Here is a 56,553-nt window from a genome sequence, read left to right as displayed (position 1 = left end):
ACCCCCGCCGGGACGGTGCTGCTGCTTCCCGAGGACCCGGACGCCTCCGCGCGGACGATCCGGGACGGGCTGCGGGACACCCTCGGCGTCGAGGTCGGGGTCCTGATCACGGACACCTTCGGGCGGCCGTGGCGCAACGGGCTGACCGATGTCGCCATCGGGGCGGCCGGGGTCCGGGTGCTGGACGATCTGCGAGGTGGGACGGATGCGCACGGCAATCCGCTGAACGCCACCGTGGTCGCCACCGCGGACGAGCTCGCCTCGGCCGGTGATCTGGTCAAGGGCAAGGCGGAGGGGCTGCCGGTCGCGATCGTGCGGGGGCTCTCGCATGTGGTGGACCCGGCGGACGCGGAGGCCGGGGCCCGGGCGATGGTGCGGGTCGCCGCCGAGGACATGTTCCGGCTCGGGACGTCCGAGGCGGTGCGGGAAGCGGTGACGCTTCGGCGTACGGTCCGGGAGTTCACGGACGAGCCGGTGGACCCGGCGGCGGTACGGCGTGCCGTGGCCGCGGCGGTGACGGCGCCGGCGCCGCATCACACGACACCGTGGCGCTTCGTACTCCTGGAGTCCGAGGAGTCGCGGACCCGGCTGCTCGACGCGATGCGCGATGCGTGGATCGCGGATCTGCGCCGCGACGGCAAGAGCGAGGAGTCGATCGCCAAGCGGGTGCGGCGGGGCGATGTGCTGCGCCGGGCGCCGTATCTGGCGGTGCCATGCCTGGTGATGGATGGCGCCCATACGTACGGGGACGCGCGACGGGATGCTGCGGAGCGCGAGATGTTCGTGGTCGCGGCGGGCGCGGGCGTTCAGAACTTCCTGGTGGCGCTGGCCGGTGAGCAGCTCGGATCGGCGTGGGTGTCGTCGACGATGTTCTGCCGCGATGTGGTGCGAGAGGTGCTGGATCTGCCGGCGGAGTGGGATCCGTTGGGTGCGGTGGCGGTCGGGCGTCCGGCGGTTGCGCCGGTGGCCCGGGCGGAGCGGGGTGCGCAGGGGTTCGTCGCGGTGCGGTGAGGTGGGCCGGGGTGGGATTTCCCCTGCCCGCCCCTTCCCGGGGGCCCGGGGGCGACCCCTGGGCCCGTTCGTCCTCGAACGCCGGACGGACTCGAATACGACACGGCTGACTGTGGACTGCGAGGCCGAGTCGGTGTTTGAGGGCGTCTCAGAGCCTGTCGGGTGACCTCTGATCGGGCGGCCACGCCCTGGCACGCACGCTTCCCGCGTTGCCGAAATGCCCTAGTAGCTCCTTCCCCAAGCTCTCAGCTTCGTTCGAGCAGGGGAGACCCCATCCGAGGACCTTCCAGCGCCTTGGAATCGCACGCACCAGACCGCGTCCGCTTTCCGATCGAAGGTCACCCGACAGGCTCTCAGAGGCGGGCGATGTCGCCTCTTGTCATGCGCGGAGCTCTGCGCGGCGGGGTGTGGCCCGAGAGCAGGATGAGGCGTGTGGCTCGGTGGCGCTGGCCCTCGTAGGGGGTGAGGAGCGTCAGCATTTCCGCGTCGTCGGCGTTTCTGTTGCCTGCCAGGGCGTGCCCGATGATGCCGGGGAGGTGGAGGTCGCCCACGGTGACCGCGTCGGGGGCACCGTTGGCTCGTTGGAGGGTTTCCGCCGAGGTCCAGGGGCCGATGCCGGGGATCAGTTCCAGCCGGGCAGTGGCCTCGGGGAGGGGCATCGTCGCCGCTTCCTCCAGGCGGCGGGCGACTCGTACCGCGCGCAGGATCGTGGCCGAGCGCTTGGCGTCGACGCCTGCGCGGTGCCATTCCCAGGATGGGATCAGCGACCAGGTGCGCGGGTCCGGCATGACGTGCAGGCCGTGCGTGCCGAACAGTGCCGCTGCCGGACCGGGGGCCGGAGTGCCGTACGTACGGACCAGGAGGCGCCAGGCGCGGTAGGCCTCGTCGGTGGTGACCTTCTGTTCCAGGATCGACGGGATCAGCGACTCCAGCACCAGACCGGTGCGCAGCAGGCGCAGTCCGGGGCGGCGGTGCCTGGCCGCGGCGACCAGGCGGTGGCGGGGGCGGAATGTTTCCGGGTCGTCCTCCGCGCCGAGCAGGGTCGGGAGCTGGTCCAGCAGCCAGGACGCGCCGGGGCCCCAGGCCGTGGCCTCGATCCGGCCGCCCCGGTCGGTGATGTGGAGCGTGCCGGGGCCTGCCGGGGTGCGGGTGGCCCGCCAGACCGAGCCGTCCCGGTCGATGCGGAACGTGGGGTCGGCGGGGCCGCGGCGCAGCGGGCCGAGGACGAGGCGCAGGTCGAGCGGGCCCGGCGGGGTCCAGTCCCGGGTCAGTGCCTCCGGTTGCGGACCGGTCGGCACCTGGCGTGGGACGGGCGTGCGCGGGGCGCTGCGGGGAGCGAATCGTCCTGCCACGGGTGAGGTCCTCGGTCGTCGGGGGTGCCTATCGAGGGTACGCGCCGCAGCGCGCCCGTCATTCGTCCGACGAGAAACGGACCGACGCGTCGGGCAGGACCGCACCGCACCAGACACGGACGCCGTCACGCAGTTCGTTGTCGGCGCCGACGTGGGCGCCGTCGCCGATGACGGCGCCCACCAGGACCGTACGGCTGCCGATCCGGGCACCCGCTCCGACCAGGGAGTCCGTGATCACGGCGCCGGGTTCGACGACCGCTCCGGCCAGTACCGCGGAGCCGTCGATCCGGGCGCTCTCGCCGATCAGGGCGTCCTCGCCGATGACCGTACCGCCGGTGAGTTTGGCGTCGGCGGCGACGGATGCGGTCGGCAGGACGAGCCGGTCGCCGCACCGGCCGGGGACGGCCGGGGACGGGGCGCGGCCGAGAACGAGGTCGGCGGAGCCGCGTACGAATGCCTGCGGCGTGCCGAGGTCCAGCCAGTACGTGGAGTCGACCATGCCCTGGAGGTGCGCGCCGGAGGCGAGCAGTCCGGGGAAGGTCTCGCGTTCCACGGAGACCGGCCGGCCGGCCGGGATCGTGTCGATGCACGAGCGGCGGAAGATGTACGCCCCCGCGTTGATCTGGTCGGTGACGATCTCCGCGGGCGTCTGCGGCTTCTCCAGGAACGCGGTCACCCTGCCCGTGGAGTCCGTCGGTACGAGTCCGAAGGCGCGGGGGTCCTCGACCCGGGTGAGGTGGAGCGAGACATCCGCGCCGGAGGTGGCGTGCGAGGTGACCAGCGCCCGGATGTCGAGGCCGGTGAGGATGTCGCCGTTGAAGATGAGCACGGGTTCGTCCGGGCCCGAGGTGAGGCGGGACGCCACGTTGCGGATGGCTCCGCCGGTGCCGAGCGGTTCGCGTTCGGTGACGTACTCGATGTGCAGGCCGAGCGACGAGCCGTCGCCGAAGTACGGCTCGAAGACCTCCGCCAGGTACGAGGTCGCGAGCACGATGTGCTCGACCCCGGCGGCCCGCGCCCGCGCCAGTTGGTGCATGAGGAACGGGACACCGGCTGCCGGAACCATGGGCTTGGGGGTGTGCACCGTGAGCGGGCGCAGTCGGGTGCCCTTGCCGCCGACCAGGAGAATCGCTTCTTTTGCCTCTGTCACGGCACGTCTCTGCTTCCTGCTGGGGCCGGGCCTGGTTTTGGCTGGCCAGTGTATGCAGACCGGGCGGTTCAGCACCGTCCGGCAGCCCCGCAGCAGTCCGCAGCGGCGGGTCGTCAGCGGCCTTGCAGAAGGGCGGAGGTGGTCCGGGCCGTGCCGAGCTTCTCGTAGAGGCGTGCTCCCGGGCATTCGGTGACGAAGCCGTCCCGGTGGCCGGAGATGACCTTGAGTTTGACCTTCGTCCCCTTCTTGAACCGGTTGCCGCCGCCGGAGACGAGCGTGGTGCTGCCACTGGGGTCGGCGCCGAACAGGCCGAGCTTCCAGGCGGTGAGCGCGGCGACGGAGTTCACCACCGCAGTGGGCGGCCTGGACGTGGTGAAGGTTCCGAGCACCGCAATGCCCATGCTGTCGGCGTTGAAACCGAGAGTGTGCGCGCCCTGGACGGCCTTCGTCACGCCTCCGGCGCGTCCTTCGTAGATGGTTCCGCACTTGTCGACGGCGAAGTTGTAGCCGATGTCGCGCCAGCCGCTGCTCTCGACGTGGTAGCGGTAGATACCGCGAAGGACCGAGGCCGCTTGCGCACACGTGTAGCTGTTGCCCGTGGCGGTGTGATGGATGAAGGCGGCCTTGACGGACTTCGTGTACACGAAGGTGCTCTCGCGGAGCTTCTCGTCGGCACCCCAGCCCTTGCGGGTGATGATGCTCGGGCGGGGGCCGATGTACGGCTTGGAGCCCGGGGCGACGTCGTCCTCGGCCTCGCTCTCCGCCTCGGTCTGCGCCTTGCTCAGCGCGGGGAGAACCAGGGCTTCGGGGGACGGGGCACGACTGTCCCCGCCGCCGGCTGCGGCTCCCGGGCCGGCGGCGGGGAGTTGTCGAGGGTCCTTGCCCGGGTCGACGAGTTCGAGCCGCAACCCGTCGGGCAGCGGGACGCTTGCGCCGCTGCCCCGGTCCCGTACGTCGGTCACTTCGGGGCTCACCCGGACCTCGACGCCGTCGGAGTCACCGACCCAGAGCGGAGCGGTGGAGCCGCGGACGGTCCCGGAGTCGCGTTCGGCGGTGCCGGGGTCGGCGCCGTGCTCGACGTTGTGGGTCTCCAGCTCCTGCCAGTCCGACCAGTGGGTGGTGCCGGTGGCACGGGTGCGGACCTGGACGGTGCCGTTGAGTTCCACGTCGGCGTCGTCCCAGACGACACCGACCAGGGAGAAGGGGTGGACGTCGCGACGCGGCAGGCCCTGTTCGGCGGTGGCGGCGGCCTCCGTGGGGGCGCCGGTCGCCCGCGTGGACGCGGTGGGCAGCGCAGTGAGTGGCAGGGACTGGGTCGACCCGGGGACCTCGACGGGGTCGGCGGCCTCGGTCCCTGCGGTGACGGTGGTGTCGGGGGCGGCGCCCGCGGGCGCGGCAAGCGGCAGGACGAGGACTGCCGAGCAGGTGACACCAATGGCGGATGCAATGAAGGCACGCATACGAACGATCCTGGGCACAATCCGACAACTCCGGCTACTGGGATATCTCCCAGTAATTGACGAGCCGTCTGCCGAACCGGTGTACGCGACACCTGTGGCACCCGGTCCCGTCCGACGCGGCCGCGTACCCTTGCGCGGATGAACGCCAGCGACCGCACCCCTGCCGACCTGCTGCGTTCCGCGCTCGCCGCGGACCCGGCCCGCCCCATGGTCACTTTCTACGACGACGCCACCGGAGAACGGGTCGAACTGTCGGTGGCCACCTTCGCCAATTGGGTGGCCAAGACAGCCAATCTGCTGCAGGGCGACCTGGCCGCGGAACCCGGCGACCGGCTCGCCCTCCTGCTGCCCGCGCACTGGCAGTCCGCGGTCTGGCTGCTCGCCTGCTCCTCGGTCGGCGTCGTCGCCGATGTGCAGGGTGACCCCGCCGCCGCCGACCTCGTCGTGACCGGTCCGGACACGCTGGACGCGGCGCGCGCCTGCCGCGGCGAGCGCGTCGCGCTGGCCCTGCGTCCGCTGGGCGGCCGGTTCCCGCAGCCGCCCGAGGGCTTCGCGGACTATGCCGTGGAGGTACCGGGCCAGGGCGACCGGTTCGCACCGTTCGCGCCGGTGGACCCGGACGCGCCCGCACTGACCGTCGGCGATGTCGCGCTGACGTCGGCACAACTGGTCGCGCGCGCCCGCGAGGACGGTGCGGAGCTGGGTCTGACGCCCGGATCGCGGCTGCTGACGGGGCACACCTACGACACCTGGGAAGGGCTCAGCGCCGGGCTGTACGCGCCGCTGGCCACCGGTGGCTCGGTGGTTCTGTGCCGTCATCCGGACCGGCTGGACGAGGACGGGCTCGCCAAGCGCATCGAGAGTGAGCGGGTCACCAACACCGCGGTACGACCGGCACTCTGAGCGCACTCGTACGGCCCACAGCGGGCCGAGCCCCCGGGCCTGCGCCTCAACTCCGGTACATGATCAGCGGTACAGGCCCTGGGCACAACCAAGCGTGGGGTTCAGCCGTCTACTCCTGCGACCGGCGGCCCAGCGCGCTGCCGAACGTGAAGGATGGACGCAGACGTGACCGAAAATGCCGGCACGCCGCCGGACCCCGACCACTCGGCCGCGGACAAGGACGAGGACACGTCGAGGGCCGATTCGCAGGACAAGTCGCAGGACGGGCCGGACGGGGAAGCCTCCCGCGTGCGGTGGCGGGACGGGGCCGTCCCCGCCCGGCGCAGGCGCCACTGGCTGCGCTGGGTCGCGCTCGCCACCTCGTTCCTCGTCCTGGTGGCCGCCGGCGCCGGCTGGTGGCTGTACCGGAAGCTCGACGGCAACATCAGGACGGACACGTCGGTGGCCGCCGAACTGCGCGCGTACGAGAAGGAGCGCCCGCCGTCCGTCGTGCACAAGGCGCAGAACATCCTGCTCATCGGCTCCGACAGCCGCGCCGGTGACAACCGCGAGTACGGTCGCTCCTACGGCGGCAGCCAGCGCTCGGACACCACGATCCTGCTGCACCTCCCCGCGGACCGGAAGAGCGCCACCGCGATGTCCCTCCCGCGCGATCTGATGGCGGAGATCCCCAGGTGCCGCACATCGGACGGAAAGCGGACCGCCAAGCAATTCGCCCAGTTCAACTGGGCCTTCGAGTTCGGCGGCACCGCCTGCACGATCCGTACGGTCGAACTGATGACCGGGATCCGTATAGACCACTACATGGTCGTCGACTTCAACGGCTTCAAGGACATGGTCGACGCGGTGGACGGTGTCGAGGTCTGTCTCAAGGAGCCGATCGACGACCCCGACGCGCACGTGAAGCTGCGCGCGGGACGCCAGAAGCTCGACGGCGAGGAGGCACTGGGTTACGTACGGGCCCGCAAGTCCCTCGGCAACGGGAGCGACACCGACCGGATGGACCGCCAGCAACGTTTCCTCGGCGCGCTGGTGAACAAGGTGCAGAGCGATGGCGTCCTGCTCAACCCGACCCGCCTCTATCCGGTGCTGGACGCGGCCACCAAGTCGCTGACCACGGACCCCGGCCTGGACAGCCTCAAGGACCTGTACGCGCTGGTGCGCGGCGTGCGCGACGTACCGACCGACAAGGTGCAGTTCCTGACCGTGCCACGGCAGCCGTACGCCGCCGACCCGAACCGGGACGAACTCGTCCAGCCCGACGCGGCCAAGCTCTTCGAGCAGCTGCGCCAGGACGCCCCTGTCACGGTGGTCCCGGAGGAGGAGTTGGCACGCAGGAAGAACGGGACCGGGCACGCCTCGGAGTCCACGAGCCCGACCCCCACACCCACCTATTCGGGCAACAACGCGGCCGCGGATCTGTGTAAGGGGTAAAGCAATGGCCAAGGAGTTGTCGACGATCGGCGCGCAATGGGCAGAATGACCGGTTGTAAGGTGCGTGGAATTTGTCACGCCCGTCGCTCGACGCCGAACTTGGCGGATAGTGTGACGCGATCCGGTGCTTCCGGCCGTCAGGTCGCGCACTGCTGGAGCGAAAGAACGAGCGCCTTGTTCGGGGGAGGCGCCTCGCGTGGCACCGACGGAGGACTCAAGCAACCGTGGATGCGCAAAGTCGTGGGCGGGCGGACGAAATCGACCCCGCAGACCAGTGGGTCCTCAACCCGCAGACCGGCGATTACGAATTGCGACTGACCCAATCCGGAGGGGATTCGAGCCGCATGCCGACCCCTCCAGGGCAGCGTGGTTCCAGGCGTGCGGGTGCGGTTCGTGAGGGCGGTGGCGAACGCAGAAGCGGTCCGCCTGACGGCGGCGGCCGGGGCGACGGGCCGCGCCGCGAGGTGCCGGCACAGCGTGGCCGTCGTACGGCCAATGGCCCGCGCGGGCAGGAAGGTTCCGGTCCGGACACCGCGGGCCGGCGCAAGCGCAAGCAGCCCAAGTCCCGCGGCAAGAAGGCGCTCATCTGGACGGGCGGCGGGATGGCCTTCGTGCTCGTCGGCCTCTCGATCGGCGCCTACGCGCTGTACCAGCACTTCAACAGCAACCTGAGCACTATCGACACCGGTGACGTCGGAAACAAGAACGTCACCTCCGACGCACCCCTCAACATCCTGATCATCGGCACCGACAAGCGGACCGGTAAGGGCAATGAGGGGTACGGCGACAAGGGCAGCGTCGGTCACGCCGACACCAACATCCTCTTCCACGTCTCCAAGGACCGGACCAACGCGACGGCGCTGAGCATCCCCCGCGACCTGATCACCAACATCCCGGACTGCGAAACCACGCTGCCGGACGGCACGAAGAAGGTCATTCCGGGGACGCGGAACATCCGGTTCAACACCAGCCTGGGCCAGGACGGGCGCGACCCGGGCTGCACCATGCGTACCGTCGAGGAGATCACCGGCCTGAAGGTCGACCATTTCATGATGGTCGACTTCAACGCGGTGAAGGAGCTGTCCACGGCGGTCGGCGGCGTCAAGGTCTGCCTGGCACACCCGGTCAAGGACAAGGACTCGCACCTGGACCTGCCGGCCGGTGAGAGCAAGGTTCAGGGCGAGGACGCGCTCGCGTTCGTCCGCACCCGGCACAGCTTCGGCAACCAGAGCGACCTCGACCGGATCAAGGTGCAGCAGCAGTTCATCGGCTCGATGATCCGGCAGATGAAGTCGGACGACACCCTGACCAGCCCGACGAAGCTGTACGACCTGGCGAACGCGGCGACCAAGGCTCTCACGGTCGACAAGCCCATCGGCACGGGGAAGAAGCTGGTGTCGCTGGCCCAGGAGCTCAGCAAGGTCGACACCAAGAACATCACCTTCGTGACGGCCCCGGTGATAGACAACCCGGCCGAGCCGAAGCCCATCACGGTGGTGCTGCAACCGCAGAAGGCGGACCAGCTCTTCGCGATGATGCGCGAGGACACCTCGCTGACCGAGGTGAAGAACCAGAAGAAGGCCGCCAAGAGCAAGCAGGACGCACAACTCAAGGGGACCAAGGCCGCTGCCGCCGATGTACGTGTCGATGTCTTCAACGGCGGCGACCGGGCGGGTGCCGCGCAGGAGACGGTCACGTGGCTGCAGAACAACCAGGGCGTACTCAAGTCCACCAACAAGGCCAACGCCCCGGCGAAGATCTCCAAGACGACGCTCGAGTACGCCCCCAACCAGGCGGACCAGGCCCGCGCACTCGCCGCCATGATGGGGCTGCCCGGCTCGGCCCTGAAGAAGGGCACCACTGACGCAGAGGGACTCCAGGCGATGGTCCTGACCCTGGGCGCGGACTTCAAGGGCGCGGGAGTGCCCATCACCGGACCGGCAAAGGCGCCGGCAGACATACCGCTGGCAAACGCCGCCAAGGCGGAGTGCGCGAAGTGACACCGGGTCACTGCGCCAAACCACGAGTCTGAGCAGCAGGGGGGGTCCTGGTGGGACGGAGCAGCACACCCGGGGAGGGAACGCGACCACGCGTCCGGCACGCCGGGCAACTCGGCTGGGACGACGACCTGTACACGAACGGCCCGGCCCCGGGCCGGGACGGCCGGGGTACCGGCGCGGACCGGGAGGGGCCGGGTCACGGCGGGCGTCGCCGCGGCACGTCGCACCGGCACGGGAAACGCGGAAAGCGCCGCATACTGCGCTGGGTCGCGTACGTACTCGCACTGGTCATACTCGGCGGCGCGGGCGCCGGATACCTCTACTACGAGCACCTCAACGGCAACCTCAAGAAGGCCGACCTGACGCTCGGCGACAAGAAGATGGCCGATCACAAGGCCAATGCCGCCGGTCAGACCCCGCTGAACATCCTGCTCATCGGCTCGGACGCGCGGGACTCCAAGGAGAACCAGAAGCTCGGCGGGGCCAAGGACACCTTCGGGGCGCCGCCGCTGGCCGATGTGCAGATGCTGCTCCACCTCTCCGCGGACCGCAGCAACATGTCGGTGATCAGCATGCCGCGCGACACGCTGCTGCAGATCCCGAAGTGCACCGATCCGAAGACCGATCACGTCTACCCCGCAACCACCGGCCTGGCGATGACCAATGAGACGCTCGGCCGCGGCGGTCCGGGGTGCACCGTGGCCACCTGGTACGAGTTGACCGGCATCACCATCGACCACTTCATGATGATCGACTTCGCCGGTGTGGTCTCGATGGCCGACGCGATCGGCGGCGTCCCCGTCTGTGTCAAGGGCAACGTCTACTCCCACACGCGCGACGGCAAGGGATCCGGGCTGAAGCTGGAGGAGGGCACCACCAAGGTCAAGGGCAAGCAGGCCCTCCAGTGGCTGCGGACCCGCTACGGCTTCGAGGACGGCACCGACCTCGGCCGCACCCACGCCCAGCACATGTACATGAACTCGATGGTCCGTGAGCTGCGCAAGGGAACCAAGCTCACCGACCCGGGCAAGCTGATGGACCTCGCCGAGGCGGCGACCAAGGCGCTGACGGTCGACAAGGGCCTCGACACGGTCAAGAAGCTGTACGACCTCGCGGGCGAGCTCAAAAAGGCGCCCACCAAGCGCATCACGATGACGACGATGCCGAACGTCTACGGAACGGGTGTGAACAAGGGCCGGGTGTTCCCCATGCCCGTCGACGCCGATCAGCTGTTCCAGATGGTCCGCGACGACGTCCCGCTCGACGGCAAGGCGTCCAAGCGCAAGGCCCCTACGGCCAAGGAGCCCACGTCGCCCGTCGCCGAGATCCCGGTCAGCGTCCGCAACGGAACGCGCACCGACACCGAGTACCCGGTCAAGGGCCGCGCCACGGCGGTCCAGGAACTGCTGACCGGCAAGGGCTTCACCCAGGCCGAGGTCGACACCCAGCACACCGAAGCGACGGCACGCACCGGGGTACTCTTCCCCAGCGTGGACATGGAGGGCAATGCCCAGGCCGTCGCCAAGGCGCTCGGTATCCCGCTGACGGCGGTGAAGAAGTCGACCGATGTCTCGGGCATCACGCTGACCGTGGGGGCCGACTGGCGCGAGGACGGGGACTACTCCGCGCCGAGCGCCGCGGAGAAGACTCCGGAGAGCGCCCGCGCCCTGAACGGCGACGACGAAACGGCCTGCATGGACATCCAGCCGGGCTTCGGCTGGTAGCGCCGGACCGGGCACAACGCACGGTGGGGGCCTTCCGACTCATCGGAAGGCCCCCACACCGTGTCGGCGGCTATACGGTGACGGCCGGGCGCCGGCTGGCCATGACCTTCTTCGCCAGCGAGCGCGGGCTGGTCAGGAAGCCGAACCCCCATGACATGTGCATCGTCGCGAGAGCCACCGGGATCTGGGCCCGCGCCTTCAGCGACAGGCCCTTGCCCGCCGGGAGGGACCCGGCGACGATGGCGGCGACATAGCCGGCCGGGACGACGAACGCCCACGGGGTGACGGCCGCGCCGACCACGAGGCCCGCCGCGATCGCGCAGACCGCGGTCGGCGGGGCGAGGTAGCGCAGGTTGATCGAGCCGGAGTGGTAGCGGGCGACGACATGGCGCCAGCGGCCGTAGTCCTTGTACTGCTTGGCCAGCGCCTTCACCGAGGGACGCGGCCGGTACTGCACCTTCAGCTCCGGCGAGAACCAGATCAGTCCGCCCGCCTCGCGGATCCGGAAGTTCAGCTCCCAGTCCTGGGCGCGGATGAACTCCACGTTGTACCCGTCCGCCTTCTCCAGCGCCTCGCGGCGGAACACGCCGAGGTAGACGGTCTCGGCCGGGCCCGCCTGGCCGCCGGTGTGGAAGGCCGCGTTGCCGACGCCGATCTTCGATGTCATGGCCGCGGCGACGGCGTCCTCCCAGGCGTTCTCGCCCTCGGCGTGCATGATGCCGCCGACGTTCTGTGCGCCGGTCTCCTCCAGGAGGCGGACGGCGGTCGCGATGTAGTTCGGCGAGAGCATGCCGTGGCCGTCGACCCGCACCACGATGGGGTGCGAGGAGGCCTTGATCGCAGCGTTGAGCGCTGCCGGGGTACGGCCGGTCGGGTTCGGCACGGTGTGGACCCGGGAGTCCTCCCGTACCAGCTCGGCAGCGATCTCGTCCGTACGGTCCGTGGACGGGCCGAGCGCGATCACGACCTCCATCTCGCCGGCGTACTCCTGCTCCAGGATGTGCCGGACGGAGTTCCTGAGATGGCGTTCCTCATTGAGCACCGGCATGATCACGGAGACGGCGGGGTACTGCGCGGCAGACATGTGGTCCTCGGGGGGTCCTCGGGGCGCCGGGGGTTCTCACCCCAGGAGGCGGCGTTTCGGCCGCCACGTTACCGCGAATGGGGGACCCGGGCGCGCGCCGCAAGGCCGCTTCCCGGTATGGAGATCGTACGGGCCTACTGTGCGAACGATCCCCCTTGCACCGCGGAGGTCCCCCCGTGCCCACACCGCACCGCTCCCCCTGTCCGCCGCGCCCCCGCGCCGCTCCCCCGCAGCTCAGGCCGAGAAAGCAGGACGAGAGGCCCCGCTGGGGCATGCGGGTCGCGACCGGTCTGTCCGTGCTGGTGCTCGGCGCCGGCGGGATCGGTCACGCGGTGGTGACCAATCTGGAGACCGGGATCGACCGCATCGACCCGTTCAAGGACATGAAGAACCGACCGCGGGCCGGGAACGGCACGAATCTGCTGCTCGTCGGCACCGACGGCCGCGAGAGCATCAGCAAGGACGAGAAGAAGAAGTACCGGCTGGGCGGTGCGCCCTGCTACTGCACCGACACGATCATGCTGGTGCATCTGTCGGCGGACAAGGAACGCGCGAGCATCGTCTCCCTGCCGCGCGACAGCTACGCCGAGATCCCGGAACACCGCGACCGGAACACCGGCGCCGAGCACGCCGCCCACCCGGTGAAGCTGAACGCCGCCTACGCGGAGGGCGGGCCGAATCTGACCGTGCAGACCGTCGAGGACATGACCGGCATCAAGATCGACCACTATCTGGAGGTCGACTTCACCAGCTTCATGAAGACGGTCGACACCCTGGGCGGGGTGCAGATCTGCACCACCCGGCCGATGAAGGACTCGTACACCGGTCTCGATCTCGCCGCAGGCACCCACCGGCTGAACGGCGGGCAGGCGCTCCAGTACGTGCGCTCGCGCCATGTCGACGGGGCCGCGGACCTGGGCCGGATCCAGCGCCAGCAGAGGTTTCTCGCCTCGCTGATCAACCAGACGACCAGCAGCGGTGTGCTGCTGAACCCGGTGAAGTTCCGGGACATCGCCTCGACGATGCTCCATTCGGTCCGGGCCGACAAGGGGTTCGGCACGGAGCAGATGCTGGACCTCGGCCAGGCGATGCGCGGCTTCACCGCGGCGTCGTCGGAGTTCACCTCCGTACCGATCAGCGATCCCTCCTATCCGGTCAAGGGCATCGGCTCGACGGTCAAGTGGGATCCGGAGAAGTCGACCAAGCTTTTCCAGGCGCTGCGTGACGACAAGCCCCTCGCGGTGAAGCGGCCGGAGCAGGCAGCCGCGAAGACCGTCGATGTCGCGCCGCAGCAGATCCGGGTCCAGGTCTACAACGGGACCCCGATGGACGGCCTCGGCAGGACGGCCGACGACGCCCTGCGCGCCACCGGCTTCCGTACGACACGGGCCCCGCTCAACGGGGCACCGCGGCAACTGAAACACACCCTGGTCGAGTACGACCCGAGGTGGGACCAGTCGGCGAAGTCGCTGGCGGCGGCGCTGCCGGGGGCCGAGCTGCGGGCAGTCAAGGGGCAGGGCGCGACGATGAAGGTGACGACGGGAGCGGACTTCGGCAAGGTCGAGCGGGTACGGGCCGAGGACACGCACCGGGGCGCGTTCGCCGCGGTCACGGGCGACCAGGTGGCGTGCCCGTAACGAGGCGCTCCGCCGGCGGAGCCCCGGGGCGGTGGCCCGCCCGGGGCTGCCGGGGAGGGCGCCCCGCCGTCAGTCCTCGATGCCGTCCGCCGCGCGCTTCTCGCGCAGTTCCTTGATCGCGCGGCGCCGGGCCAGCCGGTGCGTACGCCGGATCTGCGCCTCCTGGTAACGCCGCTTGTCGCGCTCCGTCTCGGGTATCACCTGCGGTACGGGGCGCGGCTTGCCGTCCCCGTCGACCGCCGCGAACACCAGATACGCGCTGCCGACCTGCTGGGCCGGGGTCGATTCGTTCCACCGCTCGGCCATGACCCGGACACCGACCTCCATCGAGGAACGGCCGGTCCAGTTCACCTGGGCACGGACGTGAACAAGGTCACCGACGCGGACCGGCTCCAGGAAGACCATCTCGTCCATCGAGGCCGTGACCGCGGGTCCGCCGGAGTGCCGGCCGGCCACGGCGCCCGCCGCGTCGTCGACCAGTTTCATGATCACGCCGCCGTGCACCGTACCCAGCAGATTGGTGTCGCTGCCGGTCATGATGTGGCTGAGGGTGGTCCGGGACGCCGCAGTCGACTTGCCCGGAATGTCGCCCTCCGGGCGTGAGGCCTGATCTGTCATACCGTCCACCTTATGCGGGGGGTCCTGGGCCGCGGACATTGCATCAGCTTCGCAACAGCCCCGGGCCGATATCTCACACCCCCTGTAATACGGGCACGCCCGGACTGCACACTGGACCGCATGAGCGACAGGCCCGGTGGGTGGACCGACGACGACCGCAACGACCACTACGGGCGGGGCAGTGACAGCGCCCAGCCCGAGAGCGCCCGTGTCATGCGGCACGTCCAGCGGCGCCCCGCGCCGCCTCAGCAGCGTCCCGCGCCGCCTCAGCAGCGACCGACGGCGCCGCGACAGCGTCAGCCCGAGGCACCGCAGTACTCCGGCGGCTATGACGACGGCGCAGGGTACGGCGGCGGTTACAACACGGGGCAGGTCTACGGCGGCGGCAACGGCGGTGGCTACGGTCACGGCGGCGGCCGGGGTGACGGCGGTTACGTCCAGGGGAGGCCGGCGCCGGACTGGCGCCGCCGGATAAAGATAGGCGCCCTGACCCTCGTGGTCGTGGTGCTGGCCGTCTCCATCGGCACGTACTTCTGGGCCGACTCCAAGCTCAAGCGTGAGGTCGACCTCTCCAAGGTGATCGAGCGACCGCACCAGGGCGACGGCACCAACTATCTGATCGTCGGCTCCGACAGCCGCGCGGGCATGACGGCCGAGGACAAGAAGAGGCTCCACACCGGCTCGGCCGAGGGCAAGCGGACCGACTCGATGATGATCCTGCACGACGGCTCGAACGGCCCGACGCTGGTTTCGCTGCCGCGCGACTCGAACGTCGAGATCCCCTCGTACAAGGGCTCCGACTCCGGCAAGCTCTACCCGGGCCGCGGCCGCTTCACCAAGCTGAACGCCGCATACGCCGAGGACGGACCCGAACTGCTGGTCCGTACCGTCGAGTTCAACACCGGGCTGCACATCGACCACTACGTCGAGATCGGCTTCGGCGGCTTCGCCAAGATCGTCGACGCGATCGGTGGGGTGGAGCTCGACATCCCCAAGGCGTTCAAGGACAAGAACTCCGGCGCCGATTTCCAGGCCGGCAAGCAGACCCTCAACGGCGAGCAGTCCCTCGCCTTCGTGCGGACCCGGTACGCCTTCGCGGGCAGCGACCTGGACCGTACGAAGAACCAGCAGAAGTTCCTCGCGGCGCTGGCGAGCCAGACGGCGACACCGTCCACGATCCTCAACCCGTTCAAGCTGTACCCCACGATGGGCGCCGGTCTCGACACTCTGATCGTCGACAAGGACATGTCGCTGTGGAACCTGGGCAACATGTTCTTCGCAATGAAGGGCGTCACGGGCGGCGACGGCAAGTCCATGAACATGCCGATCTCCGGCTCCACGCACGGGAACCTGGTCTGGGACAAGGCCAAGGTCAAGCAGTTGGTGGAGCAGCTCAACAACGACGAGAAGGTCACCGTCTCCGGTAACTGACGGCAGGCGGACGCGGGGCCCGGACGGTTCGCCGTACGGGCCCCGCGTCATGCCCGGCCCGGATCCGCCGCTCGCTCACGTCGAACGCGGTCATCACACGCCTCCGGCGGGCCCTTGCGGCTCGACCTCGTCCAGGTCCTCGTACAGCGCGTCCAGAATCCGTCCGGTTGGCTCGCCCTGCGGTGTCAGCTCGGCCAGACACCAGCCGGGCAGCTTCTGTTCGATCTCGGCCGGAAGGTCGCCGTCCGCCGGGTCGGCCAGTCCGTAGAGAAGGCCGAACGCGGTCTCCTTCGCTACCTCACGGGCTATCTCCCCCAGGTCGCCGGGGGTCAGACCGAGGGCCAGCGCCCGTTCGACGGCGCCAGCGGCGAGCCCGTCCTTCCGGTAGGCCTCGACCCAGTCGGGCGCCGCCGTACTCCACCCGTCAATGTCCTGCCAGACCATCCGCAGGAACCGGTAGCGGGCGAGCTGCGGAATGTTCTCCTCGGCCTCGGATTCGGCCCAGCCCTCCGCGTCGTCGGCACCGAGCGCGGTGAACAGGCCGGTGAGTGCGGTGATGTCGGTCATGGAAGGGGAAGGTACGCCATGGGACGCCAACGTTACGATCCGCTGCGGGCCCTGCCCCGCCGCTGTCCGCCGCAGGTGAGAGTGCCCCAATCGTCCAACACCGTGCCCCGATGCCCGGATCAACCGGGCTCAGACCACGGGTGCACAGGCCTCAGCTCCTGGACGCGTACGTCACGAACTCCGCCCACGCGGCAAGCCGTACGGCGGATCGAGGGCCACCGGCGTTCTTGGAGTCGCGGACGTGGACCGTGTCAGACGACGTCCCAGCCGGGCTCATCCGCCCCGCCGTCCCCGCGCTCCGCACCGGTCCCATCCACGCTCATCCGTGCCCCACTTCCGACGTGCATGCCGTTCTTGCTCAACCTCTGATGGAGTAACCGCCGCCCCGCCGGCTACGGCCCGGCCGGCCCGTCTCGCGCAGCCTCTTGGCCGCATACACACGTCCGGCCCCCGATGTGCACATCGGGGGCCGGACGCCAAGGCAATAACCGCTACGGCAGGTTCCTCGCCATGACGATCCGCTGAACCTGGTTCGTGCCTTCATAAATCTGCGTGATCTTGGCGTCGCGCATCATCCGCTCCACCGGGTAGTCCCGCGTGTAGCCGTAGCCGCCGAGCAGCTGGACCGCGTCCGTGGTGATCTCCATCGCGACGTCGGAGGCGAAGCACTTGGCCGCAGCGCCGAAGAAGGTGAGGTCGCTGTCGAGGCGCTCGGACTTGGCGGCGGCGGAGTAGGTGAGCTGGCGGGCCGCCTCCAGCTTCATCGCCATGTCGGCGAGCATGAACTGGACGCCCTGGAAGTCGCCGATCGGCTTGCCGAACTGCTTGCGCTCCTGAACATAGCCCTTGGCGTAGTCGAGGGCGCCCTGCGCGATACCGAGGGCCTGGGCCGCGATCGTGATGCGGGTGTGGTCCAGGGTCTTCATCGCCGTGGCGAAGCCGGTGCCCTCCTCGCCGATCATGCGGTCGGCAGGGATACGGACGTTGTCGAAGTAGACCTCGCGGGTCGGGGAGCCCTTGATGCCGAGCTTCTTCTCCGGGGCGCCGAAGGAGACGCCCTCGTCCGACTTCTCCACGACGAAGGCCGAGATGCCCTTGGAGCGCTTGGTCGGGTCGGTGACGGCCATCACCGTGTAGTACTCGGAGACGCCCGCGTTGGTGATCCAGCGCTTCACGCCGTTGAGGACCCAGAAGTCGCCGTCGCGGACGGCCTTGGTTTTCATGCCGGCGGCGTCGGAGCCCGCGTCGGGCTCGGAGAGGCAGTACGAGAACATCGCGTCGCCCTTGGCGAGCGGGCCGAGGTACTTCTTCTTCAGCGCCTCGGAGCCGGAGAGGATCAGCGGGAGCGAGCCCAGCTTGTTCACGGCCGGGATCAGGGAGGAGGAGGCGCAGACGCGGGCCACCTCCTCGATCACGATCACAGTGGCGAGGGCGTCTGCACCGGCGCCGCCGTACTCCTCGGGGACGTGCACGGCCTGCAGCTCGGAGGCGACCAGGGCGTCCAGCGCCTCCTGCGGGAAGCGGGCCTCCTCGTCGACCGCCGCAGCGAACGGGGCGATCTTCGCCTCGGCGAGCGCACGGACCGTCTCGCGGAGCATGTCGTGCTCCTCAGCCGGACGGTACAGGTCGAAATCGGTGGAACCCGTCAAGACTCTCACTCCCCCAGGGATGCTAACTACCGTTAAGTAACCCAATTTTAGGTGCCTGGCGCACAAAGGCCTATGCGCGCTGCACGTGAGCTTCGCGACAGGGGTCCCCCGAGCCCGTAAAACCCTGCCTTCAGAGGCACGACTATGCTCGTTCACCGCATGTCTGTCCGCATCTCTCAGGAGCACTCCATGGCCCTCAGGATCACTGTGATCGGCACCGGCTACCTCGGCGCCACCCACGCCGCGGCCATGGCGGAACTGGGCTTCGAAGTCCTCGGTCTCGATGTCGTGCCCGAGAAGATCGAGATGCTCAGCAGCGGCCGGGTCCCGATGTACGAGCCAGGACTGGAGGAGTTGCTCCACAAGCACGTCGCGGGCATCGAGGGATCCACCGGGCGGCTGCGGTTCACCACCTCGTGGGAAGAGGTGGCGGACTTCGGCGACGTCCACTTCGTCTGCGTGAACACTCCGCAGAAGCACGGCGAGTACGCCTGCGACATGAGCTACGTCGACAGCGCCTTCGAGTCGCTGGCGCCGCATCTGACCCGGCCCGCCCTGGTCGTCGGGAAGTCGACCGTGCCGGTCGGATCGGCGGCACGGCTCGCGGCGCGGCTGGCGGAGCTGGCGCCGGCGGGCGCGGACGCGGAGCTGGCCTGGAACCCGGAGTTCCTGCGCGAGGGCTTCGCCGTGAAGGACACCCTGCACCCGGACCGGATCGTCGTCGGCGTGGAGAGCGAGCGGGCCGAGAAGCTGCTGCGCGAGGTGTACGCGGTGCCGGTCGCGGAGGGCTCGCCGTTCGTGGTGACGGACTTCCCGACCGCGGAACTGGTGAAGACCTCGGCGAACTCGTTCCTGGCGACCAAGATCTCCTTCATCAACGCGATGGCGGAGGTCTGCGAGGCCGCCGACGGTGATGTGGTGAAGCTGGCCGAGGCGATCGGTCACGACGAGCGGATCGGAGCCAAGTTCCTGCGGGCCGGGATCGGCTTCGGCGGCGGGTGTCTGCCGAAGGACATCCGGGCCTTCATGGCGCGCGCCGGTGAGCTGGGCGCGGACCAGGCGCTGACCTTCCTCCGTGAGGTCGACTCGATCAACATGCGGCGCCGCGGTCACATGGTGGAGCTGGCCCGGGAGGCCGTGGGCGGGGGCTCGTTCCTCGGCAAGCGGGTGGCGGTGCTGGGTGCGACGTTCAAGCCGGACTCGGACGACGTACGCGACTCGCCGGCCCTGAACGTGGCCGGGCAGATCCATCTCCAGGGCGGCCAGGTCACCGTCTACGACCCGAAGGGCATGGACAACGCCCGGCTGCTCTTCCCGACGCTCGGGTATGCCGAGTCGGCGCTGGACGCGGTGCGCGGCGCGGACGTGGTGCTGCACCTGACGGAGTGGCGCGAGTTCCGCGAGCTGGACCTGGCGACGCTGGGGGAGGCCGCCGCGCACCGGATCATTCTGGACGGCCGCAACGCGCTGGACAGCGCGCTGTGGCGCGAGGCGGGCTGGACGTACCGGGCGATGGGGCGCCCGAAGGCCTGACGATCCCGGGCCTTCCTTCCGGAAGACCTCAGCCGCGCTTCGCGCGGTAGGTGCGCATCTTGGCGCGGGCGCCGCACACCGACATGGAGCACCAGCGGCGGCGCCCCGCCGGGCTGCGGTCGTAGTACGCCCACTGGCAGTCTTCGGCCTCGCATGCCTTGAGCCGGGCCCAGGTGCCGTCGGCCGCCGCGGTGGCGATGGCCGCCGCCACACGGGCGGTCAGGCCGGCCGGTTCCGCCGCGGGCCGCAGTGACGCGACGCCCGCCGCGTCCACGGTGACGCGCAGGGGCGCTTCGGCGAGCAGCCGGTCGAGCGGGGGCGCGGCGGCGCCGTCCGGCGGGCGGTGGCCGGCATGGGCGAGGCAGACGGTACGGAGCGCCTCGCGCAGCACGCGCGCGTCCGGGACCTCGGACTCGGCGAGAGAGAGGGTGGCGCGCCCGTCCGCTGTGTCGAGGGTGTCCGCACCGGTCTCGATGTCCAGTGTGTTGACCAGGGCCTCGATCAGCGCGAGTCCACCGGGTGCGGATTCCTTCTCATTCATGGTTGCGACGTTACCTCCAGTGCGGCAGTATGCGGTAACGGTTACCTGTTGAAGCGACGTAGAGGTAACCACACTTCTGCTCGAAGACTGTCCCTGCTCGAAGGAGGAAGTGTCATGGCTGTCGCCACACTGGGCGCTGTCGTTCTGGACTGTCCCGACCCCGTCGCGCTCGCCGGGTTCTACGCCGGGCTGCTCGGCGGAAAGGTCGAGGACGGCGGCGAGGACTGGGTGGAGCTGACCGGCGGAGCGGCCACGCCGCTCGCGTTCCAGGCCGCGCCCGGTTTCGTGCCGCCGCGGTGGCCGCGTCCGGACGGTTCGCAGCAGTTCCACCTGGATCTGACCGTCCCGGATCTGGACGCTGCGGAGAAGGAGGTGCTCGCGCTGGGCGCGACCGTGCTGGACGCGGCGGACCGGGAGCGGACCTTCCGGGTGTACGCGGATCCCGCGGGGCACCCGTTCTGTCTGTGTGCGTGCTGAAGGGGCTGTTCGCGCGCGGACCGAAAGAGTAAGCGGACCGAAAGAGTAAAGAGTGCGGGGCGCCCTCGGGGCGCCCCGCACTTTCGGTTCCGGATGCTCAGCCGGCCTGGGCGTCCAGCTGCTCGATCGTGGCGTGGGACGGGCCGCGTCGCGTCCGCAGGTCGCGGGCGACGGCCTCGGCGTCGCGCAGCACCCGTACCGCGTTCTGCCAGGTGAGCTTGGCGAGATCGGCGCTCGACCAGCCGCGGCCGAACAGCTCCGCGATCAGGTTCGGGTAGCCCGCGACGTCCTGGAGGCCCTCGGGGAGGAAGGCGGTGCCGTCGTAGTCGCCGCCGATGCCGATGTGGTCGATCCCGGCGACCTCGCGCATGTGGTCGAGGTGGTCGGCGATCGTCGCCACGGTGGCCATCGGGCGCGGGTTGGCCGCCTCGAAGGCGGCGTGGATCTTCATGGCCTGCGCGGTGGTGTCGAGGTGGTGCAGGCCGTGGGCGCGCATGTTCTCGTCCGCGGCCCGGGTCCAGGCGACGGCTTCCGGGAGGACGAACTTCGGTACGAAGGTCGCCATGGCGATGCCGCCGTTGGCCGGGAGCTGCGCGAGGACGTCGTCGGGGATGTTGCGCGGGTGGTCGCAGACCGCCCGCGACGAGGAGTGCGAGAAGATCACCGGCGCGGTGGAGGTGGCGAGCGCGTCGCGCATCGTCGTGGCCGCCACATGGGAGAGGTCGACCAGCATGCCGGTGCGGTTCATCTCCCGTACGACCTCATGGCCGAACGGCGAGAGACCGCCGACGCCGGGCTCGTCCGTCGCCGAGTCCGCCCACGCGATGTTGTCGTTGTGGGTGAGCGTCATGTAGCGGACGCCGAGGGCGTGCAGTGCGCGCAGGGTGCCCAGCGAGTTGTTGATGGAGTGACCGCCCTCGGCGCCCATCAGGGAGGCGATCCGGCCCTCGGTGCGGGCCGTCTCCATGTCGTCGGCGGTCAGGGCGCGCCGCAGGTCCGCGGGGTAGCGGTCCAGCAGCTCGGCGACCACGTCGATCTGTTCGAGGGTGGCGCTGACGGCTTCGTCGCCCGCCATGTCGGACCGTACGTAGACGGACCAGAACTGCGCGCCGACGCCACCGGCGCGCAGCCGCCCGATGTCGGTGTGGAGGTGGGCGGACTGGTCGGTGGCGATGTCGCGGGCGTCCAGGTCGTACCCGACCTGTTCGCGAAGTGCCCAGGGCAGATCGTTGTGACCGTCGACGACCGGGTACTCGGCGAGGAGTTCCGCAGCCTGTGCGAGGTGGTCCCCGGAGTGGTCCGTGATCTGATCCGCCATGGTCGCCCGCTTCCGCTCGTTGTCCGCTGTGTCTGCTTGCCGAGGCTACTTGCCGAAGCCGAAGGAGTCGCTGCCCTCGACCTTGCTGCGCAGCCGCTTGCCCTTCTCGGTCGCCTGGTCGTTCAGCTCCTGCTGGAACTCCCGCATGCGGGCCAGCAGCTCGCTGTCGTGGGCGGCGAGGATACGGGCGGCGAGCAGACCCGCGTTGCGCGCACCGCCGACCGACACCGTCGCGACGGGCACACCGGCCGGCATCTGCACGATGGACAGCAGGCTGTCCATGCCGTCCAGGTACTTCAGCGGAACCGGGACGCCGATGACGGGCAGCGGGGTGACCGACGCGAGCATGCCGGGCAGGTGGGCTGCGCCGCCCGCGCCCGCAATGATCGCCTTGAGGCCGCGGTCCGCGGCGTTCTCCCCGTACGCGATCATTTCGTGCGGCATGCGGTGGGCGGAGACGACGTCGACCTCGTACGGGATCTCGAACTCGTCGAGGGCCTTGGCCGCTGCTTCCATGACGGGCCAGTCGGAGTCCGAACCCATGACGATGCCGACGACCGGTGCGGCGGAGGCGGGGGAAGTCATTCGGTGATCGTTCCTCGCAGGTAGTCGGCCGCGTGCCGGGCGCGCTCACGCACGTCCGCCAGGTCGTCGCCGTAGGTGTTGACGTGTCCGACCTTGCGGCCGGGCTTCACGTCCTTGCCGTACATGTGGATCTTGAGCTGCGGGTCGCGGGCCATGCAGTGCAGGTACGCCTGGTACATGTCCGGGTAGTCGCCGCCGAGGACGTTGCACATGACCGTCCAGGTGGCGCGCGGGCGCGGGTCGCCGAGCGGCAGGTCGAGAACGGCCCGGACGTGGTTGGCGAACTGGGAGGTGATCGCGCCGTCCTGGGTCCAGTGCCCGGAGTTGTGGGGGCGCATCGCGAGCTCGTTGACGAGTATGCCGGGAGTCCCGTCGTCCTTGCGGGTCTCGAAGAGTTCGACGGCGAGGTGGCCGACGACACCGAGCTCGGCGGCGATCCGCAGGGCCAGCTGCTGGGCCTCGCCGGCGAGCTGCTCGCTCAGCTCGGGGGCCGGGGCGATGACCGTATCGCAGACGCCGTCGACCTGGATGGACTCGACCACCGGGTAGGCGACTGCCTGGCCGTGGGGCGAGCGGACAATATTGGCCGCCAGCTCCCGTACGAAGTCGACCTTCTCCTCGGCGAGGACCGGGACACCCGCCCGGAACGGGTCGGCCGCGTCCGCCTCGGAGCGGACCACCCAGACGCCCTTGCCGTCGTAGCCGCCGCGGACCGTCTTCAGAATGACGGGGAAGCCACCGACCTCGGCCGCGAACGCCGCGGCGTCCGCCGGGTCCGTCACGATGCGGTGGCGGGGGCAGGGCGCGCCGATCTCGCTGAGCTTCGCGCGCATCACCCCCTTGTCCTGGGCGTGCATCAGCGCGTCGCGGCCGGGGCGTACCCGAATGCCGTCTGCCTCCAGGGCCTGCAGATGCTCGGTCGGGACGTGCTCGTGATCGAAGGTGATCACGTCACAACCCCGTGCGAAGGCGCGCAGCGTGTCCAGGTCGCGATAGTCGCCGATGACGACTTCGCTCACCACCTGGGCCGCCGAGTCCTGAGGGGTGTCGCTGAGGAGCTTGAATTTGATGCCGAGGGGGATGCCCGCCTCGTGGGTCATACGGGCGAGCTGACCGCCGCCGACCATGCCGACTACCGGGAACGTCACGCCTCCAGGGTATCGGGCGTCCCCGGGACCGCCGGACGATGCCCCTGGGGGCGGCGGCCGAAGGCTCCGTGTCACAGGCTCGCCACGCCTCGATGGATGCTCACAGGAATCTCATAGGAGGCCTGGATAGCATGACCAGGTTGACCGAATCCACGGACGGGGCTGAGCCATCACCATGAACGAACGGGGCGTACTACGGACCCGGCTGGATGCGCTGGCCCGGGAGGTCGCCAAGTTCGGCATGGTCGGTGCGATGGGCCTGCTGGTCAACGTGGCGGTGTCCAACCTGCTGTGGCACACCACGAACCTTCAAGTGGTCCGGGCCAGTCTGCTGGCCACGTTCGTCGCCATCCTCTTCAACTACGTGGGTTTCCGCTACTGGACGTACCGGGACCGTGACAAGACCGGGCGGACCCGGGAACTGACGCTGTTCCTGCTGTTCAGCGTGGTGGGTGCGGCGATCGAGAACGGTGTGCTGTACACGGCGACGTACGGGTTCGGGTGGAACGGCCCGGTCCAGAGCAACGTCTTCAAGATCCTGGGAATCGGGATGGCGACGCTGTTCCGGTTCTGGTCCTACCGGAGCTGGGTGTTCAAGGCGCTGCCTGCCAAAGACGGCGTAGGCGTGGTGGCACAGGGGCGCGGGGCCGCGGAGCGGGTGGCGGCAGAGTCGGCGGAGCCCGTACGGCGTTGAGGCAGCGGGGGCGTCCGATTGCCGCTTCGCCCTCGGTCTCCCCTCGGCGGGCTCGATTCAGCGGACCGGTCGTTCCGGTTCCTCGCGGCTGCGGGCCACCCGGCTCAGGAACAGGGCGAAGACCGCCGGTTGCTGCTGGAGCAGTTCCAGGCGACCGCCGTCCGCCTCGGCCAGGTCGCGGGCGACCGCGAGGCCGATTCCCGTCGAGTTGCGGCCGCTGATCGTCCTCTCGAAGATCCTGGCGCCCAGATCGGGCGGGACGCCGGGGCCCTCGTCCGTCACCTCGATGACCGCCTGGTTGCCGGTGACCCGGGTGCGCAGGGCCACCGTGCCGCCGCCGTGCATCAGTGAGTTCTCGATCAGTGCGGCCAGCACCTGGGCGACCGCGCCCGGCGTGCCGACGGCCCGCAGGCCCTGTTTGCCGGAGCGGACGATGGCGCGGCCCTCGCCGCGGTAGGCGGGGCGCCACTCCTCGATCTGCTGCTTGACGACCTCGTCGAGGTCGAAGACGACCGCCGAGCCGGTGCGCGGGTCGCGGGCGTTGGTCAGCAGCCGCTCCACCACGTCGGTGAGGCGCTCGACCTGAGTGAGGGCGAAGTTCGCCTCCTCCTTCACCGTGTCCGGGTCGTCGGTGACGGAGATCTCCTCGATCCGCATGGAGAGCGCGGTCAGCGGCGTGCGGAGCTGGTGGGAGGCATCGGCTGCGAGCCGGCGTTCCGCGGTCAGCATCCGGGCGATCCGTTCGGCGGAGGAGTCGAGGACGTCCGCGACCCGGTCCAGCTCCGGCACCCCGTACCGCTTGTGGCGCGGCCGCGGGTCACCGGAGCCCAGGCGTTCCGCGGTCTCGGCGAGATCGGTGAGCGGCGAGGTCAGTTTGTTGGCCTGGCGTACGGCGAGGAGCACCGCGGAGACGATCGCGAGCAGCGCCACCGCGCCGATGATCAGGAGCGTGCGCCCGACCTCGCCGGTGACGGCGGAGCTGGACTCCTCGACGGTGACCTTCTCGCCCTGCTCCCCCTTCGCCGTGCTTCTGATCACACTGCCGGTGGGACGCGTGCCCACTGTGATGGGGGTGCGGCCGGGGATCTCGACCAGGGCGTACCGGTTGTGGGCGACCTGTTGGGCCAGCACCCCGGGGTTGATCCGTTCCGCCCCGAGGAGCCGGCTCTCGACCACGCTGATCAGCCGCAGCGCCTCGGAGTCGACACTCTCCTGGGCGCTGTGGCTGATGGTGCGGGTCTCGACGATGACGAGGGAGACGCCGAAGACGGCGATCACCACGAGCACCACGGCGAGCGTGGAGTTGATCAGTCGGCGGCGCATGACTGTTTCTGTACGTCAGCTCTTCTCGAACCGGAAGCCGACGCCCCGGACGGTCGCGATGTAGCGAGGGTTGGCCGCGTCGTCGCCGAGCTTCTTGCGGAGCCAGGAGATGTGCATGTCGAGCGTCTTCGTGGACGACCACCAGGTGGTGTCCCAGACCTCGCGCATCAACTGGTCGCGGGTGACGACCCGGCCGGCGTCGCGGACCAGGACCCGCAGCAGGTCGAACTCCTTCGCGGTGAGCTGGAGCTCCTCGTCTCCCATCCAGGCCCGGTGCGATTCGACGTCGATCCGCACCCCGTGCGTGGCGGGCTGCGGGGCCTGGTCGGTGGCACCGCGCCGGAGCAGCGCCCGGACCCGGGCGAGGAGTTCGGCCAGGCGGAACGGCTTGGTGACGTAGTCGTCGGCTCCGGCGTCCAGGCCGACGACGGTGTCCACCTCGTCGGCGCGGGCGGTGAGCACGAGGATCGGCGCGGCGTGGCCCTCGGCGCGGAGCCGTCGGGCTACTTCGAGGCCGTCCATCCCGGGCAGGCCCAGGTCGAGCACGACCAGGTCGATGTCGCCCCGGAGGCCGGCGTCGAGAGCGGTCGGACCGTCTTCGCGGACCTCGACCTCGTAACCCTCCCGACGCAGGGCGCGGGCCAGCGGCTCCGAGATGGAAGCGTCGTCCTCGGCGAGCAGTACACGGGTCATGGAGTGATGGTAGTCCGCATGGGGCGGCCACCGGGAGGTGATCCACAAGGCCTGTAGGTCTGCGTCCCAATTCGGAGGGCCGCCTTGGAATACGCGATTTGGTTGCACCAGAACCTGTGATCCATGTCTCAAGTCCTTTCATATCGGCCACCGTGGTGTCGTATGGTGACTCGACGCCTGTTGCACTACTCAAAGACCTTTGGGCAGCTTTAAGCGCCAAGGGTCTCTTTTGTGCACGGGCTGGTAACTGCCAGCCCTGACTTCAGTGAATGACCTGTGGCCGGGCCCGGAGCGCAAGGATGTGCGCCGGGCGTGGATCCCGATGCAGCTGGTCCCCCGACTCCGGTACCCGCTCCGCACAGCGTGCGGAGTCCGGAGCGAATCCCTTCTCAGGCGTGAGGGGTGGGGCGTTTGCCGCGTCGGTGCCGGCCTCCCCCCACCGGGCGCGTCACGCTCACGAGGCGTCGCGTCCCGAGCAAGCAAGGATCGACCATGGCGTCCAGCCTGACGAAGGACTCCGCCGGCACGGCTGGCTCCGAGAAGACCTTCTTCGGCCACCCCCGCGGCCTGGCCACTCTCTTCATGACCGAGATGTGGGAGCGCTTCAGCTACTACGGCATGAGGGCCCTGCTTCCCCTCTACCTGATAGCTCCCAACGGGCTTCACATGAACCCCGCCACGGCCACGGCGATCTACTCGGTCTACGTGTCGCTGGTGTACCTGCTCGCGATGCCCGGCGGCTGGTTCGGCGACCGTGTCTGGGGCCCCCGCAAGACGGTCGCCGTCGCCGGCACGGTCATCATGATCGGCCACCTGGCGCTGGCGCTGCCCACGCAGGGCACCTTCTTCGCCGGTCTCGGACTCGTCGCCCTCGGCTCCGGTCTGCTGAAGTCCAACATCTCCACGATGGTCGGCCACCTCTACGACGGACCGGACGACCCGCGCCGCGACGGTGGCTTCACGGTCTTCTACATGGGCATCAACGTGGGCGCCTTCGCCGCCCCGCTGGTCATCGGCACCATCGGTGAGAACGTCAACTGGCACCTGGGCTTCGCGCTCGCCGCGGTCGGCATGGGGCTGGGCCTCACCCAGTACCTGCTCGGCACCCGCCACCTGAACGAGCGCAGCCTCGTCGTCCCGAAGCCGCTGTCGGCCGCCGAGCGCGCCGGCACGCTGCGGAAGGGCATGATCTGGCTGGCCATCGCGGCCGTCTTCTACATCGTGACGGTCGTCACCGGCGTCTACACGCTCAACTGGATCCTGGTCCCGATCACCATCGCGGGTCTGGTCATTCCGGTGACGGTCCTGACGCGCATCAAGCGCGACAAGGAGCTCAGCGCCGCCGAGCAGTCGAAGATGTCCGGCTACATCTGGTTCTTCGTCGCCGCCGCCATGTTCTGGATGATCTACGACCAGGGCGGTTCGACCCTGGCGATCTTCGCCGACAACTCGGCCGACAACAGCGTCCTCGGGTGGGACTTCCCGGTCTCCTGGTACCAGTCGGTCAACCCGGTCCTGATCATGGCGCTGGCCCCGGTCTTCGCCGCCTTCTGGCTGGCGCTGAACCGGCGTGGCAAGGAGCCGAGCACGATCGTGAAGTTCAGCTCCGGTCTGGTGCTGGTCGGTGCGTCGTTCTTCCTCTTCCTGATGCCGCTGACGATCGCCACGGACGGTCACAAGGCCGCCGCGATGTGGCTGGTCGCGATCTACTTCGTGCAGACCATCGCCGAACTGACGCTGTCCCCGGTCGGTCTCTCCGTCACCACGAAGATGGCTCCGGCCAAGTACGCGAGCCAGATGATGGGTGTCTGGTTCCTGGCCGTCACCGCCGGTGACTGCACCACGGGTCTGCTCTCCATCGCGGGTGTCGAGCTGAACGGCACCGGTATCGTCGCTCTGCAGGCCGCCCTCGCGGCGGCCGCGGGTGTCGCGATCTTCATGTACCGCAACAAGGTCAAGCAGCTCATGGGCGACGTGCGCTGAGGCACTGAAGCGCTGAAGCACTGAAGGGCCGCCGCACCGGATCATCGGTGCGGCGGCCCTTCGTGCTTCCGGCGGCTCAGCTCACCGGGTGCCGCGCAGCCTGCGCCACGGGGTGAACGTGAACACGGCGCCGCCCAGCAGGATCGCCGTACCAGCGACCAGGCCGAGTGCGCGCAGGGTGCCGTTGTCCTCGGCCCCGGTCTCGGCCAGTCCGCCTCCGGAGTCCGTACCGCCGCCGGTCGTGGCGCCGCCCGTGTCCGAGCCGCCCACGGCCCCGCCGGGCTGGGACGAGGTGTCCAGCTCCAGGGAGACCGCGACACCGGCGGGCGGGGTGCAGGTCGTCGTCGTGCCGAGCGCCTTCACGGTCAGCACGCCCGGGCTGAGGGTGGACCTACCGCTCGCGCCCGGCTTGTACGTACCCGTGAGATCGGGGATCCCGATGGGTTTGCCGGACTTGATGGGCTCCTTGTTGGTGCGGCCCTCGACATGGACCGTGCCCTTGTCGGCTCCGCCGAGCTCGACCTCCATGGAGGGCTTCACCGAATCGGCCGGGATGTCGGCGGGGCTGTTCATGACCGACGTGCTGAACTTCACCGTGAGGTCGAAGCTGCCGCCGTTCTTCTTCGCGTCGATCTTCACCGGGGAGGTGGCGTTCTTGTCACCGATCGGGGTCTTGCAGGCGTACGCGACAGACACCTCCTTGCCCTCGAAGTCGGTCTGACCACCGCCGCCGCCCGACCCGGCGGTGGTGCCGCCGGAGTCAGGACCTCCGGTGCCCGTACCGCCGGCCGTCGTGCCCGCCGTCGTCCCCCCTGCCGCCGTCGTGCCGCCCGCCGTGGTGGAGCCGGTGGTCGAGCCACCCGCTGTCGTGCCGGTGGTCGTACCCCCCGCCGTCGTACCGCCGCCGTCCCTGACCTTGATCGTCGCGCCCGGCTGAACGGTCTCCTTCGGGGAGCACTTGGTGTCGGTGGAGACCGGCTTCGACACGTTGATGTTGTACGCGCCCGGCGTCAGCGTGATCTCACCGGCCTTCTCCAGCTTCAGCGTGCCCTTCATGTCGGGCAGCATCATGGCGCTGTTCCTGGGGATCGGCGGGTTCTGCCGTGGCCCTTCCATCCGCAGCGTTCCCGTGGCCGCACCGCCGACCTCGATGGTGCCGGTCGGCTTGACCGTGTCCTTCTCCAGGTCCAGGACGTCGGGGTTCCTGGAAGCGGCCTGGACCGTCTTCCACACCACCTCGACGCTGTCCCCGACCTTTGCCTCGGCGGGTGCGGTCAACCGCACCTCGGTCGTGCCCTGCACAGGAGGCAGTCCGGAGATGGACGGCGGTATGCACTCCGTCCTGTATGACACGTCGGCAGCCAGGGCTGGGCTCGCGGCCAGCAGGATCCCCGCGCCGCCGAGCATCAGCGCGACTCCGGCCGCGCTCATCCTCCGTTGCGTGCTCACGAATGTCCCTTCGTCGTGGGTCTGTTCTCCGACGGTGCGGAATCCGGTGTGAACCACGGCAGCGCGGCCGTGGTGGTCGCGCCCGGGGCGGGTCCTGTCGCGGACGCTGTCGAGGGGGTCGCCGGGGTCCGCGGTCCCCGGCGCAGCCTCGGGAGCTTCGCCGTCCTGTCGGCCGGCAGCGGATGGCGATGACGACCGGCGCGGGCCGGGGTGTACGCGGCGCGGGGCCGCACCTTGTCGACGATCGCCATGCCGATACGGAACACCGCGGCCGGTACGACGACGCAGAGCAGGATCCAGAAGAGCGTGACGCCCCAGGGGCGGCCCACCCCCCACGGCTGTTCGGCCAGTGTCTTCGTCCCGTACCGCAGGGAGATCCGGTAGTCGCCGTGGGCGCCCGCCGTCAGTTCGACCGGCAGTCCGATCTGTGCCTTGCGGCCGGGCGCGATGGTGCCGCGCCACTGCCGCTCCTCCCACTGCGGGGCGAAGACGCCGTGCGCGGTGCCGACCCGGAAGACCGGGTCCTTGACCGGCGCCGAGCCGAGGTTGCCCACGGTGAAGACGAGTTGCCGGGAGGGCGGGGCGCCGAACCAGGTGAGGATTCCGCTGTCGCCCTCCAGCCGGGTGGTGGCGAGCACCGCGAGCTTTCCGCCGTCCGTCTGTTCCGGCAGTGGGGCGACGGGATGTCCGGCGACGACGAACCGGGCGTCGGCGGCTGCTTGTTCCCCGGTGACCGTCGCGACATGCACCACGCAGGGGCACGGCTTGGGCGGTTCGGAGACCGGCATCTTCTTGCTGAAGGCGCCCTTGGCGTCGGTGGTGACGGCGCGTCCATCGGCGTTGGCGCAGGAGTTGGTGCCGCCGATGACGCCCGTGCCGGGCGCGGACTGTCCGCAGATCAGCATCATCAGCAGGGTGTCCGGCCGCCATCCGGTGCCCTTGACGGTCATGTCGCTGCCCTTGCCCGCCTGCTGCTCGGAGAGGGTGACCGCGGGCTTTCCGTCCGCCGCACGGGCGCCGGGCGCGGGCAGGAGCAGCAGGGCGGGCAGCAGCGCGACGAGGAGCGCGGCGGCCCACCGGTGGCTGCCGCGCCGGAGGGACGCCGGTCCGGTCTGTCGTCTCACGATTGCGCTCCCGCCTTCACCAAGTGCCTTCTCTCTGCCGTGGTCCGAGCCGCGTCGCCATGGTCCGGGCCGTCGTCGCCCGGTGGCCGGCGGTGGCTGCGCCGGAGCCGGTACGCGTACACGCCTGCGGCGGCCGCGGCCAGGACCAGCAGGGCGCCGCCGGTCACCGGTGCCCAGGGGACGAAGACCGCCGGGGCGGTTGCCTCGCTGTGCGCTCCGCCGGCGGCGGTGACGCGGAGCCGGACGGTGGCGGAATCGAAGGCGGGGGCGTCCCGCCACGGTTCGGTGAGTTTCACCCGCTGTCCGGGCAGCAGGTCCACCGGCAGGTTCCGTGCCTCGCGCCGCAGCAGGGTGCCGAAGACCCCGTCCGCGCTGACGGCGAGGCGTGGGGCGAGGGCCGCGTTGCCCCGGTTGACCAGGGTGTAGTGGATGGTCCGCCCGGACACGCCGACGTCCTCGACGGTCAGCGCGGTCAGCGTGGGCCCGCCGACCCGCAGATGAACGCGTACGCCCACCGAGCGCCCGGAGCTCTCGGCGACGATCGCTCCCGGGTGGTCGCCCGGCAATGCACCGGCTGGGACGGTGACGGAGAACGGAACTTCGGCGCGGGTACGGGCGGGCACGGTCACCCGGTCCGCGGCGAGCCGCAGCCAGGCGCCGGTCCCGGTGGAGTCCTTCGTTCCGCGTACGGCGAAGTCACCACCCTCGGCGTTGTACGCATCCGCCCCGCGCAGTCGCACCGTGACCGGGGCGGTGCCCGGGTTGGTGACGGAGAGCCGGTCCTGCAGCACCGTGCCGGGCAGCCCCTCCAGATAGAAGTACGGTCTGCCGCCGTCCTCGCCGCTCCGGGTCCCACCGCCCGCCGCGGGCCGCGCCGTCCAGTCCGCGCCGCTCACCCCGGCGGCGGTCGCCGGGGTCGCGAAAAAGGCGCAGGCGAAAGCGCACAGCAGGGCGGCGAGAACGGCTCGGGCGGAGTGACCGGTCAACGGTGGCATCGGGGCGGGCTCCCTGCTGCGTACAGAACGGACGTGTACGTACGGACGGCGCGCGGCGGCTCCGTGGAGCTCAGCCCGCGGCCCGCTGTCCGCGCCGGGTCAACCACAGCACCCCGGCCGCACCGGTCAGCAGTACCGTGCCGCCGAGCGTCCCGAGCGCCGTCGCCGAGTCGAGCGGTCCGGTCTTCGGGAGGGTCGTTTCCGAGGTGTCCTTCGAGCCGCCCGCCGCCGTCACATCGAGTTCGAGCGACGGCTTCGGACTGTTGCCCGGGGTGCAGGTCGTGGTCGTACCGAGCGCCTTGATGGTGAGCGCTCCGGCGGTGAAGCCGACCTTGCCGCTCTTCTTCGGGGTGTACGTACCCGACAGGTCACTGATCCTGATCGGGGTGTTCGCCGGGATCGCCTCGGCGTTCGCCGGTCCCGTGACCTGGACCTGACCCGATTCGGCGCCGCTCAGCCGGATGACCGCGCTGGGCTTCATGGCGCCCTTGCCCAGCTCGACGGGGCTGGACGAGACGCCCTTCTGGAAGGACATCGTGAGCGTGTAACTGCTGCCGCTCTTCACGCCCTTGATGTCGATGGGCGACACCGCGCTCTTGGCGCCGATCGGCGTCTTGCACTTGTAGTCGACGTCGACGACCGTGGCATGGGCGGCGGGCGCGGCCAGCAGCACCACCGAGCCGGCCAGCGCGGACGCCAGCGCGAGAGCTGTTCGCTTCGGGTACGGCACCTCAGTTCCCCTCATGCCGGAAGTCGCCGCGCACCGCATCACTCCGACGCAAGTTACTGACGACACATCAGATCGGGCGCTCAAGGTACGCCTGGGACCGTATGGAGGGAAGACGAAGAGCGCGCCGATCCGGCGCGCTCTTCGGGGGCGAGGAGGGGGCCGCACGGCCCGACGGTTCGGGTGGTGACTACGCGGGGGCGGCCAGCTCCGCCCATACGGTCTTGCCGGGCTCGCCCGGCACCCGCTGGACACCCCAGTCCAGACAGAGCCGCTGCACGATGAACATGCCGTGCCCGCCGGGCCGGCCCGCCCGGTGCGGGGTACGCGGCGCGGGCTGTCCCGCACCGCCGTCGACGACCTCCACCCGCAGCACCTTCGAGGTGCAGGCGACGCGAAGCTCCTCGGGTCCTTCCGCGTGCAGGCAGGCGTTCGTGACCAGTTCGGAGACGACCAGCAGGACGTCCTCGGCGGCTGCGCGCCGGTCGGCGCTCGACGCGGGGAGCCAGCCCCAGTCGTGCAGTGCCTGACGGGCGAAATCGCGGGCTGTCGGGACGATGCCGCTGACCCCCCGCAGGGGCAGCGTGCGCCACCGCCGGTCGACGGGCCCGGAGGAGGCTGCGTCGGCGCCGTCGCCCGCGCCCTCCGGCTCCCGGCCGAGGTCGCCCGGCGGATGCTGCCGGGTGGTGCTCATCAGCGCTTCACCTCACCGATTCACCATGTCGCCATTGAACAGTTACAGATACAGATACGGCCGCAGCTGCCGATACGGATACCGGCCGCATACAGAGTGTGCGGGCCGCCCGGGTCACGAGAGGTTCGCCGGGATGTCTCCTGCCCCGCCGTATCGTGACAACACCCACTTCGCCCATGCGGAATGCGTGAGGCAGGCGACACCCGGGACGGGTGGGGCTGCGCTCCGGGCCGCGATCAGGTGCCCAGCGCCGATTCGAGGGAGTCATGGACGATGAAGACCGCCTCGGCCCCGGTGATCTCGAAGACCCTCGCCACCATCGGCAGCATTCCGGCCAAATGGACCCCTCCCCCGGCCGCCTCCGCCTTGAGGCGGGCACCGAGCAGCACATTGAGCCCGGTGGAATCACAGAATTCGAGTCGCGAACAGTCGACCACCAGGCGGGTCCGTCCTCGCTCGACCGCGCCCTCAAGGGGTTCGCGGAGCAGATCGGCGGTGTGGTGATCCAACTCACCCACCGGCGTCACTACCTCACTGCGCCCCTCGGTCCGGACCTCGACCTGAAGTCGACCCCGGTTCGCACTGCCGACCGTCTGGCGGTCCATGCCCGTCCCTCTTCGCCGTTCGTCACTGCCTGCGTCACCATGCACGTCGCCCTCTGCGATGGCGCGTGCGGTTGCGTGTGTAGCTGTCGCTGACGCTCGTAAAACACTACGCGTTCCGTGCGGCACACGGTAGCCGAAAACCCCAACAAACCGGACATATGGCGTCAATTGGCGGTTGTATCCGCACGTCAGAACCGGGTAAGGGTAGAGGGACACCCGAAACACGACCGGCTTTGGAGGCGCCGCTTCACCGCAGGAACACGTATGGGCATCGGCAGCCATATGCCGAGAACGATGGAGGAGACCATGTCACCCCGGCTCGACGGACCGCGTACCCACATCGCGACGTCAGCATGTCCTCAGGGACTGACCGAATCAGACTCCCCTGCCGCGGTCGCCGTACCCGCTCCGCGCCGCAGTACCAGCAGCACCAGCGACATCAGCAGCGCCAAGGGCGGCGACGGTCTCGAAGGACTTCCCGAGATCCCGCCGTACGACGAAGTGGGCGCAACGGACGCCAGAGCGCTGTCGAAGACACTCTTCGCGCGGCTCGAGTCCCTCGAAGAGGGCACCCACGAGTACGCGTACGTGCGCAACACACTCGTCGAACTGAACCTGGCCCTGGTCAAGTTCGCCGCCTCACGGTTCCGCTCCCGCAGCGAACCGATGGAGGACATCATCCAGGTCGGCACCATCGGCCTGATCAAGGCGATCGACCGGTTCGAGCTGAGCCGGGGCGTCGAGTTCCCGACCTTCGCGATGCCGACCGTCATCGGCGAGATCAAGCGATTCTTCCGCGACACCAGTTGGTCCGTGCGCGTCCCGCGCCGGCTGCAGGAGTTGCGGCTCGACCTGGCCAAGGCGGGCGACGAACTCGCCCAGCAGCTCGACCGGGCGCCCACCGTGGGCGAACTCGCCGACCGCCTCGGACTCACCGACGACGAGGTCGTCGAGGGCATGGCCGCGAGCAACGCGTACACCGCGAGTTCGCTGGACGCCAAGCCCGAGGAGGACGACCACGAGGGCGCGCTGGCGGACCGGATCGGCTACGAGGACCACGGGCTCGAAGGCATCGAGTACGTCGAGTCCCTGAAGCCGCTGATCGCCTCGCTGCCGCGGCGCGAGCGCCGCATCCTCTCGCTCCGGTTCGTCGCCAATATGACGCAGTCGGAGATCGGTGAGGAGCTGGGCATCTCGCAGATGCACGTGTCCCGGCTGCTCTCCCGCACGCTGGTCAGACTCCGCAAGGGACTGACCCTGGAGGAGTGAACGGGCGTACCGTACGCCGGACTTGCGGAAGGGCCCGCCCCCACGGCTGATGCCGGGGGCGGGCCCTTCCGCATGCCCGGCATCAGCCGGGCACGCACCCCAACCCACGCCTCCGACGACGGGGGCATCGACTTCCGTGACGCGTCCGGCGAGATCGTCGCGACCATGCCCGCGCCCACGATGTGGGACAGCCAGGTCGACCCCCGCTCCCTGGAGCACACCAACCGCAGGAAGATCGCCATGGAGGTGACCCAGTCCGGCGACACCGCCGAACTGGTCCTGCGGCCGGACACCGCGTGGCTGCGTGACGAGAACACCCAGTACCCGGTCACCATCGACCCCTCGACCGACGCACTCGACGTACTGTTCGACACCTTCGTGCAGGGCGGCGACACCACGGACCAGTCGGTGAACACCGACCTGAAGGTCGGCTGGCCCGGCGACTACGAGGGAACCACCAAGCGCGTCGCGCGCTCCTTCCTCACCTTCCGCACCTCCAACTTCGCCGACGCGCTCGTGTCGAAGGCAACGCTGAAGATGTGGAACTACCACTCCTGGTCGTGCGAGAAGCGCGCCTGGGAGGTGTGGGCCGCGGGGGCCGCGAACACGAGCACCCGCTGGACCAAGCAGCCCTCGCGTCTCGAGAAGATCGCCACCTCCACGGACACGAAGTCCGCGACGTGCAAGACCGAGGGCTGGGCCACGGCCGACATCACCAGGCTCGCCCAGACCTGGGCCTCGGCCAAGGCCGAGACCGGCAGCATCGCGCTGAACGCCGCCGACGAGTCCGACACATACGGCTGGAAGCGCTTCTACTCCGCCGACGCCGCCGACCAGACCAAGGTCCCCACCCTGGAGGTGACCTACAACTACCGGCCCCGCAACGGCGCCAATCTGCAGGCCGGGCCGCCCTTCATCTCCAACGGCGGCATCTTCAAGGTCAACACCACCACCCCGATCCTGCGGTTCTCCACCGAGGACACCAACGGTGACGACACCATCGTCGGCACCTACGAGATCACCGACACCGCCACCGGCACGGTCGTGACCACCCTCAACGCACCCGCGGCGGCGGCGAACGCCACCTCGCAGGTCGAGGTGCCCGCCGGGAAGCTCACCTCCGGCAAGACCTACAGCTTCCGCACCACCACCTACGACGGCGAGCACTACGCCAACGGCTGGTCCGACCCGGTCCGTTTCACCGTCGACACCGCCTGGAAGCCGACCGCCGCCGAGAACACGCTGGGGCTGACCGACACCTACTCCGACGCGGCCGACATCACCGCGGCCACCTCGTCGGACTCCACGTACGCCTCCATCGCGGTGACCGAGGACAACGTCATCTCCGTCCCCTGGGACGGCAAGAACAACTCCATCGACGTCAAGAACTCCCTCATGCCCAACCAGCTCTCCATTCCGGAGGCCGGATCCAAGGGCACCCAGGTCGGAGGCAACGTCGTCTACAACTCCACCGGGCCCGTCGACACCGTGGTCCAGCCCACCGCTGACGGTGGCTCGCGCACGCTGAACATCCTGAAGAGCAGCGCGGCCCCCAAGACCTACGAGACCAGCTTCCAGATCCCCGCGGGCGTGAGCGCGGTCACGCACGACGACGGCTCCGTCTCCCTGTACTCGGCGGGCGACGACAACGCCGAGAAGGCACCCGCGAAGGAAGCCGCCGCCTTCTTCGACGCCCCCTGGGCCAAGGACGCCAACGGCAAGGACGTGCCCACCGCCTACAAGGTCGTCGGCAACAAGATCGTCCAGGAAGTCGAGTTCTCCTCGGCCAGCGCCTTCCCCATCGTGATCGACCCCGGGTTCTGGTCGACCACGTGGAAGATCACCAAGTGCGCGGCGGCCATCGCCGGTGTCATCGCCACCTTGACGCCGGTAGGCTCCTCGGCACGTGTGCTGACCGCCATCCGGCTGGTGAAGCGGATCGGCGTCAAGAAGACGGCGAACCTCATCCGCACCTACACCAAGCGCCGGAAGATGACCTCGGCACACCGCAAGGCCATCGCAGCGCTCCTCGGCATCTCCGCCATCCAGAATGCCTGCAAGTTCTAGGAGCCGTGCACAATGTTCGCGCTGATAGCGCTGCTGGCGCAGCTCGCGCTCATCTTCGTCCACCGGTCGAGGAACAAACTCCGCTCCAGGCCTAGCCCGCGCGCGCTCTACACCTGCCTGTGCCTGGTGGGCATCGCGGTCGGCTGGCTGGCCGTCGGCCGCCCGGAGATCACCTGGAGCGACGGTCCTCTCGTCCTCCTCAGCGGTCTGCTGATCACGGTCGAAGCGGCAGACGCGGCAGTCAAGCTCGGCGCGCCCCGCTGGGCGGACAAGGCGCTCTGCCTTCTGTGCGGAGCCGCGGCGGCGACGTGGATGGCGCCGGGGTGGATCCCCTGGGCCTAGAACCGCGTCGGGCCGTGTTCGCCCTGCTGTGACATGACGCGCCGCCCGGCACCGTGCCGGGCGGCGCGTTCGCGTCGTGCTGTGCGGGTCAGACGACGCGTTCGCCGCGCTGCCAGACCGCGTGGACCAGCGGCACGCCCGGCCGGTAGGCCAGGTGGACGTGGCTGGGCGCGTCCAGGAGCACCAGATCGGCGCGGGCGCCCGGGGAGATGCGGCCGATGTCCGTACGGCGCAGGGCCGCCGCGCCGCCCGCGGTGGCGGACCAGAGGGCCTCGTCCGGAGTCATGCCCATGTCGCGTACGGCCAGGGCGATACAGAAGGGCATGGACGAGGTGAACGACGAGCCCGGGTTGCAGTCCGTGGACAGCGCGACGGTGGCCCCCGCGCCGAGGAGGCGGCGGGCGTCGGGCCAGTTCGCGCGGGTGGAGAACTCGGCGCCGGGGAGGAGTGTGGCGACGGTGCTGCCCTGGGCGAGGGCGTCGACGTCCGCGTCGGTGAGGTGCGTGCAGTGGTCGGCGGAGGCGGCGTCCAGCTCGACGGCGAGCTGGACGCCGGGGCCGTGGGTGAGCTGGTTGGCGTGGACCCGGGGGTGCAGGCCCTTGGCCATGCCCGCGGTCAGGATCGCGCGGGCCTGGTCGCCGTCGAACGCGCCCTTTTCGCAGAACACGTCGACCCAACGGGCGTACGGGGCACAGGCGTCGAGCATCGGCCCGGTGACCAGGTCGACGTACCCGGCGGGATCGTCGGCGTAGTCCGGGGGGACGACGTGGGCGCCGAGGTAGGTGACCTCGTCTGTGTGGCGGGCGGCGATGCGCAGGGCGCGGGCCTCGTCCTCGACGGTGAGCCCGTAGCCGGACTTGGTCTCGAACGTGGTGGTGCCCTGGCGGAGCGCCTCGGCGAGATAGCGGACGACGTTGGCGTCCAGCTCGTCGTCGGTGGCGGCGCGGGTGGCGGCGACCGTGGTGCGGATACCGCCCGCCGTGTAGGGGCGGCCCGACATCCGGGCGTTGAACTCCTCGGTGCGGTCGCCCGCGAAGAGGAGGTGGGAATGGGAGTCGACGAATCCCGGGATCACCGCGCGGCCGCCCGCGTCGACGGCGGTGTCAGTGGCGGGTGCTTTGCTTGATTCACCGGTCCAGACGACCCGGTCGCCCTCGATGACGACGGCCGCGTCCAGGATCAGGCCCAGGGGGGAACCGTCACCGAGGGAGGGGTCGTTGGTGACCAGACTGGCGATGTTGGTGATGGCGGTCGTCGTCATCGGGGGACTGCTCTCCTTGCGAGGGTCCGGGGTCAGCCGTGCAGGACGGCGATGGCCGAGGCGAGTGCTGCGGGGACGTCCTCGACGAGCGTGTGCTGCCCGTCGCGGACGATGTGCCGGCCTGCCACGACCGTATGGCGCACATCGGCCGCGGAGGCGGCGAATACGACTGCCTCGGCGGCAAGTCGGGGCACCGGTCCCGCTGTTCTGACGGAGTCCAGGGCGACGGTGGTGAAGTCGGCGAGCGCGCCCGGTTCCAGGGTGCCCGCGTCGGACCGGCCGAGGGCGGCGTGCCCGTCGGCGGTGGCGGCGCGCAGCAGTGCGGCCGCCGTCCAGTGGCCGCGGGTATGGGTGCGCAGACGCTCGTTGAGCTCCATCGCGCGGGCCTCTTCGAAGAGGTCGATCACGGCGTGGCTGTCGCTCCCGAGAGAGAGCGGCGAGCCGGCGCGCTGCAGGGCGACGGCGGGTCCGATGCCGTCGGCGAGGTCGCGTTCGGTCGTGGGGCACATGCAGGTGCCGGTGGCCGAGACGCCGAGCAGCGCGATGTCCTCACTGCTGAGGTGGGTGTTGTGGATGCCGGTGGTGCGCGGGCCGAGGACCCCGTGGTCGGCGAGGAGCCGGGTGGGGGAACAGCCGTGGGCGGCCTGGCAGGCGTCGTTCTCCGCGGTCTGCTCGGAGAGGTGGACATGGAGGGGCGCCTGCCGCTCCTCGGCCCACTTCGCCACGGTCGCGAGCTGCCCGGCGGGCACCGCGCGTACGGAGTGGACGGCTGCGCCGATCAGGGCGTGGTCGCCGCTCCTGAGCAGGGAGGCGCGTTCGGCCCAGGCGTCCGCGGTGGTGTCGGAGAAGCGCAGCTGGTGCCGGTCGGGCTCCCGGTACTGGCCGGCCCGCTGCCCGAATCCGGCGGCGAGATAGGCCGTGTCCAGCAGGGTGATCCGGATCCCGGCCGCGTCGGCGGCGGCGATCAGGGCTTCGCCCATCGCGTTCGGGTTGTTGTACGGGGCTCCGCCGGGCGCGTGGTGCAGATAGTGGAACTCGCCCACCGCGGTGATGCCTGCCAGCGCCATCTCGGCGTACACGGCACGGGCCAGGTCGTAGTACGTATCGGGGGTGAGCCGGGACGCGACCTGGTACATGAGCTCGCGCCAGGTCCAGAAGGTGCCGGAGCCGACCTGGACGGTGGAGCGCAGTGCGCGGTGGAAGGCGTGCGAGTGGGTGTTGGCGAGCCCGGGCACCGTGAGCCCGCGCAGCACGGTGGCGCCCGGCGGCGGGGCGTCGACGCCGGTACGGATCCCGGCGATCCGCCCGTCGGCGACGTCCAGGGTCACGCCCGGCTCGACATGGGTGCCGAGCCAGGCGTGGGACATCCAGAACGTGGCGGTGCGGCGCGCGCCCGTCGGTGTCGTTGTCAGCTGCACGCGAGACCTTCCAGTACATCGGCGAGTGCGATCACCCCGGCGGTGCAGTCGTCCTCGGCGGCGTACTCGGCCGGCGAGTGCGAGATCCCGGTGGGGTTCCGTACGAACAGCATGGCGGTAGGGACCGAAGCGGACAAAATACCCGCGTCATGCCCGGCGCCGGTGCCGAGGACGGGCACGGCGCGGCCCGCGTCGCCGCCGCTTCGGCCGGTCAGGATCTTGCCGAGTTCGTCACGCAGGGCGTGCTGGAACTCCACGACGGGCGTGAAGGACTCCCGTACGACATCGAGATCGATGCCCGCACGCTCGGCGTGCTCCCGGGCGGCCCGCTCGATGCCGGTGACGACGGCGTCGAGGGTGTCCTGGTCGGCGGCGCGCGAATCGAGCCAGCCACGGACGAGGGAGGGGATGGCGTTGACGCCGTTCGGCTCGACGGCGATCTTCCCGAAGGTGGCGAGAGCACCGGTGAGTTCCGCCTCGCGGCGGGCGGCCAGCACGGTCTCGGCGTACGTGAGCATCGGGTCGCGCCGGTCGACGAGCCGGGTGGTCCCCGCGTGGTTGGCCTCGCCCCGGAAGTCGAACCGCCAGCGGCCGTGCGGCCAGATCGCGGAGGCGATACCGACCGGGTCGCCGCTGAGGTCGAGGGAGCGCCCCTGCTCGACATGGAGCTCGACGAACGCGCCGATGCGGGCCAGCCGCTCGGGGTCCGGGCCGATGGCGTCGGGGTCGTACCCGGCCGCCTCCATGGCCTGCGGCAGCGTGATGCCGTCGCCGTCGCGGAGCCGGCGCGCCTTCTCGACGGTCAGCTGCCCGGCGGCGAGCCGGGACCCGACACAGGCGAGCCCGAACCGGGCCCCTTCCTCGTCACCGAAGTTGGTGATGGCGAACGGCCGGGTGAACTCGGCTCCTCTGCCGCGGAGTTCGTCGAGCGCCGCGAAGGAGGAGACCACACCGAGCGGCCCGTCGAACGCACCGCCGTCGGGCACGGAGTCGAGGTGCGACCCGGTGACGACGGCGTCGTCACCGAGCGGATCCCCGAGCCAGGCCCACTGATTCCCGTTCCGGTCGACCTCGTACCCGAGCCCACGCGCTTCGGCCTGCTCCCGGAACCAGACCCGGCAGTCGGCATCGGCACCGGTCCAGGCGTACCGCCGGTACCCACCGCTCTCGGGGTGGCGTCCGATGGGGGCAAGTTCCTTCCACATGGCCTGGAAGGACGGCTGCCCGGCCCCTCCCGGTCCCTGCGGACCATGGGGGAGGATGGGCGCCGGGAAACCCTCGGCGCCCACGAAACCGCTTCCGCCCGGCAGGCTCACTGCCCCTCCGTCATGGGAACCCGCACGCCCTTGTCCGCGGCAACGGACTCCGCGATGTCGTACCCCGCGTCGACGTGCCGGATGACTCCCATTCCCGGGTCGTTCGTCAGCACCCGGCGGATCTTCTCGCCCGCCAGCTTCGTACCGTCGGCCACGGTCACCTGACCGGCGTGGATGGAGCGCCCCATCCCGACGCCGCCGCCGTGGTGGATGGAGACCCAGGAGGCGCCGGACGCCACGTTGACCATGGCGTTCAGCAGGGGCCAGTCCGCGATCGCGTCGGACCCGTCGAGCATCGCCTCGGTCTCGCGGTACGGGGACGCCACCGACCCGCAGTCCAGGTGGTCGCGGCCGATCGCCAGCGGTGCGGCCAGCTCGCCGGAGGCCACCATGTCGTTGAACCGCTCACCGGCGCGGTCGCGCTCGCCGTAGCCGAGCCAGCAGATCCGGGCGGGCAGCCCCTGGAAGTGGACGCGCTCGCCGGCCATCTTGATCCACCGGTGCAGCGACTCGTTCTCCGGGAAGAGTTCGAGCATCGCCTTGTCGGTCTTGTGGATGTCCGACGCCTCGCCGGACAGCGCGGCCCAGCGGAACGGGCCCTTGCCCTCGCAGAACAGCGGCCGGATGTACGCGGGGACGAACCCGGGGAAGTCGAATGCCCGGTCGTAGCCCGCGAGCTGGGCCTCGCCGCGGATCGAGTTGCCGTAGTCGAAGACCTCGGCCCCGGCGTCCATGAAGCCGACCATCGCCTCGACGTGCTTGGCCATCGCCTCGCGTGCCCGCTGCGTGAAGTCGGCGGGCTTCTCGGCGGCGTACGAGGCCATGTCGTCGAAGTCGACGCCGATCGGGAGGTACGCGAGCGGGTCGTGCGCGCTGGTCTGGTCGGTGACGATGTCGATCGGGGCGCCCTCGGCGAGCATCCGGGGCAGCAGCTCCGCCGCGTTGCCGAGCAGCCCGATGGAGAGCGGCTTGCGCGCGTCACGCGCTTCGGTGGCGAGCTGGAGCGCGTGCTCCAGGGAGTCGGCGCGCACATCGAGGTAGCGGTGCTCGATGCGGCGCTCGATGGCGCGCGGATCGCAGTCGATACAGATCGCCACGCCGTCGTTCATGGTCACGGCGAGCGGCTGGGCGCCGCCCATGCCGCCGAGCCCGGCGGTCAGGGTGATCGTCCCGGCCAGCGTCCCGTTGAACTTCTTGGCGGCGACGGCGGCGAACGTCTCGTACGTGCCCTGCAGGATGCCCTGCGTACCGATGTAGATCCACGACCCGGCCGTCATCTGGCCGTACATGGTGAGTCCGAGCGCCTCCAGGCGGCGGAACTCCTCCCAGTTCGCCCAGTCGCCCACCAGGTTGGAGTTGGCGATCAGGACGCGCGGCGCCCACTCGTGGGTCTGCATGACACCGACCGGGCGCCCGGACTGGACGAGCATCGTCTCGTCCTGCTTGAGCGTCTGCAGCGTGCGCACCATCGCGTCGAACGAACGCCAGTCGCGGGCCGCCTTGCCCGTGCCGCCGTAGACGACGAGCTTGTCGGGGTGTTCGGCGACCTCGGGGTCGAGATTGTTCTGCAGCATGCGGAGGGCGGCTTCCTGCTGCCATCCCAGGGCGCTCAGTTCGGTACCGCGCGGTGCCCGTACGGGGCGGGGTCCTGACATGGCAATGCCTCCTCGCGACTGTGTTGCTTCTATTCATATCCTGCTGCTCTGAATACTTGTAGTCAACAGGCGCGCCCGAAAGACCTGCCCCGAAGACGGGATGCGACACCGAACGCGGACAGAACATGACAGGGGCGACAGCGGGTCCGACCGTTTCCGATCACCTTCCGCATGTACCAATGGAAAATGCCAGAACTCCCACCTGGGGCGGGCACGCTGCATAGCCTCGGGGTCACAGCCGCACGTCAGGTCGGGAGGGAGTCCGCGTGCCCGGAATCGACGAGTGCCTGCTCGAAGTCACGAGGCTGCCCGGTGCCCGCGGCGCCGCGGTGGTCGACTGGACGAGCGGTCTCGCCCTAGGCACCATCGGCGACTCGCCCAACGGCGATCACGAGGCGACCGCCGCCGAGACGGCCGAGGTGGCGCGCATGGCGGGGAGCAGCCCGTGTTCGCCCTCTCCGTCCCGGAACCCTTAACAGGCCCGGGCGGGAACGACGTTACCGCGACAGGCGCCGCGCCACCGGTGGAAGACGTCATCGTCACCACCCGCGCCGGCTACCACATCATCCGATTCGTCGAGACGGCCTTCGACAGCAGCGTCTTCCTGCATCTGTGGCTCGACCGCTCCGACGGCAACCTGTCGCTGGCCCGGATGAGGCTGGGCGAGATGGCGGAGCGGCTGATCCTGGCATGAGAGCCACCGCGCCCGAGAGAACACCTCCCGCGAGAACCTCACCCGAGAGAACCTTCCCTGTGAGAGCAGCGTCCGCCCTCTCCCCCATGCTCCGGCGTCTCGCCGCCGAGCGCGCCACCGGCGCCCTGATGCGCGACCGCGGCACGCTCTACCTCGCCGACGACCAGGTCGTGCACGCCGAGAGCCCCTCGACACCAGGCCTCGACATCCTGCTCACCGCGGGCGGCGCCCTGCACCGCGACGGGTGGTGGGACGCGGTCGCCCAGGCAGGCGCCGGGCAGCCGGTCGGCCGCTACCTGGTGGACAGCGGGCGGATACCCGGCGGCGCACTGGAGCTCTGCCACTTGAGTGCTCTGTACGACGCCGCCTTCTTCGCCCTCTCCCCCACCCGGACCCCGGCCCGGTTCCGTTACGGGGTCTCGCACTGGATCGGTCCCGTGCGCCCCGTCCCCGTCGATGCCGTTCAGCGCGAGACGCTCCGGCGCCGGGCACTGTTGGACCGGATCTGGCCCGACGCGGTGACCGACACCGCCCCGCTCGCCCGGGCGACCCATCCCGTCGACACCCCTGTCCCGTCGCGCCGGCGCCGCGTACTCGACCTGGTGGACGGAGCACGTACGGCATCCGACATCGCCCAGCACCTGGGCCGCTCGGCGTTCCACATCCTCGTCGACCTTCGGCGGCTCACGGCCGCCGGACTGGTCGAAGCGGTCCGGCAGGCGGCGGCCCCGTCCGCCTCCGCTCCCGGCCGGATCACGCTTCCCAAGGTCACGGACGACCCCGACGTCGCCCTGCTGCGCCGGCTCAGAGACGCATTGGAGGCCCTGTGATACGCGCGCTCAGACAGCGTGCCGGGAGGAGACAGCCGATGGTTCCCGAGGCCGAAGTCCAGGGCGTCCTGGACGAACTCCAGCGGCTACGGGCCCGGGTGCCGCTCCTCGCGGGCGCGCTGGCGGCCAGCACCGAAGCGTCACTCAAGGAAGCAATGACGTCCATCGAGGGCACCCTCGGTGTCGCACTCGTCGGCTACACCAGCGGCATGGCGCTGGGCACCCTCGGCGGCGGCAAGGACTTCAACCTGGAGGTCGCTGCCGCGGGCAACACGGATGTCGTACGCGCCAAACTCCGCACCATGGAACATCTCGGCATCAAGGATGAGATCGAGGACATCCTGATCACCCTCGGCGCCCAGTACCACCTGATCCGGCTGCTCAAGGCGCGCGGCAACAACGGTCTCTTCCTCTGCCTGGTACTGGACAGCGGCCGCGCCAACCTGGCGATGGCCCGCCACCAGCTGAAGCGGATCGAGGCCGAACTGGAAGTCTGACCTCCGCGGGACGCCCTCAGCGACGCCGCGTCCCACCGGGCGCGGCGTCGCCCGCCACCGGCCCGGTCGTCCGGTACGCCGCGACCTGCTTGCCCGCGGGCCGCCCCTTCTCCACCCAGTCGGTCCGCACCCAGTACAGGACGTCGTCCTTCCGCTCCCGCTGCCCGATCCGGACGGACTTGGCCCAGAGGCCGGCCCCCGCACCCGCAAGCATCAGCCCACCGGCGCCGGGCAGCAGGAATCCGCCGGCGATCGCCACGAGAAACCCGCCCAGCAGCCACCACCGGTGCCCGCGCCGCCAGTTGCGTACGGTCACGGCCCGGTCCTGGAGGAAATCCGTCCGCCCGGCACGGGTGGCGGCCCTCGCCAGCTCCGCGTACCTGCGCCCGCGCGCGAGCGCCACCACAACCGCGGTGATCAGGAAGAGCGCGGCTCCGGCGAGCAGTCCGATCCGACGGCCGGTGAGCCCCGGGACGAGCGCACCGACGGCGGCGGCGAGCAGCCCCAACCACCACAGCGGTACGGCTCCGGCCCGTACGATCACCGCCACCCTCGCCAGCGACTGCGCTCCGCGCCCCACGTCCGTACCCCTCTCGACAGCCATCGATGCTGATTCTCGGGGCGCAGATTAACGGCCGTATCTGAGCGGTGTCTGAGAATCGGCGAGGAATGCCGACCACCGGCCGGACTTCCCTCAGCACCGGACACCCGCCCGGCCGGTCAGCCCGGCAGCCACATCCCGTGCGTCACGCCCTCATTCCACGAACAGCCCGCGCGCCGCCGCCCGCGCGTCGAACTCCTCCAGCCGCGCCTGCGCGTCCGGCAGGTCGTCGCACATTGCCTCCAGCAGCACCCGCCCCAGCAGCATCGGCGCGCACGCCGTGTCGAAGGCGAGTCCGGTGCCGACGGCCGCGGGAATCAGCAGGTCGCTGTGTTTGGCCACCGGGGCGAACGCCGAATCGGCGACCGACACCACGGCCAGTCCCTGCTCCTGGGCGTACGCGAGCGCGTCCACGACCTCCTTGGGATGGCGCGGCAGCGCGAAGCAGACCAGCGCGCTCGCCCCCGCCCGGCGCGCGGCCTCGATCCGGTCGTGCAGCATGCTGCCGCCCTCGTCGAGCACTCGCACGTCCGGGTGGACCTTGGCGGCGAAGTAGCCGAAGCCCCGCGCCTGCGAGGAGGCGGCGCGCAGCCCGAGCACCGGCAGCGGGCGCGACGCGGCGAGCAGCCGCCCCGCCCGCTCGACCGGAGTGGGGTCGGCGAGGAGTTCGGCGAGGTGCTGCAGGTTCTCGATCTCGGCGCGGACGGCCTGCTGGTACTCGTTGTACGTGTCGGCGGCGGTGCCCGCACCTCCCTCGACGGGGCCGGGCGCGACCTCCCGCAGGTACCTGCGCAGCGCCGGATATCCGTCGAACCCGAGCGCGACGGCGAACCGGGTGACGGAGGGCTGGCTGACCCCGGCGAGCTCGGCCAGCTCCACACTCGAGAGGAACGGGACGTCCCCGGCCCTGCGCACCATCGAGTGCGCGATCCGCCGCTGCGTGGGCGTGAGCCGGTGCCCCTCGAAGAGCTGCTGCAACCGCGCGGCCGGGCTGCTCCCGTTCATGCTGTCCCCCTAGTGCTGGTGCTGGTGCTGGTGAGATCGGTGTTCCACAGGTCCGTACAGAGGTCGAGCAGCTCCCCGGCCGCCGCCTTCACATCATCGGCGAGCGGCCGGTCGCGGGCTTCTGTCACCAGTGTTTTACCCCGAGGCATTGACAACCTATTCAGTCAACGAGAACTCTGTATGACTATATGCAGTCGGGGCTCGGCCTGAAGGACGTGCACGGAGTCGATGAGAGCCGTCGCCGAAAATGACAGTGCCCACGACAGCAAGGTCCGACTGCCGGCCGTACAACAGCACGCGGTCACCGTCCGAGACGCCCGCGGCGGCAAGCGCGTCCGCAACGGCGCCCGCCTGCGCGGCCAAGTGCGCCGAGCCTCTGCCCCTCGCACTTCGAGCGGTGGTCGGGAAGCAGCCGCAGGTGCGCCACAACGGCCCGGTTCACTCCTGCTCCGCAGGTGTGAGGCCCAGGAAGCGCGGTGACATCAGCGCCATCAGGCCCGCGGCGGCGAGTACGGCGGCACACACGATCGCCGCAGTGAAAGCATCCGTGATGTCGGCCAGTCGGCCCAGAAAATTCATGGTGACCACCAACGCGAGACTCTGCACCACAGTGATGACCGCCTGGACCCTGGAGAGATGGGTCTCCGGACTCGCCCCCAGCATCAGCGGGCCGAGATGGGTGACGAAGACGCCGAGACCGGCGCCGAAGAGAACCGCCGCCGCCACCGCCAGATATGCCTGGTGTGTGGCAGCGAGCGAGGCGATTCCGAGCGCCATAGGTACGACGCTCAACGCGGCGGCGCGCCCCGGATACCGCAGCGCACCCCAGCGCGCCACCGTCAGCGCGACGGCCAGGGCGCCAAGCGCCTGACCGCCCAGAACGAAACCGGCGGCCTGAGCGCCCCACTCGTTCTCACGCGCGATAAGTGGGACGAGCAGGGAGGTGACGGGTATCGCGAAGCCGGCGACTACACCGGTGAGGAGCAGCGCGGGGCGAAGCACCGGGTGGCTGAGCGAGAAAGACACGCCCTGGGCCGCCTCGCGCAGAATGTTTGTCCGTTCGGGAGACTTCTCCACATCGAAGCGCGGGCGGATGAGCACCACCACCACAACGGCGAAGACGAAGGTGAGACCGTCGAACAGTGCGGCGGCGCCCAATCCGCCGACCGCGATGAGCGCACCGCCGAGTGAGCCGCCGACCAGCGAGATCAGCTGGGTGCCGCTCTGATTGAGACCGACTGCACGGTCGAGACCGTCCGTTCCCACCAGCCGTCTGGGCATCGAACCCGACACCGGCAGATAGAAGGCGTCGATCGTACCGATGACCACTCCTGCCGCCAGGAGCAGCCAGAGCGGCGAACCCAGGGAGAATGCCGTCACCGCCACCACGACAGCCATCACGAGCATCGCCGAGTCGCCCACGATCAGGATGCGCCGTGCGGAGAATCGGTCAGCAACCGCCCCGCCCACCAAGAGCAGCAACGTTCGTGGAAGCGTCACGGCAGTCAGGACCAGCCCCGCTGCCCCACCGCCGTGCGCCGTGGCCGCCCACCCGAGCGCGAAGAACATCGCGGCGTCGCCAAGCTGGGAAGTGAGTGCCCCACTCAACCAAAACAGGTAGTCCTTAGGCAGCTTTGCGCGTGTCTGTACGCGGTCATCAAAGGTGGTCACCGGGCTCACGGTAACGGCCCGAACCCAACGGCGCCGCATGGTTGATCTTGCTGGCGCCAGACGGAATATCAGCCCGGGCGCCGCCCGAGGGGCCGGCCGGGACAGTCACGACACCCAGGGCATCAGTAGCGCACTCCAGCAGCCCCGGCTTGGAAATCACGCGCTCTCGAAGAGGGGGGTTAGCCCCACTGCCCCGGGCCCCTCCGCTTCGTACCGTAGATACATGGAAGCCCGCGACCCGGAGCTCAAGAGTGAGCTCAATGCCGCCTTGCAGGCCCGCAGTGAACTGGGGCCGGAGTACGAGTCCGCGCTCATCGACTCGTTCCTGGAGAAGGTCGACCAGCGTCTCGACGTCACGCTCGACCGGCGAGTGCGGCGGCATCTCGCCGAACAGCAGCTGGTGGTCGCCCGGGGGGCCCGGGAACCGCAGCCGCCGATGGGGAACTTCGGTGAGCGGTTCGGGTTCGGGGTCATCTCATTGATCCTGGCCGTCCCGCTGTCCGCGATCGGGGTCACGAACGCCGGGACCAATGGGCTCGTCGTGGCCTGGCTGGGGATCGTCGGGGTGAATGTCGCCCAGGCCGCCCGTAGCCGGCCGTTGTTCCGGCGCTCGGAGGATCGCACGAAGTCCGACTGGGAGGACTGAGCGGCCGGCCGGGCCCGCAGCGACCGGCGGTTACGCCTGGCGCGTGGGGAGCACGATCAGCTGGCGCAGGTTGACGTGGCGCGGGCGACTGGTGGTGTAGGCGACCAGGTCGGCGATGTCCTCGCCGGACAGGGAGCCCAGCGCGTCGAACATGCCGTCCAGCCGGCCCGACAGCTCCGCGTTGTCGATGTGGCTGCCCGGCTCCGTTTCGGTGAGGCCCGGCTCGATGTTCGTGACGCGGACGTCTCGCGGGCCGAACTCCGTGCGCAGGGATGCCGACAGGTGGCTGAGTGCCGCCTTCGTCGCCCCGTACACGGCGTAGTTGGGGAACGCGATGTGCGCGCCGATCGACGAGATGTTCACCAGGTCCGCGGTGCGGCCCTCGGCGGCGGCCGCGACCAGGTCGGGGGTGAAGGCGCGGATGATCCGCAGCGCGCCCGGCACATTGGTGTCGAGCATCCGCTGCCACTCGTCGGTACGGCCCTCGTCCACCGGGTTCGGCAGCATCACTCCGGCCGCGTTGACCACCAGGTCGACCCGGCCGTAGGCGGTGCGGACACGCTCGGCGGCCGCGTCGACGGATTCCTGGTCGGTGACGTCGGCCGCCACGACGAGCGCTTCGCCGCCCTCCGCCGTGATCTTGGCGGCCACCTCTTCCGGATACCGGGACTGCGGAGCGGACCGCGCTGCTGGCGAGCTGGGCGGCCGCGCCCGCCGGATGAGCGGCCCTCGGCCGCTGGTGGTCGTACAGGGGTATGTCGCGGGGACCGCCGCACCCCCGGTTTCCCGGGGGGCGGGACGACGGCGGTCCCCGCGAGGGACGCGGGTCCGGGTCAGGGCCGGGTGCGCGCGTCCTGGCGACAGTGGAGGTCCGGGAGCCGCTCCGTAGTCCGCGTCGCCGTCTTGGGTGCCGGCGGGATTCCCTGCCGGCACCCACCAATGTGCCGGAGCCGTGTTAAGCCGGTGCTGCGCGTACGTGTCGTGCTCGTACCGATTTCGCGAAGCCCCGAATCGCTCCCTACTGCTTCGGGCCCGCGTCCTTCGCCAGGAACGCCAGCAGGTCCTGCCTGCTCACGACGCCCTTCGGCTTGCCCTCCACCAGCACGATCGCCGCGTCCGCACCGCCCGCGCCGCCGAGCACCGACATCAGGTCCTCGACCGGTTCTCCGGAGCCGACCTGCGGCAGCGGCGGCGACATGTGCTTCTCCAGCGGGTCGGTGAGCGAGGCGCGCTGCGCGAACAGTGCGTTCAGCAGTTCCCGCTCCACGACCGAGCCGATGACCTCGGCGGCCATCACGTCCGGGTGGCCGGCGCCCGGCTTCACGATCGGCATCTGCGAGACGCCGTACTCGCGCAGGACGTCGATCGCCTCCCCGACGGTCTCCTCCGGGTGCATGTGGACGAGCGTCGGCAGCGGACCGTCCTTGTGGTCGAGCACGTCACCGACGCGGGCGGACGTACCCGTGCCGTCCAGGAAGCCGTAGTCGGCCATCCACTCGTCGTTGAAGATCTTGCTCAGGTAGCCGCGGCCGCTGTCCGGGAGGAGCACGACGACCACGTCGTCCGGTCCGAGGCGCTGCGCGATCTCCAGGGCCGCCACGACCGCCATGCCGCAGGAGCCGCCGACGAGCAGCCCCTCCTCCTTGGCGAGCCGCCGGGTCATCTGGAAGGAGTCCTTGTCGGACACGGCGACGATCTCGTCCGTGACCGTCCGGTCGTACGCGGTCGGCCAGAAGTCCTCGCCGACGCCCTCGACCAGGTACGGACGACCCGAACCGCCGGAGTAGACCGAGCCCTCCGGGTCCGCGCCGACGATCTTGACCGAGCCGCCGCTGACCTCCTTCAGATAGCGGCCGGTGCCGGTGATCGTGCCACCGGTTCCCACGCCCGCCACGAAGTGGGTGATCTTGCCGTCCGTCTGCTCCCACAGCTCGGGACCGGTGGTCTCGTAGTGCGAGCGCGGGTTGTTCGGGTTCGAGTACTGGTCGGGCTTCCAGGCACCCGGCGTCTCCCGGACCAGCCGGTCCGAGACGTTGTAGTAGGAGTCCGGGTGCTCGGGGTCAACGGCCGTCGGGCAGACGACGACCTCCGCACCGTAGGCGCGCAGCACATTGATCTTGTCCGTGGACACCTTGTCCGGGCAGACGAAGATGCACTTGTAGCCCTTCTGCTGGGCGACGATCGCCAGGCCGACGCCCGTGTTGCCGCTCGTCGGCTCGACGATCGTGCCGCCGGGCTTCAGCGCGCCGCTCTCCTCCGCGGCCTCGATCATGCGCAGGGCGATCCGGTCCTTCACCGAACCGCCGGGGTTGAAGTACTCGACCTTGGCCAGCACCGTCGCCTGGATGCCGGCCGTGACACTGCGCAGCCTCACCAGCGGGGTATTGCCAACGAGACTGATCATCGAATCGTGAAATTGCACCGTGTTACTCCGGGGTCTCCGAGATGGTGCGGCCAGGGTATGCGTACGGGCATGAGATTGGGCGAAGCGATTGGCCGACGGTCATTACGGGGCAGTTAGCTGTAGGTACGGCGGGTACGGCAAGGAGGAGGTGGACCGGACTGTGTCGAGAGCAAGGGTGGCACGGCGGATCGCGGCGGGCGCGGCCTATGGCGGCGGCAGCATCGGACTGCTCGGCGCGGCGACGGCAGGCGTGTTGCTGGCGGAGGTCCAGCTGGCGAAGCGGCACGTGGGAGGCGGTATCGCGCCGGTTCCGCCCAGTGCGGACGGGCGGTACGGGGTGGCGTTCACCGGGCCTGCGGACCCGCTGCGGCTCGGGCTGCTCGGTGACTCGACCGCGGCCGGCCAGGGGGTGCGCAGGGCCGGGCAGACGCCCGGGGCGCTGCTCGCCTCGGGGCTCGCGGCGGTGTCCGAGCGCCCGGTGGATCTGCGGAACGTCGCGCAGCCGGGAGCCCGGTCGGACGATCTGGAGCGGCAGGTCTCGCTCTTGCTGGCCGACACATCCCGTCCGCCGGACGTCTGCGTGATCATGATCGGGGCGAACGATGTGACGCACCGGATGCCCGCCACCCAGTCGGTGCGGTACCTGACCACCGCCGTGCGCAGGCTGCGTACGGCGGGTGCGGAGGTGGTCGTCGGGACCTGCCCGGATCTGGGCACGATCGAGCCGGTCTACCAACCGCTGCGCTGGCTGGCCCGGCGGGCGAGCCGTCAGCTGGCGGCGGCGCAGACGATCGGTTCGGTGGAGCAGGGCGGGCGAACGGTGTCGCTGGGCGACCTGCTGGGGCCGGAGTTCGAGGCGAATCCGCGCGAGCTGTTCGGCCCGGACAACTACCACCCGTCGGCCGAGGGGTACGCGACGGCGGCGATGGCACTGCTGCCGACCCTGTGCGCCGTGCTGGGCCTGTGGCCGGAGTCCGACCGTCTCGACGGGTCGCGGCGTGAGGACATGCTGCCGGTGGCCAAGGCGGCGTCCCAGGCGGCCCGGGAGGCCGGTACGGAGGTCACGGGGGCGCGGGCGCCGTGGGCTCTCCTCAAGCACCGCAGGCGCCGGCGTCTGCCCGCGGCCACGGAGCCGGCTGTACGACACTCGGATACAGAGCACCTGGACGGCCGGCACCCGGAGGTCCAGCCTCCGGAGGTCCAGCACCTGGACGGCCGGCGTCCGGACGGGAAGCGCCCGGACGTGCCACTGGACAGGGACCCTCGCGCAGGCGGGGACGCGGGCACGGACCCCGCGCCCCGGACCGCCTGAGCGGTCGCTTAGAAAAGAGGCCCGCATCACACAGCCTGCCGGGTGACCTCGGCGATACGTACGGGTAACTTCCAAGACAGTCCCACTGAGCCCTGCTCAGAGCCTGTCGGGTGACCTTCGATCGGAGAGCGGACGCGGCGTGGTGCGTGCGATTCCAAGGCGCCGGGATGGCCTCGTAGCGGAGCTACTAGGGCATTTCGGCAACGCCGGAAGCGTGCGTGCCACGCCGTGACCGCCCGATCAGAGGTCGCCCGACAGGCTCTCAGCCCGCCGGGCCTCCCGTTCGGTCCTGCTCAGCCCAGACAGTCAGACAGCCTTCCAGCCCTCATGGAGCCGCGTGATGCCCGAAGCCGTGATCGTCTCTGCTGCCCGTTCCCCCATCGGCCGGGCCTTCAAGGGGTCGCTGAAGGACCTGCGGGCGGACGACCTGACCGCCACGATCATCCAGACCGCGCTGGCCAAGGTCCCCGAGCTGGACCCGAAGGACATCGACGACCTGATGCTCGGCTGCGGCCTCCCCGGCGGCGAGCAGGGCAACAACCTGGGCCGCATCATCGCCGTGCGGATGGGCATGGACCACCTTCCCGGCTGTACGGTCACCCGCTACTGCTCGTCCTCGCTGCAGACCAGCCGCATGGCGCTGCACGCCATCAAGGCCGGCGAGGGCGATGTCTTCATCTCCGCCGGTGTCGAGATGGTGTCCCGCTTCGTGAAGGGGAACTCGGACAGCCTGCCGGACACGCACAACCCGCTCTTCGCCGAGGCCGAGGCCCGTACCGCGGCCCGCGCCGAGGAGACCGGCGCGGGCTGGCACGACCCGCGCGAGGACGGCCTCGTCCCGGACGCGTACATCGCGATGGGGCAGACCGCCGAGAACCTGGCCCGGCTCAAGGGTGTCACCCGTCAGGACATGGACGAGTTCGGCGTGCGGTCGCAGAACCTCGCCGAGGAAGCCATCAAGAACGGCTTCTGGGCGCGCGAGATCACTCCGGTGACGACCCCCGACGGCACCGTCGTGTCGCAGGACGACGGCCCGCGCGCGGGCGTCACCCTGGAGGGCGTGCAGGGCCTGAAGCCGGTCTTCCGCCCCGACGGCCTGGTCACCGCGGGCAACTGCTGCCCGCTCAACGACGGCGCCGCCGCGCTCGTGATCATGTCCGACACCAAGGCGCGCGAGCTGGGTCTGACCCCGCTGGCCCGGATCGTCTCGACCGGCGTCTCCGGTCTCTCCCCCGAGATCATGGGGTACGGACCGGTGGAGGCGAGCAAGCAGGCGCTGAAGCGTGCCGGCCTCACCGTCGACGACATCGACCTGGCCGAGATCAACGAGGCGTTCGCCGCCCAGGTGATCCCCTCCTACCGCGACCTCGGCCTGCCGCTGGAGAAGGTCAACGTCAACGGTGGCGCCATCGCCGTCGGCCACCCCTTCGGCATGACCGGCGCCCGGATCACCGGCACGCTGATCAACAGCCTGCAGTTCCACGACAAGCAGTTCGGTCTGGAGACCATGTGCGTGGGCGGCGGCCAGGGCATGGCGATGGTCATCGAGCGGCTGAGCTGAGCTGCAGCGGAGGGTAGGGGGCGCCTGAGGTACGAAGGCGGCACCTGCCCGCAGTGCAAGCGAAGCGAACGCGACCACGGGTTCGAGCGGCTGAGCTGAGCTGCAGCGGAGGGTAGGGGGCGCCTGAGGTACGAAGGCGGCACCTGCCCGCAGTGGAAGCGAAGCGAACGCGACCACGGGTTCGAGCGGCTGAGCTGAGCTGCAGCGGAGGGTAGGGGTTGGTAACTGCTTGCCGGCGAGCCGGCCGGTTCCGAGCCCCGACCGTGACCGAATCTCCCCCAGGATGTGACCTATCTCCTGGGGGAGAGCCATTTCCGCAGGTCACACCCACATCAGGGCTAAACCCCAGGCACAAAGACCTGTCCAATTCGTGACGTAATGCACTGACACCGGGCGCAGGCAGAGGACAAGCTGATGTAGGAAGTCGGGGGATCGATTGAAACCGGGAGTATGTCAGTGAGCGCCATGCCTCTTGCCCTGTTGCTGACCGCCGCCGCTGCCACGGCCGTGGGTGGTGCTGCTCTGCACGCTGCTCACGGGCTGCGCAAGCAGGTCATGGCCCTGCGGATGGAGCTGGCTGCCGGCCGTGCCCGTACCGCCGCCGTGCCCCAGCAGGTCCGCAGCACCGCCGCCCCCGCCGCCGAGATACGTGCGGCCGTGGCCGAGGCACTCGCCGAGGAGCGTGAGCGCGAGCTCGCCGAGGCGCGGGCGTTCTGGGCCTCCCAGGAGGCGCGCGACGCCGCGGACGCCCCGTCCCTGCTGGGCGGCCTGTCCGGGATCGGTGAGGACGCGCCGTTCTTCATGCCGCGCCAGGCGGACTTCGCGGGCCTTGAGGCGATGGACCTCGACGCCACCGAGGCACTCGAGGAGCTGACGGAACTGGCCGAGTCGGCCGACACAACCGAGTTTCCGGAGATGGTGGAGTTCGTCGAGGACTCCCCCGAGCTGGCGGCGGCCCGTCGCCGTCACCCCTCGCACCCCGACTTCGTACCGGTGCAGACCCCGGTCGTCACCGACCACGAGCGCACCGTGAGCCGGCTGGAGGAGCTCGCCGACAGCCGGACCGAGCTCGCCGACGTACGCCCCGGCCCGCTCGGCACGCTCGATGTCTACGTCTTCGCCGACGGCACCACGCTCTGTATGACCCCCGGCCACCGCGAGACGGCCGAGCGGCTCGCCGGGGCACTGCTGGCGGGTGAGCACCCGGTACTGCTGGGCGGTTCCGGTGTCTCCGGCGCGTACGCCCTGACCTTCTCCTGCGGCAAGGAGAACGTCTACATTCTCGCCGACCGCGTCATCGCCTCGCTCTGACCCGCGGGAACCCCCGGTTCCCGCGCAGCGGCCCCCGTCGGCCGCTGCCACGACCTCCCGTACGGGACGGCCGCTACGCGAAAGCCCGGGCGGTCGCTTCCTCGACGAATCGCACGGCCTCGTCCAGTTCGACGGACGGGGCCCTTTCCAATGCCACCGCCAGGTCCCGGCCCGCGACCGCGACCTGGTCGCCGACCGCGAACATCCCCGCGTCCGGCATGATGCGGGGCTCGCGGCCCGGTGACTCGATGCGCTGGGCCCGTACGGCCAATTCCCTGGCCGTGGCCAGTCCTTCGGCGGCCGCTCCGCGCTGCAGCCTGCTCTGCGGGGCGGCGCGCAGCCGGTCGGCGAATCGGTCCACGACGGTGACCAGCGGGGTCGTATCGAGCATGCCGCGACCCTACGCGCCCTCCCGTGATGGTTGCCAACGGGCCGACGCTCAGGCACGGTGTCGGGAAGGACCAGCAACGCGCAATGCGTCGGAGGCGCCGATGACCCATGTCTTCTCCGAAGAGACCCATCGCAATCTGCTCTCCAGAATCCCTCACTGCACCGGTCGTGAAGTCTCCGACTGGCTCCGCACCGTCGAAGACGGCCCTGCCCTCCGGTTCGACGAGAAGGTCAGCTGGCTGCGGAGCGAACACGACCTCGCCTACGGACACGCGAAGGCGCTCGTCCACGAGTACGACCTGAGAGCCTGTCGGGTGGCCGGTTGATTACGCTGCGATGAGGTCCTCGATGGTCTTGGTTCGGGCGGTCTTGCGGTGGGATTCATGGCTCCACC

The 56,553-nt window shown here is 70.1% G+C and carries 52 protein-coding genes and 1 pseudogene (1 of these 53 only partly in view); 22 read left to right on the top strand and 31 right to left on the bottom strand.

The genetic code is table 11. The features are described from left to right. Positions 1–1,011 carry the 3' portion of a coenzyme F420-0:L-glutamate ligase gene (locus ACGFSA_RS25650; RefSeq protein ID WP_393307973.1) on the top strand. Its footprint begins 312 nt before the window's first position, so only the last 1,011 of its 1,323 coding nucleotides appear in the window; its start codon lies beyond the left edge, outside the window; it ends in the stop codon at positions 1,009–1,011. A 353-nt stretch (positions 1,012–1,364) separates the two neighbouring features. Here the strand turns inward: ACGFSA_RS25650 and ACGFSA_RS25645 are convergent, their stop codons facing one another. The 3 genes from ACGFSA_RS25645 to ACGFSA_RS25635 form a co-directional block, all read right to left on the bottom strand. Beyond that, positions 1,365–2,363, bottom strand: coding sequence for a DNA-3-methyladenine glycosylase family protein (locus ACGFSA_RS25645; RefSeq protein ID WP_393307971.1), 999 nt, complete (start codon positions 2,361–2,363; stop codon positions 1,365–1,367). Between the two features lie 58 nt (positions 2,364–2,421). Next, the gene (locus ACGFSA_RS25640; protein ID WP_393307969.1) at positions 2,422–3,513 is read right to left on the bottom strand and encodes a sugar phosphate nucleotidyltransferase; all 1,092 of its coding nucleotides are present in this window, start codon (positions 3,511–3,513) and stop codon (positions 2,422–2,424) included. 113 nt (positions 3,514–3,626) lie between these two features. Beyond that, on the bottom strand, positions 3,627–4,973 hold the full coding sequence (locus tag ACGFSA_RS25635; protein ID WP_393307967.1) for a peptidoglycan recognition protein: 1,347 nt from the start codon (positions 4,971–4,973) through the stop codon (positions 3,627–3,629). A 138-nt stretch (positions 4,974–5,111) separates the two neighbouring features. Here ACGFSA_RS25635 and ACGFSA_RS25630 point away from each other — a divergent pair, with 138 nt between their 5' ends. The 4 genes from ACGFSA_RS25630 (at position 5,112) to ACGFSA_RS25615 (ending at position 11,034) form a co-directional block, all read left to right on the top strand. Continuing rightward, the gene (locus ACGFSA_RS25630; protein ID WP_393307965.1) at positions 5,112–5,876 is read left to right on the top strand and encodes a TIGR03089 family protein; all 765 of its coding nucleotides are present in this window, start codon (positions 5,112–5,114) and stop codon (positions 5,874–5,876) included. 153 nt (positions 5,877–6,029) lie between these two features. Beyond that, the gene (locus tag ACGFSA_RS25625; protein WP_393307963.1) at positions 6,030–7,310 is read left to right on the top strand and encodes an LCP family protein; all 1,281 of its coding nucleotides are present in this window, start codon (positions 6,030–6,032) and stop codon (positions 7,308–7,310) included. 224 nt (positions 7,311–7,534) lie between these two features. Then, positions 7,535–9,310: an LCP family protein gene (locus ACGFSA_RS25620; RefSeq protein WP_393307961.1), complete on the top strand. Its 1,776-nt coding sequence runs from the start codon at positions 7,535–7,537 to the stop codon at positions 9,308–9,310. Between the two features lie 50 nt (positions 9,311–9,360). Continuing rightward, positions 9,361–11,034: an LCP family protein gene (locus ACGFSA_RS25615; protein WP_393307959.1), complete on the top strand. Its 1,674-nt coding sequence runs from the start codon at positions 9,361–9,363 to the stop codon at positions 11,032–11,034. Positions 11,035–11,104: 70 nt separating this feature from the next. On the opposite strand, the gene ACGFSA_RS25610 is transcribed toward ACGFSA_RS25615, so the two are convergent. After that, complete coding sequence (locus ACGFSA_RS25610; protein WP_393307957.1) at positions 11,105–12,118, bottom strand: glycosyltransferase family 2 protein; 1,014 nt, start codon at positions 12,116–12,118, stop codon at positions 11,105–11,107. A gap of 272 nt (positions 12,119–12,390) precedes the next feature. Between ACGFSA_RS25610 and ACGFSA_RS25605 the strand changes: the two genes are divergently transcribed. Further along, on the top strand, positions 12,391–13,755 hold the full coding sequence (locus ACGFSA_RS25605) for an LCP family protein (protein ID WP_393307955.1): 1,365 nt from the start codon (positions 12,391–12,393) through the stop codon (positions 13,753–13,755). 69 nt (positions 13,756–13,824) lie between these two features. Here the strand turns inward: ACGFSA_RS25605 and ACGFSA_RS25600 are convergent, their stop codons facing one another. After that, positions 13,825–14,373: an acyl-CoA thioesterase gene (locus ACGFSA_RS25600; protein ID WP_393307953.1), complete on the bottom strand. Its 549-nt coding sequence runs from the start codon at positions 14,371–14,373 to the stop codon at positions 13,825–13,827. A 120-nt stretch (positions 14,374–14,493) separates the two neighbouring features. On the opposite strand from ACGFSA_RS25600, the gene ACGFSA_RS25595 reads away from it, so the two are divergent. Further along, positions 14,494–15,804: an LCP family protein gene (locus tag ACGFSA_RS25595; protein WP_393307951.1), complete on the top strand. Its 1,311-nt coding sequence runs from the start codon at positions 14,494–14,496 to the stop codon at positions 15,802–15,804. Between the two features lie 93 nt (positions 15,805–15,897). Here the strand turns inward: ACGFSA_RS25595 and ACGFSA_RS25590 are convergent, their stop codons facing one another. The 3 genes from ACGFSA_RS25590 to ACGFSA_RS25580 form a co-directional block, all read right to left on the bottom strand. Further along, entirely contained in the window at positions 15,898–16,371 is a 474-nt protein-coding gene (locus ACGFSA_RS25590) for a hypothetical protein (RefSeq protein ID WP_393307949.1), read from the bottom strand. Between the two features lie 151 nt (positions 16,372–16,522). Beyond that, the gene (locus tag ACGFSA_RS25585; protein WP_393308013.1) at positions 16,523–16,648 is read right to left on the bottom strand and encodes a DUF397 domain-containing protein; all 126 of its coding nucleotides are present in this window, start codon (positions 16,646–16,648) and stop codon (positions 16,523–16,525) included. A gap of 214 nt (positions 16,649–16,862) precedes the next feature. Next, positions 16,863–18,020: an acyl-CoA dehydrogenase gene (locus ACGFSA_RS25580; RefSeq protein ID WP_366692006.1), complete on the bottom strand. Its 1,158-nt coding sequence runs from the start codon at positions 18,018–18,020 to the stop codon at positions 16,863–16,865. Positions 18,021–18,209: 189 nt separating this feature from the next. Here ACGFSA_RS25580 and ACGFSA_RS25575 point away from each other — a divergent pair, with 189 nt between their 5' ends. Beyond that, positions 18,210–19,553 (top strand): UDP-glucose dehydrogenase family protein, encoded by a 1,344-nt coding sequence (locus tag ACGFSA_RS25575; protein ID WP_393307947.1) that lies wholly within the window; start codon positions 18,210–18,212, stop codon positions 19,551–19,553. Between the two features lie 28 nt (positions 19,554–19,581). Here the strand turns inward: ACGFSA_RS25575 and ACGFSA_RS25570 are convergent, their stop codons facing one another. Beyond that, positions 19,582–20,094 (bottom strand): CGNR zinc finger domain-containing protein, encoded by a 513-nt coding sequence (locus ACGFSA_RS25570; RefSeq protein WP_393307945.1) that lies wholly within the window; start codon positions 20,092–20,094, stop codon positions 19,582–19,584. Positions 20,095–20,208: 114 nt separating this feature from the next. On the opposite strand from ACGFSA_RS25570, the gene ACGFSA_RS25565 reads away from it, so the two are divergent. Next, a complete protein-coding gene (locus ACGFSA_RS25565) occupies positions 20,209–20,571 on the top strand; it encodes a VOC family protein (RefSeq protein ID WP_393307943.1) in 363 nt (120 codons plus the stop codon). 97 nt (positions 20,572–20,668) lie between these two features. Here the strand turns inward: ACGFSA_RS25565 and ACGFSA_RS25560 are convergent, their stop codons facing one another. Genes ACGFSA_RS25560 through ACGFSA_RS25550 form a run of 3 tightly spaced genes read right to left on the bottom strand, consistent with a single transcriptional unit; the run spans position 20,669 to position 23,622 of the window. After that, entirely contained in the window at positions 20,669–21,889 is a 1,221-nt protein-coding gene (locus ACGFSA_RS25560) for a dipeptidase (RefSeq protein ID WP_393307941.1), read from the bottom strand. 45 nt (positions 21,890–21,934) lie between these two features. After that, positions 21,935–22,474, bottom strand: a complete 540-nt coding sequence (purE, locus tag ACGFSA_RS25555) for a 5-(carboxyamino)imidazole ribonucleotide mutase (protein ID WP_266984915.1) — start codon at positions 22,472–22,474, stop codon at positions 21,935–21,937. Further along, positions 22,471–23,622, bottom strand: coding sequence for a 5-(carboxyamino)imidazole ribonucleotide synthase (locus ACGFSA_RS25550; protein ID WP_393307939.1), 1,152 nt, complete (start codon positions 23,620–23,622; stop codon positions 22,471–22,473). Before ACGFSA_RS25550 ends, purE begins: the two co-directional genes overlap by 4 nt. Before the next feature lie 175 nt (positions 23,623–23,797). On the opposite strand from ACGFSA_RS25550, the gene ACGFSA_RS25545 reads away from it, so the two are divergent. Further along, the gene (locus ACGFSA_RS25545; protein ID WP_393307937.1) at positions 23,798–24,316 is read left to right on the top strand and encodes a GtrA family protein; all 519 of its coding nucleotides are present in this window, start codon (positions 23,798–23,800) and stop codon (positions 24,314–24,316) included. A gap of 57 nt (positions 24,317–24,373) precedes the next feature. Here ACGFSA_RS25545 and ACGFSA_RS25540 read toward each other — a convergent pair whose 3' ends face one another. Then, entirely contained in the window at positions 24,374–25,639 is a 1,266-nt protein-coding gene (locus ACGFSA_RS25540; RefSeq protein ID WP_393307935.1) for an ATP-binding protein, read from the bottom strand. Between the two features lie 15 nt (positions 25,640–25,654). After that, on the bottom strand, positions 25,655–26,332 hold the full coding sequence (locus ACGFSA_RS25535) for a response regulator transcription factor (protein ID WP_393307933.1): 678 nt from the start codon (positions 26,330–26,332) through the stop codon (positions 25,655–25,657). Positions 26,333–26,824: 492 nt separating this feature from the next. On the opposite strand from ACGFSA_RS25535, the gene ACGFSA_RS25530 reads away from it, so the two are divergent. Continuing rightward, complete coding sequence (locus ACGFSA_RS25530; protein WP_393307931.1) at positions 26,825–28,315, top strand: oligopeptide:H+ symporter; 1,491 nt, start codon at positions 26,825–26,827, stop codon at positions 28,313–28,315. 81 nt (positions 28,316–28,396) lie between these two features. On the opposite strand, the gene ACGFSA_RS25525 is transcribed toward ACGFSA_RS25530, so the two are convergent. The 6 genes from ACGFSA_RS25525 to ACGFSA_RS25500 all read right to left on the bottom strand — a co-directional run bounded on the left by ACGFSA_RS25525 (position 28,397) and on the right by ACGFSA_RS25500 (position 33,909). Continuing rightward, positions 28,397–29,746: a hypothetical protein gene (locus ACGFSA_RS25525; protein WP_393307929.1), complete on the bottom strand. Its 1,350-nt coding sequence runs from the start codon at positions 29,744–29,746 to the stop codon at positions 28,397–28,399. Between the two features lie 14 nt (positions 29,747–29,760). After that, the gene (locus ACGFSA_RS25520; RefSeq protein WP_393307927.1) at positions 29,761–30,888 is read right to left on the bottom strand and encodes a hypothetical protein; all 1,128 of its coding nucleotides are present in this window, start codon (positions 30,886–30,888) and stop codon (positions 29,761–29,763) included. Continuing rightward, positions 30,885–31,883, bottom strand: a complete 999-nt coding sequence (locus ACGFSA_RS25515; RefSeq protein WP_393307925.1) for a hypothetical protein — start codon at positions 31,881–31,883, stop codon at positions 30,885–30,887. Before ACGFSA_RS25515 ends, ACGFSA_RS25520 begins: the two co-directional genes overlap by 4 nt. Positions 31,884–31,953: 70 nt before the next feature. Beyond that, positions 31,954–32,613: a peptidase gene (locus tag ACGFSA_RS25510; RefSeq protein ID WP_393307923.1), complete on the bottom strand. Its 660-nt coding sequence runs from the start codon at positions 32,611–32,613 to the stop codon at positions 31,954–31,956. Positions 32,614–32,800: 187 nt separating this feature from the next. Continuing rightward, positions 32,801–33,304, bottom strand: coding sequence for an ATP-binding protein (locus ACGFSA_RS25505; RefSeq protein WP_393307921.1), 504 nt, complete (start codon positions 33,302–33,304; stop codon positions 32,801–32,803). 236 nt (positions 33,305–33,540) lie between these two features. Further along, a complete protein-coding gene (locus tag ACGFSA_RS25500; RefSeq protein WP_393307919.1) occupies positions 33,541–33,909 on the bottom strand; it encodes an STAS domain-containing protein in 369 nt (122 codons plus the stop codon). Between the two features lie 306 nt (positions 33,910–34,215). Here ACGFSA_RS25500 and ACGFSA_RS25495 point away from each other — a divergent pair, with 306 nt between their 5' ends. From ACGFSA_RS25495 to ACGFSA_RS25485, 3 genes are all read left to right on the top strand, one after another. Further along, positions 34,216–35,178, top strand: a complete 963-nt coding sequence (locus ACGFSA_RS25495; RefSeq protein ID WP_393308011.1) for an RNA polymerase sigma factor SigF — start codon at positions 34,216–34,218, stop codon at positions 35,176–35,178. A 72-nt stretch (positions 35,179–35,250) separates the two neighbouring features. Beyond that, on the top strand, positions 35,251–37,245 hold the full coding sequence (locus tag ACGFSA_RS25490) for a DNRLRE domain-containing protein (RefSeq protein WP_393307917.1): 1,995 nt from the start codon (positions 35,251–35,253) through the stop codon (positions 37,243–37,245). Positions 37,246–37,257: 12 nt separating this feature from the next. After that, entirely contained in the window at positions 37,258–37,587 is a 330-nt protein-coding gene (locus ACGFSA_RS25485; protein WP_393307915.1) for a hypothetical protein, read from the top strand. Positions 37,588–37,675: 88 nt separating this feature from the next. Here the strand turns inward: ACGFSA_RS25485 and hutI are convergent, their stop codons facing one another. From hutI to hutU, 4 genes are all read right to left on the bottom strand, one after another. Beyond that, positions 37,676–38,848, bottom strand: a complete 1,173-nt coding sequence (gene hutI, locus ACGFSA_RS25480; RefSeq protein ID WP_393307913.1) for an imidazolonepropionase — start codon at positions 38,846–38,848, stop codon at positions 37,676–37,678. 32 nt (positions 38,849–38,880) lie between these two features. Continuing rightward, on the bottom strand, positions 38,881–40,266 hold the full coding sequence (locus ACGFSA_RS25475; protein ID WP_393307911.1) for a formimidoylglutamate deiminase: 1,386 nt from the start codon (positions 40,264–40,266) through the stop codon (positions 38,881–38,883). After that, on the bottom strand, positions 40,257–41,471 hold the full coding sequence (locus tag ACGFSA_RS25470; RefSeq protein WP_393308009.1) for an allantoate amidohydrolase: 1,215 nt from the start codon (positions 41,469–41,471) through the stop codon (positions 40,257–40,259). Before ACGFSA_RS25470 ends, ACGFSA_RS25475 begins: the two co-directional genes overlap by 10 nt. A gap of 107 nt (positions 41,472–41,578) precedes the next feature. Further along, entirely contained in the window at positions 41,579–43,237 is a 1,659-nt protein-coding gene (gene hutU, locus ACGFSA_RS25465; protein WP_266984889.1) for a urocanate hydratase, read from the bottom strand. Between the two features lie 266 nt (positions 43,238–43,503). Here hutU and ACGFSA_RS25460 point away from each other — a divergent pair. The 3 genes and pseudogenes from ACGFSA_RS25460 to ACGFSA_RS25450 all read left to right on the top strand — a co-directional run bounded on the left by ACGFSA_RS25460 (position 43,504) and on the right by ACGFSA_RS25450 (position 45,258). After that, positions 43,504–43,931: pseudogene (locus ACGFSA_RS25460) on the top strand (hypothetical protein). A gap of 86 nt (positions 43,932–44,017) precedes the next feature. Continuing rightward, positions 44,018–44,761 (top strand): transcriptional regulator, encoded by a 744-nt coding sequence (locus ACGFSA_RS25455; protein ID WP_393307908.1) that lies wholly within the window; start codon positions 44,018–44,020, stop codon positions 44,759–44,761. A gap of 155 nt (positions 44,762–44,916) precedes the next feature. Next, on the top strand, positions 44,917–45,258 hold the full coding sequence (locus tag ACGFSA_RS25450) for a hypothetical protein (RefSeq protein ID WP_393308007.1): 342 nt from the start codon (positions 44,917–44,919) through the stop codon (positions 45,256–45,258). A gap of 16 nt (positions 45,259–45,274) precedes the next feature. Here the strand turns inward: ACGFSA_RS25450 and ACGFSA_RS25445 are convergent, their stop codons facing one another. The 4 genes from ACGFSA_RS25445 to ACGFSA_RS25430 form a co-directional block, all read right to left on the bottom strand. Beyond that, positions 45,275–45,862, bottom strand: a complete 588-nt coding sequence (locus tag ACGFSA_RS25445) for a hypothetical protein (RefSeq protein ID WP_393307906.1) — start codon at positions 45,860–45,862, stop codon at positions 45,275–45,277. Between the two features lie 150 nt (positions 45,863–46,012). Continuing rightward, entirely contained in the window at positions 46,013–46,864 is an 852-nt protein-coding gene (locus tag ACGFSA_RS25440) for a MurR/RpiR family transcriptional regulator (protein WP_393307904.1), read from the bottom strand. Further along, complete coding sequence (locus tag ACGFSA_RS25435) at positions 46,861–46,992, bottom strand: hypothetical protein (protein ID WP_393307902.1); 132 nt, start codon at positions 46,990–46,992, stop codon at positions 46,861–46,863. The genes ACGFSA_RS25440 and ACGFSA_RS25435 overlap by 4 nt, the downstream gene beginning before the upstream one ends. A gap of 310 nt (positions 46,993–47,302) precedes the next feature. Further along, positions 47,303–48,544: an MFS transporter gene (locus ACGFSA_RS25430; protein ID WP_393307900.1), complete on the bottom strand. Its 1,242-nt coding sequence runs from the start codon at positions 48,542–48,544 to the stop codon at positions 47,303–47,305. Between the two features lie 214 nt (positions 48,545–48,758). On the opposite strand from ACGFSA_RS25430, the gene ACGFSA_RS25425 reads away from it, so the two are divergent. Beyond that, positions 48,759–49,181, top strand: a complete 423-nt coding sequence (locus ACGFSA_RS25425; protein ID WP_393307898.1) for a hypothetical protein — start codon at positions 48,759–48,761, stop codon at positions 49,179–49,181. A gap of 30 nt (positions 49,182–49,211) precedes the next feature. Here ACGFSA_RS25425 and ACGFSA_RS25420 read toward each other — a convergent pair whose 3' ends face one another. Next, positions 49,212–49,901, bottom strand: a complete 690-nt coding sequence (locus tag ACGFSA_RS25420; protein ID WP_393308005.1) for an SDR family oxidoreductase — start codon at positions 49,899–49,901, stop codon at positions 49,212–49,214. Positions 49,902–50,199: 298 nt separating this feature from the next. Next, complete coding sequence (locus tag ACGFSA_RS25415; protein ID WP_393307896.1) at positions 50,200–51,603, bottom strand: cystathionine beta-synthase; 1,404 nt, start codon at positions 51,601–51,603, stop codon at positions 50,200–50,202. A gap of 157 nt (positions 51,604–51,760) precedes the next feature. Between ACGFSA_RS25415 and ACGFSA_RS25410 the strand changes: the two genes are divergently transcribed. From ACGFSA_RS25410 to ACGFSA_RS25400, 3 genes are all read left to right on the top strand, one after another. Next, the gene (locus ACGFSA_RS25410; RefSeq protein WP_393308003.1) at positions 51,761–52,897 is read left to right on the top strand and encodes an SGNH/GDSL hydrolase family protein; all 1,137 of its coding nucleotides are present in this window, start codon (positions 51,761–51,763) and stop codon (positions 52,895–52,897) included. A 340-nt stretch (positions 52,898–53,237) separates the two neighbouring features. Continuing rightward, positions 53,238–54,458 (top strand): acetyl-CoA C-acetyltransferase, encoded by a 1,221-nt coding sequence (locus ACGFSA_RS25405; RefSeq protein WP_393307894.1) that lies wholly within the window; start codon positions 53,238–53,240, stop codon positions 54,456–54,458. Positions 54,459–54,908: 450 nt separating this feature from the next. Beyond that, positions 54,909–55,769, top strand: coding sequence for a hypothetical protein (locus ACGFSA_RS25400; protein WP_393307892.1), 861 nt, complete (start codon positions 54,909–54,911; stop codon positions 55,767–55,769). A gap of 73 nt (positions 55,770–55,842) precedes the next feature. On the opposite strand, the gene ACGFSA_RS25395 is transcribed toward ACGFSA_RS25400, so the two are convergent. After that, positions 55,843–56,160, bottom strand: a complete 318-nt coding sequence (locus ACGFSA_RS25395) for a hypothetical protein (RefSeq protein WP_393307890.1) — start codon at positions 56,158–56,160, stop codon at positions 55,843–55,845. A gap of 100 nt (positions 56,161–56,260) precedes the next feature. On the opposite strand from ACGFSA_RS25395, the gene ACGFSA_RS25390 reads away from it, so the two are divergent. Then, positions 56,261–56,485 (top strand): DUF4287 domain-containing protein, encoded by a 225-nt coding sequence (locus ACGFSA_RS25390; RefSeq protein WP_393307888.1) that lies wholly within the window; start codon positions 56,261–56,263, stop codon positions 56,483–56,485. Positions 56,486–56,553 lie beyond the last annotated feature (68 nt).

The organism is Streptomyces sp. NPDC048496, assembly GCF_043200055.1.
Taxonomy (GTDB): Bacteria; Actinomycetota; Actinomycetes; order Streptomycetales; family Streptomycetaceae; genus Streptomyces.
Note: the sequence above shows the minus strand (reverse complement) of the source record. Positions and strands in the feature narration are given on the sequence as shown.

Excerpts from the sequence above, each read along its gene's own strand:
- ACGFSA_RS25530 (WP_393307931.1), top strand. The coding sequence starts at position 26,825 with ATGGCGTCCAGCCTGACGAAGGACTCCGCCGGCACGGCTGGCTCCGAG.
- ACGFSA_RS25500 (WP_393307919.1), bottom strand. The coding sequence starts at position 33,909 with ATGGACCGCCAGACGGTCGGCAGTGCGAACCGGGGTCGACTTCAGGTC.
- ACGFSA_RS25440 (WP_393307904.1), bottom strand. The coding sequence starts at position 46,864 with ATGAACGGGAGCAGCCCGGCCGCGCGGTTGCAGCAGCTCTTCGAGGGG.
- ACGFSA_RS25470 (WP_393308009.1), bottom strand. The coding sequence starts at position 41,471 with ATGTGGAAGGAACTTGCCCCCATCGGACGCCACCCCGAGAGCGGTGGG.
- ACGFSA_RS25585 (WP_393308013.1), bottom strand. The coding sequence starts at position 16,648 with ATGAGCCCGGCTGGGACGTCGTCTGACACGGTCCACGTCCGCGACTCC.
- ACGFSA_RS25575 (WP_393307947.1), top strand. The coding sequence starts at position 18,210 with ATGGCCCTCAGGATCACTGTGATCGGCACCGGCTACCTCGGCGCCACC.
- ACGFSA_RS25390 (WP_393307888.1), top strand. The coding sequence starts at position 56,261 with ATGACCCATGTCTTCTCCGAAGAGACCCATCGCAATCTGCTCTCCAGA.
- ACGFSA_RS25505 (WP_393307921.1), bottom strand. The coding sequence starts at position 33,304 with ATGAGCACCACCCGGCAGCATCCGCCGGGCGACCTCGGCCGGGAGCCG.
- ACGFSA_RS25630 (WP_393307965.1), top strand. The coding sequence starts at position 5,112 with ATGAACGCCAGCGACCGCACCCCTGCCGACCTGCTGCGTTCCGCGCTC.
- ACGFSA_RS25635 (WP_393307967.1), bottom strand. The coding sequence starts at position 4,973 with ATGCGTGCCTTCATTGCATCCGCCATTGGTGTCACCTGCTCGGCAGTC.
- ACGFSA_RS25565 (WP_393307943.1), top strand. The coding sequence starts at position 20,209 with ATGGCTGTCGCCACACTGGGCGCTGTCGTTCTGGACTGTCCCGACCCC.
- ACGFSA_RS25515 (WP_393307925.1), bottom strand. The coding sequence starts at position 31,883 with ATGCCACCGTTGACCGGTCACTCCGCCCGAGCCGTTCTCGCCGCCCTG.
- ACGFSA_RS25625 (WP_393307963.1), top strand. The coding sequence starts at position 6,030 with ATGGACGCAGACGTGACCGAAAATGCCGGCACGCCGCCGGACCCCGAC.
- ACGFSA_RS25600 (WP_393307953.1), bottom strand. The coding sequence starts at position 14,373 with ATGACAGATCAGGCCTCACGCCCGGAGGGCGACATTCCGGGCAAGTCG.
- ACGFSA_RS25595 (WP_393307951.1), top strand. The coding sequence starts at position 14,494 with ATGAGCGACAGGCCCGGTGGGTGGACCGACGACGACCGCAACGACCAC.
- ACGFSA_RS25485 (WP_393307915.1), top strand. The coding sequence starts at position 37,258 with ATGTTCGCGCTGATAGCGCTGCTGGCGCAGCTCGCGCTCATCTTCGTC.
- ACGFSA_RS25535 (WP_393307933.1), bottom strand. The coding sequence starts at position 26,332 with ATGACCCGTGTACTGCTCGCCGAGGACGACGCTTCCATCTCGGAGCCG.
- ACGFSA_RS25525 (WP_393307929.1), bottom strand. The coding sequence starts at position 29,746 with ATGAGCGCGGCCGGAGTCGCGCTGATGCTCGGCGGCGCGGGGATCCTG.
- ACGFSA_RS25545 (WP_393307937.1), top strand. The coding sequence starts at position 23,798 with ATGAACGAACGGGGCGTACTACGGACCCGGCTGGATGCGCTGGCCCGG.
- ACGFSA_RS25455 (WP_393307908.1), top strand. The coding sequence starts at position 44,018 with ATGCTCCGGCGTCTCGCCGCCGAGCGCGCCACCGGCGCCCTGATGCGC.
- ACGFSA_RS25590 (WP_393307949.1), bottom strand. The coding sequence starts at position 16,371 with ATGACCGACATCACCGCACTCACCGGCCTGTTCACCGCGCTCGGTGCC.
- ACGFSA_RS25395 (WP_393307890.1), bottom strand. The coding sequence starts at position 56,160 with ATGCTCGATACGACCCCGCTGGTCACCGTCGTGGACCGATTCGCCGAC.
- hutU (WP_266984889.1), bottom strand. The coding sequence starts at position 43,237 with ATGTCAGGACCCCGCCCCGTACGGGCACCGCGCGGTACCGAACTGAGC.
- ACGFSA_RS25450 (WP_393308007.1), top strand. The coding sequence starts at position 44,917 with ATGACGTCCATCGAGGGCACCCTCGGTGTCGCACTCGTCGGCTACACC.
- ACGFSA_RS25570 (WP_393307945.1), bottom strand. The coding sequence starts at position 20,094 with ATGAATGAGAAGGAATCCGCACCCGGTGGACTCGCGCTGATCGAGGCC.
- ACGFSA_RS25490 (WP_393307917.1), top strand. The coding sequence starts at position 35,251 with ATGCCCGGCATCAGCCGGGCACGCACCCCAACCCACGCCTCCGACGAC.
- ACGFSA_RS25405 (WP_393307894.1), top strand. The coding sequence starts at position 53,238 with ATGCCCGAAGCCGTGATCGTCTCTGCTGCCCGTTCCCCCATCGGCCGG.
- ACGFSA_RS25400 (WP_393307892.1), top strand. The coding sequence starts at position 54,909 with ATGTCAGTGAGCGCCATGCCTCTTGCCCTGTTGCTGACCGCCGCCGCT.
- ACGFSA_RS25560 (WP_393307941.1), bottom strand. The coding sequence starts at position 21,889 with ATGGCGGATCAGATCACGGACCACTCCGGGGACCACCTCGCACAGGCT.
- ACGFSA_RS25495 (WP_393308011.1), top strand. The coding sequence starts at position 34,216 with ATGTCACCCCGGCTCGACGGACCGCGTACCCACATCGCGACGTCAGCA.
- hutI (WP_393307913.1), bottom strand. The coding sequence starts at position 38,848 with ATGACGACGACCGCCATCACCAACATCGCCAGTCTGGTCACCAACGAC.
- ACGFSA_RS25605 (WP_393307955.1), top strand. The coding sequence starts at position 12,391 with ATGCGGGTCGCGACCGGTCTGTCCGTGCTGGTGCTCGGCGCCGGCGGG.
- ACGFSA_RS25540 (WP_393307935.1), bottom strand. The coding sequence starts at position 25,639 with ATGCGCCGCCGACTGATCAACTCCACGCTCGCCGTGGTGCTCGTGGTG.
- ACGFSA_RS25610 (WP_393307957.1), bottom strand. The coding sequence starts at position 12,118 with ATGTCTGCCGCGCAGTACCCCGCCGTCTCCGTGATCATGCCGGTGCTC.
- purE (WP_266984915.1), bottom strand. The coding sequence starts at position 22,474 with ATGACTTCCCCCGCCTCCGCCGCACCGGTCGTCGGCATCGTCATGGGT.
- ACGFSA_RS25445 (WP_393307906.1), bottom strand. The coding sequence starts at position 45,862 with ATGGCTGTCGAGAGGGGTACGGACGTGGGGCGCGGAGCGCAGTCGCTG.
- ACGFSA_RS25425 (WP_393307898.1), top strand. The coding sequence starts at position 48,759 with ATGGAAGCCCGCGACCCGGAGCTCAAGAGTGAGCTCAATGCCGCCTTG.